Here is a 57,671-nt window from a genome sequence, read left to right as displayed (position 1 = left end):
AGTCGGATAATTGCAATGGTCATCCGGTAGAAACTTATGGGCCATATCCCCAAAATTATACGAGTTCTCTGAAGTTATACCTGTAATAGTACACGCTCTTCTCTAGCATTTCAAGTGGAAATCGTCACTACTCGACAAGATTCGATACGCCGGAAATAGCAACCAAATCATGGTTACTTCGCTGTCGTCACGGATCGCCACCAGGGCGATGACGGCAATACGGAGCTGCCGATATGCACCGTCTCGCCGATCCGGGGCGTACATAGGGCGACATCCCGGCTCCGCGCCGCTTCCGCTAACCGCTCGACCGGATCGGTCCAATCATGCAGAGCGAGGGTGAAGGCTCCCCAATGGATGGGCAGCAGCGCCTTGCCCCGCACCTCCTGATGGGCCTGCACCGTTTCCTCAGGCAGCATATGGATGACCGCCCACCGGGGGTCGTACTGGCCGCATTCCATCAGCGTCAGATCGAACGGTCCATACGCACGGCCGATCTCCGCAAAGTGCGGGCCATATCCGCTGTCCCCGCTGAAGAAAATCGAACTCTCCTGTCCCCGGATGACCCACGAGCACCACAAGGTCGCATCGCGGTCGGACAGGCTTCTTCCCGAGAAATGCCGCGCCGGAGTGCATGCCAGCGTAAGGCCCAGGTAAGCCGTCTCCTCCCACCAGTCATGCTCCTCGATCTTCTCGGCGGACACACCCCACCGGATCAGATGGGCACCTACGCCCAGAGGGACGAAAAAGCGCTGAACCTTGTCTTTCAGCTTCCGGATGCTCCCGTAGTCCAAATGATCGTAATGATCGTGAGAGAGCAGTACGACGTCGATAGGCGGCAAATCCTCAATCTCCGCAGGCAGTCTGCTGCCGTAGCGCTTGCCGCCGAACAGGGGAAAGGGCGACGGGGTGCGCCCCAGCATGGGGTCGCAGAAGAGCGTCTTGCCCTCCAGCTCGATCAACACTGCCGAGTGCCCGAACCAGGTGACGCGAGGCGAGGCGCCTTCGGTGGTCGAACCGTCTGCAACGATTGATCTACCCAAATTCGGCAAGGCGGGCCGGTAAGTCTCTACAGCGAGCGGCTGCTCCGGCCTTCCCCTCGGATTTCCTTTGATAAAATCCGCCATCATCTTGGCATTTTCCTTCAGACTCTTCTCCATGACGGTAGGAATCTGATTCATAAACTTGCCTTCTCTGTAGTTCTCCGATTGCCGGAGCAGCTGCCTGCGTTCGGCCGGGGCACGTCCCCCGAGCACCGGATAAGTCCGTAACCCTGCATAGATTAGAACGGCCACTGCGGCAGCACTTATCATAAAAGCCCACATTCAAAATGAACCTCTCTCTTGGTCGGGATGGTTAATTCTCTCTATGACGGACCTGGCTTCGTTAACCGGGAAGGAAAGCTTAGACGTCCAACCTGTACACCTTGCCTTCTGCAGCCGTATCTGTACCGCAGAGGCCCCCCGCCCCTACCCGACCAGCCAGGCGCGGGCTCCCCGACTGAACAAGCCAAAGAGCCGCTTCCATGTGCTCCGATTATAGCACAGGCAGCGGCTCTTTGACCTCATGTGCGGCCGGGTAGAGAGGCCGCACAACATGATGGATATGATGCTAGGATTCTAGTGGCGGGGTTACCCTGCCAGTCATATAGAAATGATCGGTATGCTTCAACCGTCAGAACGGGTTCATCACGTGGAAGAACACATTCGGCGAAGCCATCCGGTAGTAGTAGCTGCACCAGCCTACGCCCCGGTTGTTGAACCGGTTGGCCGTGCTGTACAGCAGCCGCTCCTGCTCCAGCTCCTCGATGCGGCTGATTCGCCCCTCCAGATAATCCGTCAGCCGGACCACTGCCGTATCGAGCCGGTTGATCACGCCTCCGTAACGGATGTCCAGCACTTCCCAGCCGAACGGCTTGTACATGCGCAGCCACTGGCTCCGGTGAGCATCGCGCAGCTCCCGCACAGCACCGGCAACTTCCGGCAGCACAACATCTGCGATTCGCTTCAGCGTGCCGGTATCTCCGGCATCATAAGCGCGCTTCAGCACGATGCCGAGCTCGCTCTTGCGCCTCAGCACCGCGGTTAGCTTCTGCGGCACCTCGAAGAGATAGTCCAGCTCCGCCTCCGCGTCCCGGCGGCTGACGATGGCCTGCTCCACCTGCGTATAATGCTCCGACATCGCCAGTCCCTCGATCTGCTTATCGAACAGTCCGAGCAGTACGTCTTGATACAGCAGAAACTTCGAAGGATTGCTCTGCTTGCGGTTGTCCGGCTCTGAGCCCGGCGTTTCATCCAGCAGCTTCAGCTGCAGGTACGTATCGGCGTCCAGCCCCGTGCAGAACTTGACCCGCTCCGCCACCCGCTGCCAGTCCGGCTTATCCGCAGAGTAAGCGTGCTCCGCGTAGAACTGGAGGCCCAGCAAGGCGATCAGCGGGTTGCTCTCCATCCCGTCGTCGCCCCACATCGTGGCGTAAATCTCACGGATATTCTCCCGCTTACACACCTGCAGCGCCGCGTCCGTCGCCTTCAGCGACAAGCCGTAGTTGACGCCGAACGTGTTGAACACCCAGACCGCCCCGGCAAACACCAGGTTACATCCGAGCGGCCGGTGCTTGGCGATCAGCTGCTCATAATCTTCCGGCTCCATATGGGTGTAATCCCAGTACACCATATCCACATCCTTCGGAATGCGGCGCGCCATTTCCTCCGGAATCTGCGTATCATGATCGTAGTACTCCGCACCGTCCCTAGAAGCCAGCTTCAGGAACATATCGCTCCACATCATCGCCTTCAGTCCCCGGCTGCGGACAGCCTGGAGCACCTTATCCAGGTGATTGGTCATGATCTCGAAGCGTTCCGTAAATCCATTCTTGTCGAGATACTTGCCACGTCCCAGCTCCTCGGCCTCGTCCATGCCGATATGAATCTTACGGCTGCGGAACGGTGCGCTGACCGACTCGATCATCCTTTCGACCAAGCGGTCCGTCGCCTCTTCGCCGACAAGCAGGGCTCCCTTCGTGTCCCGGTATTCCTTCACGGGCTCCCACTTGAGGAACTCCTCCAGATGGGCAAGCGTCTGGATGCTCGGAAACGCCTCAATGCCGAACTGGTAAGCATAATCGTCGATCTCCCGCAGCTCCGCCTGCGTGTACCGGCCACGCATGTAGCCAAAGTATGGCTCACCGGTGATCTCGTACGTGTCCTCCAGGTACAGCATGACCGAATTCAGCCCCATCAAGGCCATCTTGCGAAGCAAGAACTGGAAGGTATCCAGCGTCAGCACCGCATTGCGCGACAAGTCGAACATCGGGCCGATCGTATCGAACTGCGCCTGCTCGCGGAGCTCGAAAGGTTCACCGCTGCCACCATGCTGCACCAGCAAACCCAGTCCGCGGAAAAATTGATGTCTTTGCGCATAGCGGATATACGCCCGACCCTCGGCCTGTCCAACCTCCAGCCCTTCGGCAACCTGGCCCACGTTCACCGGCAACCCTTGCTCCGACTCTTCGATCCCCAGCTCCGGTGCCAGCGCCCGGATGCCCGGCAGCAGCTCCGCCAGCTCCCCTTCAAAACGCAGCTTCATCTGTTCGTCCTCCTCCATATTCACGCACTTGATACATTCATCATAATACGGAAAACGAAGTTTTACAAAATAAGTTTTGTTATCTAAAAAAAATTAAGATTCATGCACAAAAGCAATGAAAAGGACACCCTCCTAACGAGAGGTGCCCCTTCGTATAAAGACCCCGCTGCCAGGATTCCCGTCTTCTGAAAAATCGGGCAGCGGCTTATCTCTAACACGGCTTACGCCTGCTAAATTGTGCTTTACTTATCCACGCTGATAAACGGCGTGGCTCCTCCGGTCACGTTCGGCAGCTTGCCATCCCACTTCTCGATCGCCTTCAGCTGCGCTTCGATCTGCCTCAGCTGTACCAGCTCCTGGGTAACCTCCTGCTTCTGCAAACGCAGCGCCTCGGCCTGGGCCTGGGCACGGGTGATTTCCTGCTCCTTCTCGATCTTGATCCTCTCCAGATCGAGCTTGGACTTGAGGGCTTGCTGCTCAGCAATCTGCTTCTGCTCAATGGCCCGGTCGAATTCCTCGGAGAACTTGAATTCCGTAATGTTGATTTCGTCCAGGATCATGTTGTACATGCTCAGCTTAGCAGCCAACGCTTCCTTTACCTTGGCGCTGACCTCAGACCGCTTGGAAATCAGATCCTCCGCCGTGTATTGGGCGGTGACCGCCTTCAACGATTCACCAATTGCCGGGTCGACGATCCGGCCCCGGTATTCCATACCGACTGTACGGTATAGGTTGTTGACCGTCGTGCCGTCCAAGTGATAGTTAACAGCCATAGTCGTCGTTACGGTTTGCAAATCCCGGCTTGCCGATACCTGGCTGGTTTCGGCCTTCTGTACGCGGATTTCCACCGGAATAACGGTTTGAATAAACGGAATCTTAAAGTGCAATCCTTCCTCCAGCACCTGAGGCTGGACCGCTCCCAATTGCAGGACAACTCCACGGTGACCTGCCTCCACGATGGCGAACGACCGGAATCCCAGTATCACGAGCACCAGAATAACAACGGCACCAATTACTACCCGCGAAACCTGCTTAGGATTCTGATTCGGATTTCGGACAACGCTTTCAGTATTCATCGTAATCCCCCTCCCTCATCTTCCTAGTGTACTACGCAGAAACAGCCGCTGCGTTTCACTATTCCACCACAGAAATGGGAAGGCTTATCCAGATCGGAGCTCTACAGGCATGCAGGCTTGAACGGCCCAGGCCAGACGGATGCATTGACTTTCCATTGCATTTTAGTAGTATGGAGTAATACCTATAATCAGCTCACTCACGCTATCGAAAGAAGGTGCCCCCTTGATCGATGAACTGCGCCGCATCGGCTTGTCCGATCTGGAAGCGCGATGCTACCTGGCCCTGCATGAGGAGCCCGATCTGTCCGGGTACGAAGTCGCCAAGCGCGTCTCCGTCTCCCGCACCAATGTCTACGCCGCCCTCCGTTCCCTGACGGACAAGGGCCTGTGCCGGGTCGTGGAGAGCGACCCCGTCACCTACGATGCCGTGCCGATCGAGCAGGTCGTCCGCCTGCTCCAATCGGATTTCGAGCAGACCGCCCGGTCGCTGCTAAGCCAGATGCACACGCCTCCTCGCGCCTCCGCCTCCTTCTATACGTGGACGGGTACCAAGGCGATCAAGACGGCCATCCGCCGGGTGGCGGCCAATGCGAACCAATCTATCGTCGCCGACCTGTGGGCCGAGGACATCCAATGGGTGGAGGAAGCGCTGCTGGAGGCTGAAGGCCGGGGCGTCGCCGTCACCCTGATCTCGATCGGCGAGTGCCACAGCCGCCTGCAGAACGTCATCGTTCACAAACGGAGCGAGTCTTGGGCGGACGCGCCGTCCCGCAAGTTCTCTCTGCTCTGCGACGCGACCTCCGCCCTGCTCGGGAGCTTCGGCAGCGCGCAGAAGCTCTCCATGCTGGAGACGGACCATCCGTCGCTGGCCGAGCTGCTGCAGAACGCGTTCTACCACGATGTGGTGATGGAACGGATCGAGCAGGACCTCGGCCGGGAGCTGGCCGAGCGCTACGGTGACGACTACGCGCACATTCTGCAGCCTTACCGGGAATACTTGAAGCCTTAGCTCAAGTATTCCTTTTTTTCTGCCATGCCGCTTCTATGGCTTGCTCTAATCAGCTCGGGGCTTGGTATACGGGCAGCCACAGCCGGATAGCTTCGGCAATCTCCACTTGCTGCAGCGATGAAGCAAGAGATTCGGGAGGGTGGATACCTGCTCTCAGATGATCGAAGAAAGAGGCATTTTCCTGAAGGAAGCCATTCGCAACGTACTCCTCGCCGCTCCCGCCAAGCTCGTCCCCCCCCAGCACCGGAGCATGTTCATTCCCGCTCAGATGCTGGATGCTTCCCGGTGAGTCCTTGGACGTCCAGAAGGGAAGCTGGATGACCATCGTATGGCCGGCCGCATCGATGACCGCCCGCTCCAGCACCGCCCCCGCCAGAGGGAAGTAGTGGATATGCGCCCATACACCCGATTCAAACTCACATTCCATGTAAATATTCGTTTCGCGAGCTCCATGGTGCTCGATCGGCTGATAACGGAACCGGACCTGCTTATAATCGGAGCCTACCCAATATTTCACCGTATCGATCCCGTGCACCATCGTAATCGACGCATCCGAGCCCACACGGTCCACGCGGTGAAGGTCATACCGGATATGATGCAGCCTGCCCGCCGGGGCCTGCTCGTCCAGCCAGCGCTTCGCCTCGGTGACGACCGGCATATGCCGCCGGTTCCAGGCGACTTGATGCGGAACCCCGCTGCGCCGTGCTGCCGCGATCAGCCTGAGCGTCTCTTCCCGGGTCATACCCGGGGGCTTCTCGGTCAGCAGCGGGTAGCCCTTGTTCAGGATCTGCTCGGCTAGATCGGCCGTGAACCGGTAAGGAACCAATAGACAGACCGCATCCGGCTTCTCTGTCTCCAGCGCCGCATCAAGGTCCGTATAAGCCCTCCCGAAGCCGAAGGCTTCTCGGAATGACTCCGCCCGCTCCCGGTCGGGGTCCACACAAGCCGCCAGTTCCACATCGGGATGGCGCTGCGCATAAGCCCGGCAGGCGGGGCCGTGTCCCCGCCAAGCTATGCTGCCGCAGCCCACGATAACAATCTTAAACGCCATGCTCCACCTCTTCGCTCTCCGCGAGGCTAACAAACCGCTTCCAGGCAGCCAGCTCCCTCGGCAGATGAATCTCATAGGGCTCCCAATTGTACCATTCACCGCTGACATACCCCTGGTAACCGGCCTTCACGAGCACCCGTGCGATGCGCAGCTGGTCGAATTCCCCCGTCCCGATCGGCCTGTAATGCAGCCGGTCCAGCCTTCTGAGGCCATCATGAAAATGAACATGCTGAATCCATGGCCCCAGCGTCTCATACACCTCTTCCGGCCCGGCCTGGCCCTCCCGCTCCGTATGAATAACGTCCCAGGCTACAGCCACCTGCGGACGATTGACCTCCCGCATAATCTCAGCCATCAGGCGGGGGTCGGACCAATGATCGTGAGTCTCGACGACCAGTCGGACGCCGCAATCACCAGCCACTTCCCCCAGCGAGTATAGCGCATCGATAATGGATTCTCTGGACGTTTCCCGCGAACCATCCGCAGGAATCCGGCCACAGAACACCCGCACATTCGGGATCGACAAACTAGAGGCCAACTCCAAATAAGACATCGTCTCCCCAATCTGATAGCCGACCTCGACCGGCTTGGAGAACGTATTGGAGATGCTCAGACAGCAAATCTCAATCTCCGAGTCTGCGAGCAAAGTCCGCAATCGGCTCTTCTCCATCTGTCCGGCTGTCAGCTCCACTCCATGCCGATGACCGATTCCGCTGCGCAGCTCCAGCCCCTGATAGTCATATATTCTAGCTGTCTGAATGAGCTCGTCCAAGCTAAGCTCAGGGCAAGAAGCAGAGTTAAATGCATATTTCATCGTAACCCTCTCCTTCAACGAGGTGCAATCGAACAGCCCTTTTCTGACTGAGGCCGCAGGTTCCCCTCGTATTTGAATTTAGTATAGCTAGTGCCAGCATAACAATGTTGTCCTCTTGTATAAAAATATTGCGCTTCCTTATATATCCGACTTTACACCTTGGTATTAAGAGACTATGATAATGGAAAATGTCGAAATTTCCAAGGATTCTGCACATACCGGGACTTTTCGCCCAAAATAACCCAACCTTTTTATCCCAAACAACCCTTTTATTTATTCAAAAATCTTTTTCAGGAATTTATTTTCACAGGATTTCAAGGCCTTCCCGATCCTTAAATCTTTATATTTCATATTTTTTTAATCAAAAGTTAATCCAAATTACATGCAGAGAGGAATTTAAGTGAACTTATGAAAAAAGTTGTACAAACTCCAATTGCCGCGACCCTGATCCTGGGACTGCTCGCAGCCTGCTCTCAAACTAGCGGGGAAGCCCCTAAGTCCCCTGCCCCATCCGATGCCCAGAACACTGCCGGGCCGACCAAGTACCCGCTTGAAACCAAAGGTACCTTGACCTACTGGATTGAGATGAACAGCTCCTTCCTCGGCCTCAAGTCCACCTTGAAGGACGTTCCCTTCTATCAGGACTGGCAGAAGCATACCGGTGTCACGCTGAATATTACGGAGATTCCGAACGGACAGTCCAAGGAAGCCTTCAACCTGATGCTGGCCTCCGGCGATCTGCCCGATATCGTGGAATACAACTGGCTGACCGGAGCCCCCGGCGGTCCTGAGAAAATGATCAGCGACGGCTATATCCTGAAGCTGAACGACCTCATCGACAAGCATGCGCCTAACCTCAAGAAATATTTGAAGGACAACCCTGATGTAGACAAGATGGTCAAGACCGATGATGGCAGCTACTATGTATTTCCGTTCATCCGCAAAGACGATCTCGTCAAAACCACCGAAGGCCCGGTCATCCGCAAGGACTGGCTGGACGAGCTCGGCCTGCAGACGCCGACGACGATCGATGAGTGGTATACCGTACTCAAGACCTTTAAGGAAAAGAAGGGCGTGGCCGCTCCGCTTGCCTTCAAGAATAAGCCCCGGGCGCTGGAAAGTCTCCTGAACGGCTCGTTCGTCGGAGCTTACGGCGTCGTAAAAAACTTCTATCTGGACAACGGTCAAGTGAAATACGGACCGGCCCAGCCCGGCTATAAGGAATTTCTCATGACCATGCATCAATGGTATGAGGAAGGGCTGATCGACAAAAACTTTGCCGCCGCCGACACGAAAGCGTTGGATGCAGCCGTCACATCGGGAGCGACCGGAGCGACCATCGGGGGTGCTGGAGGCGGGATCGGCAAGTGGTCTCCCATCCTGACGGCTGCTGATCCGAAGGCCAACCTCGTTCCGGCTCCTTATCCTGTGCTGAAGAAGGGCGACACGCCGGCCTTCGGGCAGAAGGAGTTCTCCTACTCCGGTGCAGCGTCGGCAGCGATCTCGGCCAAGACCAAAAATCCCGAGCTGGCCGTCAAGTTCCTCGACTATGCGTATAGCGAGGAAGGGCATAATTTCTTCAACTTCGGCACGCCGGGCCTAAGCTACAATCTGGAGAACGGCTATCCGACATACACCGATCTGCTGCTGAAAAACCCGGACAAGCTCTCGCCTTCCCAAGCGATGGGGCTGTATATCCGCGCAGCCGGCGTAGGGCCGTTTATTCAGGACAAGCGATTTATCGAGCAGTTCTATGCGATGCCTCAGCAGAAGGATGCGCTGACCGTCTGGAAGAGCGACAACGAGAAGCACGCGCTGCCGCCGGTGTCCATCGCCTTGGAGGATGCCAGCGAGTACGCCCAGATCATGTCGGAAATCAATACGCTAGTGGATGAGACTTCACTGAAAATCATCCTGGGTACCCTGCCTGCCGATGCCTTCGACAGTTACCTGACCAAGCTGAAATCCATCAATCTGGATAAAGCGATCAAGATTACGCAAGCCGCTTACGAGCGCTACTCGAAGCGTTAAAACTTAGTTGACGGGGTGAGAGCTTGACGCGCCCCGTCCTTCATTTTTCTATGAAAGGGTGTACCGTATGAAACGGAGTGCCGTCCCTCAGCCCGTGTCCCCCCCGCACAAACGCCGTTCTCTTTCCGCGCGACTGCTCAGAGATTTTCTGTTGAATAAATATTTATATCTATTGATGATCCCGATTATCGCTTATTACGTCATCTTTCATTATCTGCCGATGTATGGGGCGATCATCGCTTTCAAGCAATTTTCGCCGGTCAAGGGCATCTGGGGCAGCGACTGGGTGGGGCTGAAGCATTTCGAGGCATTTTTCTCCAGCTATTATTTTTGGAGAATCCTGATTAACACCCTGCTGATCAGCCTGAACACGCTGCTGTTCGAGTTCCCTGCCCCTATTCTCTTGGCGCTACTGCTCAATGAAGTGAGAAGCAAGTATGTCAAGAATGTCGTGCAGACGGTCACCTATATGCCCTACTTCATCTCGCTGGTCGTCATCTGCGGCATCGTCAAGGACTTCACGAACAGCGGGGGACTGATCAATACGGCATATACCGCGCTCACCGGAACCGATGGACAGGCCATGCTCCAGAGACCGGAGCTGTTCCGGACGATCTACGTCATGTCCGAGATCTGGCAGAAGACCGGCTGGGAATCGATCATCTATATGGCAGCTCTGATGGGCATCGATACGGAGCAATACGAAGCGGCCCGGATGGACGGAGCTTCCCGCTGGAGGCAGATCTGGCATATCAGCCTGCCCGGCCTGCTGCCCACTATCATGATCATGCTCATTCTGAGAATGGGTAATATGCTGAACGTCGGCTATGAAAAAATTGTGCTTCTATACAATCCTATCATCTATGAGACCGCCGATGTGATCTCCACCTCCGTCTACCGCAAGGGGCTGTTGGAGGCCAATTGGGGGTTCAGCTCGGCCGTCGGCTTGTTCAACTCGGCCTTCAATCTGATTCTGCTCGTCGCGGCCAATGCCTTGAGCCGCAAGTGGAGTAAAAACAGCCTATGGTAAAGGGAGGCGATCAACCATGAAGTCAACCAGTCTGTCGGACAAGCTCTTCGGAGTCTTTGTCGCTCTGCTGCTGAGCCTTCTCGTCGTATGTACGCTGTATCCCCTGATCTATGTGGCGATTGCCTCCGTCAGCGACGGCGGGCGGCTGATGGCGCATCAGGGCCTGCTCTGGAAGCCCCTCGGGTTCAATCTCAGCGGATACGAGCGGGTACTCGGCAATAAATCGATTTATACAGGATATATGAACACGCTGATCATCGTCATCACGGGGGTCGTCCTGAACGTAGCGATGACGACGGCAGCCGCCTTCGTGCTTTCGCGCAAGCAAGTGATGTGGAACTCCTTCTTTATGTTCTTCATCGTGTTCACCATGTTCTTCAGCGGAGGACTAATCCCTCTGTATCTGATTGTGAAGGGCGCCGGATTGACCAACACCCTGGCATCCGTCATTCTTCCCTTTGCTATGAATACGTTCCATCTCATCATTATGCGTACATCGTTCCAGGCCATCCCCGAAACCCTGGAGGAGTCGGCCAAAATCGACGGAGCCCATCATCTGACCATCCTGCTCCGCATCGTAATCCCGCTCTCCATGCCAGTCATCGCGGTCGTGATCCTGTACGCGGCGGTAGACCGGTGGAATGCCTGGTTCTACGCATCCGTGTTCCTGAAGGACCGCAGTCTGTACCCGCTGCAGCTGATCCTCCGCGAGCTGTTGATTTCGGACTCCACGGATACGATCTCGACCGGTGCCGTCAATGAGCTTCACCAGATCGGGGAAACGATCAAGTATGCCTCCATCATGGTGGCTACCCTGCCGATCCTGTTCATTTATCCGTTCCTTCAGAAGCACTTTGTCAAAGGTGTCATGATCGGCGCACTCAAGGGATAGAGACGGCGGACAGATGTCACAACGGAGGTTATGCCATGAATCAAATGCTAGAGCCTAAGCCGAAGTTTGAAGAAAAAAGCTATATCTTTCATTACCGCCGGGAAACGCTGGAGGGCGGCTTCGAGCAAATTCATGCCCATCAGGGCATCGAATTCCTCTATGTTCACGAGGGCAGCGGACATCTGATGTTCGATCAGAAGCTGCATCCGGTTGGCCCCGGCACCCTCTTCATGTGCCAGCCTTACCAGCTGCACAAATTCAAGCTGGACATTACGCCGTCCTGTCCATATATCCGCAGCATTTTTATATTCGATCCATCGTTGTTCGAGCGGTATATGGCCACCTTCCCGGCGCTGCATATGTTCTTCAACAAGCTGTGGAAGGCAGAGCTCCAGCAGCAGGTGCTGCAGCTGGAGCCGATCCAGCAGACTCTGTTCGCGGAGCTGTTGTTCGACCTCCACCGCAATCTTAACACCTGTCCGGAGCTCCAGCAGACGGAGGAGGTCGTGCTCTTCCTGTTCTCGCTGCTCCGCGAATTCCGCAAGCTGACCGCGGGCGAGCCGTCGTCGCATTCGTCCAGCGACTCCATGCGGACCAACAGCCGGCATGTGGAACAGATGATGGCCTGGATCAACGAGCATTTCTCCGAGGAATTTTCGCTGGACCGTCTGGCCGAATCGCTGCATCTGTCTCCCTACTACGCTTCTCATCTGTTCAGCCGGGAGACTGGCTGCACGCTCAGCCAGTACGTGATGGCACACCGGATCCGGGAATCCAGGCTGCTGCTCTCGACCACCGATCTGACGATTGCCCAGATCGGGCAGCAGATCGGCTTCAAGAGCAGCGCCTATTTCGTCAAATCCTTCAAGAGCAAGATGGGCATAACGCCGCAGGCCTACCGCAAGCAAGTCAACACCTTGTACGTGGATTAATGAACCCAACTGAGGAAATGAGGTATTGCGATGAGCAAGGACAAACGTCAAATGAGGCTGGGCGCCATTCTGATGGAGGCCGGACATCACGTTGCCGCCTGGAGACATCCCCGGGCGGAAGCCCACCGGGTTACCGATGTCCGGTTTTATCAGGAGCTGGCACAGCTAGCTGAGCGCGGCAAGATGGATCTCGTATTTTTCGCCGATACACTGGGGGTGCCGAACTACTCCTCTTTTTTCGATCACAATATCACCATCCGGCTGGAGCCCCTGACGCTGCTGGCCGCCTTGTCCGCGGTGACCCGGCATATCGGGCTGGCCGCCACCGCCACCACCACGTATAACGAGCCGTTTCACATTGCCCGGCTGTTCAGCTCCCTCGATCATATCAGCGGAGGACGCGTGGGATGGAACGTGGTGACTTCGGCGCTGGCCGACGAGTCGTTGAACTTCGGCCGGGACACGCATATGGCCCACGCCAAGCGTTATGATCGGGCCAAGGAATTCGTCGAGGTGGTGACGGGATTATGGGATTCCTGGGAGGATGATGCGTTCCTGATCGATCAGGCACAGGGCCGGTTTGCAGACAGCGGCAAGCTGCATACGCTGAATCACCAGGGCGAGCACTTCGCCGTGCGGGGCCCGCTCAATATTTCCCGGTCCCCTCAAGGCTACCCGGTCATTATTCAGGCCGGCTCCTCGGAGGAGGGACAGGAGCTCGCCGCGCAGACGGCCGAAGTCGTCTTCACGGCCCAGCCGACCCTGGCCCGCGCCCAACACTTCTATGCTAGCCTGAAGGGGAAGCTGGCCGCCTACGGGCGCGCCGAGGACGAGCTCTTGATCATGCCAGGCGTATTCCCCATCATCGGCCGCACCGCACAGGAAGCGCAGAGCAAGCTGGACGAGCTGCAGGAGCTGATCCATCCGGCCGTAGGCCTCGATGTGCTGTCTCGCAAGCTCGGGCACGATATCTCCGGCTATCCGCTGGACGAGCCTCTGCCGGACCTGCCTGAAAGCAACGGCGACAAAAGCCGGAATCATCTGCTGCTTGATATGGCTCGTCAGGAGGGGTTGACGCTGCGACAGCTATACATGCGGGTCGCGGGCTCGCGAGGACATCAGACGGTTGTAGGCACCCCGGAGCAGGTTGCCGATCATCTGGAGGAATGGTTTGTGCAGCATGGAGCGGATGGCTTCAACGTAATGGCCCCTTATTTGCCTGGCGGCTTGGAGGACTTCGTCAATCTAGTCATCCCTGAGCTGCAGCGGCGGGGGCTGTTCCGTACCGAATATGAAGGCGCGACGCTGCGGGAGCATCTGGGACTGTCCCGTCCTGCGAACCGGCATGCACGCTGACGCGAGCGGGGGAGCCGTCCTAGGACGGCCAAGAGAGGGGGAACAACTATGAAGGTAATCGATGCCCACTGTGATGCATTGAACCGGATGATGCTAAGACCGGATATCGACTTTCACAGCTCCGAGCATCTGGATGTTACGCTGGAGCGTCTGGTTGCCAGCGGCTCAGCGATGCAGCTATTTGCCGTCTACTTATCGGCTACGCTGCATAGCCCCGGCTTCCGCGAGGTGCTTCAATGCATCGATTATTTCTATACGAAGGTGCTCGCCCATCCGCAGATGCGTCATATCCGGTATGCGGGGGAATTGGCTCAGGCGGAGGCGGAAGGCAAGATCGGAGCTATGCTTACCCTGGAAGGGGTGGACGGCTTGATGGGCGATGAGCTGTACCTCCGGACCGTCTTCCAGCTCGGCGTACGCTGCATCGGATTGACTTGGAATTACGCCAATTGGGCGGCGGATGGAGTGAAGGAGCCGCGTCAGGGCGGTTTGACGCTGAAGGGGCGGCAATTCGTGAAGCAATGTGAGGAGCTCGGCATCATCCTGGATGTCTCCCATCTGACAGAGCGGGGCTTCTGGGAGCTGGCGGAGCTGAGCCCTCGCCCGTTCATCGCTTCTCACTCCAATGCCCTGGACATAGCCCCCGATCCACGAAATCTGAGCCGGGCTCAGATCGAAGCCATCCGCGACCGGGATGGCCGCATCGGGCTCACCTTCATCCCCTGGCTGGTCGATACGACTCGTCCTGCCGTCATGACCGATCTGCTTCGCCATATCGATTACGTAGCCTCGCTCGGCGGGGGACATATCCTGGGATTCGGCTCGGACTTCGACGGACTGTCGCGCAAGACCGAGGGCCTGGAGCATGCGGGCTGCTTCCCGGCTCTGGCCGAGCTGCTCGCCAGACACTACGACGATGACTTCGTCCGCGGTCTGCTGTACGAAAACTGGAGGACGTTCTTTGAGAGAAGCCTTCCGGTTTCAGTGATTTAAAATATTGTCCTCCAATACGGCGAACTTATCGCCGTATTCTTTGATAATATGGCCTTCTCCCCAGGTGCAGAGCGCATCCAAAATCGGCTTTAGGCTCCAGCCATATTCGCTCAGCTCATACTCAACCTTAGGCGGCACCTGATGATACGTAATCCGGTTCACGATCCCATCGGCTTCAAGCTCGCGCAGCTGCTGGGTTAGCATCTTTTGGGTGATGCTGGGCATGCTACGCTTGAGGTCGCTGGTCCGTTTCTTCCCGCGCGTCAAGTAGCAGAGTATGACACACTTCCACTTTCCCCCGATAACCTCCAAGGTCGCTTCCACCGTAATATTATATTTCTTTTGGGTCACCTCACTCACGCGAAGACCTCCTGTCGCTATAGGTACTTTTTAGTACCTACCGTACTTCAAAGTACGTACTAGTCAAAATCATCTGCTCCACCCATAATAGCATCTATCGGCCGACGATTTCTATACGATTAGAGGTGGTTATAGATGCTATTGGACCAAAAACGGAGTACGCTGGCGCTACTGGCTCTCGCTATCAGCGCCTATGCGATCGGAACGACCGAGTTTATCAGCGTGGGACTATTGCCCCTGATCGCCGAGAACCTTCATATATCGGTCACAACGGCCGGACTGACCGTGACGCTGTACGCGCTAGGGGTTACCTTCGGGGCTCCCGTACTGACCTCACTCACGTCAGGTGTGTCACGCAAGATGCTTCTGATCAGCATTATGATCGTCTTTATCGCCGGCAACAGCCTGGCCGCGCTATCCAATGATATCGGCGTTCTGCTAACGGCGCGCGTGATCTCTGCCCTGGCTCATGGGGTGTTCATGTCCATCGCCTCGACGATCGCCGCAGATATCGTGCCGGAGAACAAACGGGCGAGTGCGATCTCGATGATGTTCTCGGGTCTTACGGTCGCCACCGTGACCGGGGTTCCGCTCGGGACATGGATCGGCCAGCAGTTGGGCTGGCGGGCCGCCTTTATCGCTATTGCCGCCATTGGGCTGGTGGCGCTGATCGCCAATACAGCCCTGATCCCGGCTGCGCTGCGCAAGGGTATCCCGACACCTGTACGCGAGCAGGTCAAGCTGGTGACCAACGGAAGGCTGCTGCTAGCGTTTGCCATCACAGCTCTGGGGTATGGGGGTACGTTCGTCGTATTTACTTATTTATCCCCATTGCTGCACGAGATAACCGGATTCGCCGAAAGCACGGTAGCCATGATTCTGCTGATTTACGGCGTTGCGATTGCTATCGGCAATGTCATTGGAGGGAAGGCAGCCAACCACCGTCCATTAAAGGCCTTGTTCTACATGTTCGTCCTGCAGGCCATCGTGCTGCTGGTGCTGATGTTTACGGCCCCATTCAAAGCGGCGGGCCTGATCACGATCTTCTTCATGGGCCTGCTGGCTTTCATGAATGTACCCGGGCTGCAGATCTATGTGGTCATGCTAGCCGAGCGATTTGCCCCTGGCGCACGTGATGTGGCTTCGGCCGTCAATATTGCAGCGTTCAATGCGGGGATCGCCATCGGCGCTTTCCTGGGGGGTGTGGTGACGGATTCCATAGGCCTCATTCATACGACCTGGATTGGGGCGGTCATGGTATTCGCAGCCGTACTGCTGACCGGATGGAGCCGCGCTCTGGAACGGAAGGACAGCCGTACACCCTCTAAGCCCGCTCAGACAGGTAGGTCCTAACTGCCTACCGTTCATTAAGTTTTTAAGATTGACCCTACAACATTACACTTCATGGAGGTTATTGATATGACAACCCATCTGCAAGCAACGGTTACTTTGAACAATGGAAAGGCTATGCCTTGGTTCGGTATCGGCGTATTTAAAGTCGCAGACGGCTCTGAGCTCGTCGATGCCGTCAAGGCCGCAGTCGCTCACGGCTACCGCAGCATCGATACAGCCGCGATCTATGACAATGAGCGCAGCGTAGGCCAAGCGATCCGTGAAGCCCTGCAGGAAACAGGCCTCTCCCGCGAAGATCTATTCATCACATCCAAGGTATGGAACGCCGATCTTGGATACGAAGCGACCCTCGCAGCTTATGAGACCAGCCTGGAGAAGCTGGGGCTGGACTATCTGGACCTATACTTGATTCACTGGCCTGTCGCCGGCAAGTACAAAGAGGCTTGGCGCGCGCTCGAAACCTTGTACAAGGCTGGCCTTGTCAAAGCCATCGGCGTCAGCAACTTCCAGATTCATCACCTGGAGGACTTGCTGAAGGATGCCGAGATTAAGCCTGTGATCAATCAGGTCGAGCTTCATCCGCGGCTCAGCCAGCAGGCCTTGCGCGATTTCTCCGCAGAGCACGGCATTCAGATCGAAGCATGGTCTCCCCTGATGCAGGGCCAGCTGCTGGACAACCCGGTGCTGCAGGAAATCGGCGCCCGCCACGGCAAGTCGATAGCTCAGGTCATCCTGCGCTGGGATCTGCAGCATGGCATTGTAACGATCCCGAAATCCACCAAAGCCCACCGGATTGTCGAGAACGCCTCCGTATTCGATTTTGAGCTGACGGCTGATGAGATGGCCCGGATCGATGAGTTGAACCAGAATCTGCGGGTCGGACCGGACCCGGACAACTTTGATTTCTAAGCTGGACCTCGGGCATAAAAATGCTTAACCAAAAAAACACCAGCTCCCTGGATGGGGGCTGGTGTTTTTTGGCTATAGCCTCTAAACAACAAGCGGAACGTGCAACCCTGCAACATTCCGTCTGCTGGCTTATCGTCCGGAGCGCTTTATGCGCCCTGGGATCTTTGAATTTGCTTGCTGCGCAGCTGGCCGCACGCCGCATCGATATCCGTGCCGTGCTCCAGCCGGACGCTGCAGCTGATGCCCTGCTTCTTCATCGTATCGTAGAAAGCCAGAATGGCCTCTTTGTCACTCCGCTGGTACTGGCTATGCTCATCCACCGGATTATACGGAATCAGGTTGACATTGACCGACGACTTGCGGTCGCCGATCAGCTCGGCCAGCTCCAGCGCATGCTCCCGCTGATCGTTCACCTCGCGGAGCAGGATGTACTCCAGCGTTACCCGCCGCTTCGTCTTGGACAAGTAGTAGTCGATAGCCTCCATCAGCTTCTCGATCGGGATCGCCCGGTTGATCTTCATAATTCTCGTGCGCAGCTCATTGTTCGGCGCATGGAGGGAGATCGCGAGATTCACCCGCAGGTCCGAATCCGTAAATTCCACGATCTTGCCAGCCAGGCCGCTGGTCGAAACGGTAATATGCCGGGCGCCGATAGCAAGTCCCTTATGGTCCTTGACGACCCGGATAAAGTTGGACATATGGGTATAGTTGTCGAACGGCTCTCCGATGCCCATCACGACGATGTGGCTGACCCGATCACCGGGATGCGACTGGTCCAGATGATGCTGGACCTTCATGATCTGACCGACGATCTCGCCGCTCGTCAGATCCCGGCTCTTGGCGAGCAGTCCGCTCGCACAGAAGCTGCAGCCGATATTGCAGCCGACCTGCGTCGTCACACAGACGGACAGCCCGAATTTGTGCCGCATCAGCACCGTCTCGATCAAGTTGCCGTCCTCCAGCTTGAACAAAAACTTGACCGTGCCGTCCTTGGACTCCTGCTTTACATGCTCGGTCAGCGTCTGGATCGCAAAATGCTCAGCCAGCAGCTCCAGACATGCAGGATGTACATCGGTCATCTCGGCAAATTCGGAGACCCGCTTGCGGTACAGCCCGTCCCACACCAGTTCGGCCCGGGACTTCTTATGTCCGTGCTCCTTGAGCCATCCGGTCAGTTGTTCTAAAGTTAATCCATATATGGATGGTTTATTCATCATGATCCTCTTTTCAATGCACTGACATTCATTCGTTGGCGCGGCTAGCGCCAAATCCGCTCCTTCCATTGTCCCAAAATTACAAGGGGAACACAAGGGGCGTTTTCAACCCCGCTACCGGCAAATTCAGGATCTTGAGACTTGTAGAGAGAGCGCAGCCTGTTAAAAACTCCTTGAATTAGTGAAAAAGACGCAGTCGCTTCGCTAAAGGCGAGCAACTGCGTCTTTTTGTATTAGGTACGCCGTGTCATCTGGATACGACGAATAATCTCCTGCTCTTTCCGGTTGTTCAGGTTCTCAACCCGCCTGTTCAAAAAGATGGCATCGATCCAGCTCCAAGCCACGGATCCGATCAGCATACTGATGGAAAACCACAGTAGGAATTGGCCAAGTCCTCCCAAGCTATCCTGACCGGCCAATACAAGAATCATCACAATCGGCGCTACGCTCGTAGAAAGCATCCAGGATGCATAAACGTAGTTTTCCGTGTAGAATCTGTGCGCTCCAAAGAACGACATCAGCGCCCAAAGCCCCCAAGCTGCTTCTTTGGACTTTCGCAGCTTGAGCATTTCAGCTTCTAGTATGCCCAACTCTTCCAATGTAAACGAACGTTTCTCTTGAATATTATCCATCATGCTATTGACTTAACCTTGCATAGCAGCCCTTGAATTTGCTTCTGCACGGTTGATCAGCCGAAGCTCAGAGAGAACCTCGTTCTCGATCCTTTCATTGGAGTCGCGGATCATGCCGGACAGCAGGAACAGGTCGATCAATGTCCACAATCCAAATCCTCCGAGCGTAAATAACATAAGCACTCCGGTTCCGGTTTTGCCGAGATAAAAACGATGACCACCCAAGGCACTTGTGAAAAACCAAAGCAACCAGGCAACCCCATTTGATTTTTGCCTCTTGCTCATTTCGGATGCAAGCAGTTGAAGCTGCTCCGATGTCAAACTTTGCTTCTGCAACAATGACGACATGTAAATAAAACTCCTTTTTAATAAAGTTATCCATATTATACATGCAATAGTTTCCAATTTAAAGAGGGAGTTTTCACTTTTTTGTCACAAAATATGCTCATTTACCTATTCCCGAGTACCCAACTCCGCTAAATTTAAGCGAAACGGACTGAAAATTTTCCTGAATTTAGTTCTTTATAGACCTGTATTTATACGTTTAGAGACTATTCAAGGAAACAGTCGCATCCGCTAAACCTCCTACAGGGCAACAAAAGAGAGTAACGTCCTGTCTTTGTCGGCAGACATAGGGACTACGCAGGAGGATCTCCCTGCCTGCACAGCCGCAGCGACTCTTCCCAGGTCGCGGCCAGGTGTTCGACATCGTCCTCGCCAAGTCCGCTGCCGATCTGAATTTCAATCATATCCAGCGCAGTGACCGCACGCACGCCATGCTTCGCCCCGCAGGGGATTTGCAGCACATCCCCCTGCTGAATGCTGTAGATCTGCCCGTCCAATAACAGCTCTCCAGCTCCTCCGGCTACGGTCCAGATTTTCTTCCGCCTGCGGTGGAGGCCATAGCTGGTATGCTTCCCAGGATGCACCTCCAGCTTGCGGGTGCTCACCTCAATCCCGGCCTCGGTTACCAACTGGTCCAGCACCCGGCAGGAGCCCCAGCGCTTCTCCTCATACTTGATCGTCTGCGGGAAGCCGGACAGCTTCTCCTTGATCCGGCTCGCATGCTGCTTGCTGGCGACCAGAATACCGTCCGGACTGGCGGCCACGATGATATTCGGGACATCGATCACCTGAATGGGGGCGGCCAGCTCGTTGACCACATGGGTGTTCACCGAATCCTCGGAAATCTGTCCGGGCCCGGTAACGTTGCTCTCCACATAGCTGGTCATCGCCTCCCAGCTGCCCAAGTCACGCCAGGTCCCGTTATAGGGAATGACAGCCGCCCGGCTGGCTTTCTCCACAACCTCCTGATCGAATCCAAGCTCAGGAAGACGCTCATAGCGACCCAGCAGCTCGCCGTGATCCAGAGGCAGTCCTTTCTTGGCCAGCTCCGCGAGCATGAAACGCAGAGAAAAGGCAAACACACCGCAGTTCCAAAGGGCATTCGCCTGGATCAGCTTGGCGGCTTCGCGTTCCTCCGGCTTTTCGACGAAACGGGTTACCATACGGTAGACGGTCCCGTTGTCCGTCCCGGCTGCAGGTACGATATAGCCGAACTGGTCGGACGGCTGCTGCGGGGACGTTCCGAGCAGAGCCACCTGAGCACCGGATTCGGCTAGCACCTGCGGGAAGACATGCAGCAGCCCAAAAAATGACGAGTCCGCAAAGGAATCGACCGGCAGGACGCAAATCGTTTCATCCGGATCGGCTTGCCGCCCGGTATGCATAGAGGCGGCAGCCAGGGCAATCGCCGTAAAGGTTCCCCGCTTGAACGGCTCGCTAATAACGGGGATCTGCTCGCCAACATGGTTGCGGATCATCCCGACTTGACTGTCATGGGCCACAATGGAGGTAGCAGCTAGCAGCCCTACCGCTTCGAGCTGACGACAAACCCGCTGAATCATCGATTCGGGGCTCCCGTCATCCGCCCGCAGCAGCTTCAAAAATGCCTTCGATCTGATTTCATTGGATAGCGGCCATAGTCTTTTCCCGGAGCCGCCGGACAACAGCACGATCCGCAAGTTGTATTCCTCCTCTGGCACAGGCGGGCAGTCCGGGCTTAGTTGGCGGACCGCATGACCTGTTCTACAGCCTTCTTCAGTGCAATCCCCGCCCGGCTCCAGGAGTGCTTCCGCATATCCAGCCTGCCCTGGCGCCCCTTTTCCCGGCATAGCTGGGGATGCTTGTAGGCTGTTCTCATCTGTTTTTTCAACGCCCCGAGATTCGGCTCGGCCCAGAGCTGCCCCTGTTCGGCAAACAAATGCCGGAATTGGCGCGAGATCGAATGTCCGTTTTTCATGCTGACTGTGGGACTCTGGAGCCGGTAGGACACGAGAAATGAGTTTTTGCCGGTCAGGAAGTCCATCTGGCCGCCCCAGCCCGTCGCGATGACCGGTGTGCCGCTCGCCAGCGATTCGAGGAAGGGAAGCCCCACGCCCTCGCCACGCGTAGGAAGCACGAAGGCCTTCCCGCGGGTATAAATTCCTTTCAGCCGATCCGGGGACAGCTTGCCGGCCAGCACGATGACCGGAGCGGTAGCTTTGCGGATGCCCAGCTTGGCTTTATAGCGCTGGATGGCTGCTCGGATCCAGGTCTGATTTTCGTAAGCGGCGTACCCGTTCGTCTTGATCAGCAGCAGTACAGGATCCGCTGCGGAGAACTCCTCCCAGTAGGCCCGGAGCAGCGCTTCGGGATTTTTCCGGTGCTGGAAGCCGAATACGGATACAAAGACGAACCTCCCCTTCGCCTCCCGCAGCGGCATCTTCCGGTTATCCGGCTTGAACCGGGCGGTATCTACGCCATGCGGCACGATGAAGATGGGACGCTTGACCCCGCTGTCCCTCAGGGCCTTCCGGTTCTGGTGCGAGGGTACGCATACCGCATCGAACTTGTTCATATACGGCACCCACCGCTTGGGGAAACGGCTGGTCTCCCAGACCGTATTGAGAATAATGCGGTCGAACCTCTTCCTTTCTTCCGCAAAATTGATCTTGGTCGGTACGTGATGGAAGATAAGAATTCTTCTCTTCCCCCCCTTGCCCTTTCGCGAAGCGGGAAGCTCCGAGCTTCCCAGGACCACATCAACACCTTGCCTTCTCAGCGCTTGCACGTAGGCTCTGCTCGCGATCCCGAGACCGCTGGATCGCTGAACAGGCCCCTTCCAGACCACTTGATAGGAAGTCATCCCCGCGCCGCCTTCGAGCCTCGGGCATAGGCCTTCCGCTCATGGAAGGATACCGATCTGTACGTTCTCGCCAATTCGCGGCTTCTCGATGCGGACAGCTTGGCAACACCGGTGTGGAGGCTCCTGTTCAAGGCTGGCTTTAGCAGGAGTTTGCCCGGATACGTGGAGTGGATAAAGTTACCATAGGTTTCAAACTCGGAGAAGGCAAACTGCTTCGACTTGTTCATGCTGCGCAAAATCGCGTGATACCAGCTCGTACGGTGCCTCGATGCGATTGTTTTCTTCAGCTCGGCCATCTTCTTCCTCTCGAACAACATGTAATGGGTGACGAAGGACGAGGACGAAGAACGCTTGCGCCCCATGAGCTTCCGGTACGTCTTGAAGTATTCCGGCTGACTCCAATTCCGGCAGTAAAACACGGTCTTCTCTCCGGACAGGAACACATGCGGCCGGATCAATACCGTATCGGCATCGATCACGAGGTAATACTTGGAGGAGCACAAGGTGTCACCACAGAATTTCAGCATCTGCTGAAAGAGCCAGCCCGACCGGTCCCACGTCCGCGAGCTGTAGTGCATATCCTTCTTGGTCAACGGGAACACGGTGTTCTCATCGACAAACCGACAGCCTTTCCTGCGGCACAGCGCGATAATCTTTTCCTTGCGCGGAGATACAATCAGAATCTCGCCGATGGGATGCTTCACATATTTTCTTACGGCATCTATGACGTGAGGAAGTGTCCGTAAATCCTTCTCGATCGCAGGAATGAGGATATCGATCTTCGTCCTGCTGCTGCCTGAATGGCTGGAGGGAGCCGCCGCCATCTTTTCATCTCCCTTGTGCAAAGTGTTTGCATTAGGATATGTCGGGGGCGAGAGGATGGCATGGGCCAAAAAGAGGGGTAAAACGTCCAAAAGCCTGTCCTGATAGCCTTGTATGACCCGGAAGCCGCACACTATAATGAGGTGTGGCTGTATAATTTGTAAATATGTGCAAGATCGGAGGGTTCGCCATGAACTGGAAGGAACATCATCTGAAAAATTCAGCCCGATGCCATAAATAAATCAGAAGGCCACCCCATGTGATTGAGCGGCCAATAAGCCTCCGCAGATCATCCGTTTTTTTGTAATCTGGAGCTTCTGAAAAAAATGAACTTCATACCAATCCCACCCAGTGCAAAGAAAAGCAGGCTCCAGCCAGGATGAATCGTAAGAACGGGCAACGGATCTTGAACATACCGTTGGATCAGAACACTGATGATAATCACGGAGAAAATAGCCACAAAGATGAGCCAGTTAAAGGGCATTCTCCCTTGCTGAAAGGATGACTTCTTCACAATCCTAAGAACAGCGCTAACAAGGAGAATCGTTATTAGCATTTGAAGCATGATTGAAGACAGCTGGATCCGACTAGCCGCCTCAAGAGAGTCTCCGGACAACAGCTTAATCATCCCCTGGATGGCCAATGTTAGAAACACCCAGGTTAGCGAGCTCCAGATCATCAGAGACCATGTAGACAGCCTCTCCCGCGGACCGGGCTTGGGCAGTTGTTCGAGCAGCTCGCGCCCGTATTGCTCAGGGTCATCCCCGAATACCTCCCTAGCCAGTCGCCCCTTCGTCTGTGCTTCCAGCGTATGCTGCAGCATTTCCAGCAGCAGCTCCTCGGCTTTCACCTGATCCATATTGCTGGAGCGGATATAGACAAGCAGCCCCTCATAATAGACTCTATTCTCCGCGTGGAGAAGCACCCGCAATCTATTATTCTCTTGAATCATGTCCTGAAGGTTCATACTTTCTCATTCTCCCTTCGCCAATATCGAATCAACACTTGTCTTCAGTTGATGCCAATGGCTGCCGAACTGCTGCAGCACATCTCGGCCAGCGTCCGTAAGCTTGTAGTACTTCCGCGGCGGCCCTCCGGACTTGGCATCCGTCTTGAGGTAGCCGGTAATCCATTTTTCTTTCTGCATACGCAGCAGCAAAGGGTAGATGCTCCCTTCACTGACGAATGAAAAACCGTTCTCCTCCAGCAATACCGATAACTCGTAGCCGTACACCTCCCGCTGGGAGATCAGATGAAGGATGCAGCCCTCTAGGATGCCTTTTAACATCTGGCTATAGGTGGATATGTTAATTTCTCCCTTCCAACTAACTTGCATTACAATATAGTTGGTTAAAAAATTGCAACTACCTTGTTATATAACATAGTATCGGATCATCCACTTATTGTCAATCTACGTTGAGGGTTTGAGACTTGGCTCTTTGTAAATGGACGCACCTTCCAGGAAAAAGGTATACTGATCGTAAACTCCTGATCAGAAGGCGAGGCGGTTTCATGCAGAAGAAAGTCGTGTTGGCCGGCGGTACGGGTTTTATCGGACGGTATCTGGAGGATAAATTTGTACAGCTGGGCTACGCCGTCGTTCATATCTCCCGTCAGCCCGGACATATCGGGTGGAGCGACACGGACGGTATTGTAGATGCCTTGGAGCAGGCTGAGCTGCTGATCAATCTGGCGGGGAAGTCGGTAAATTGCCGATATAACGAGAGAAACAAGGAAGAGATTCTAAAGTCCCGCACGGAAACAACGGAAGCGCTGGGCCGCGCCTTGTTGGCCTGCCAGAGCCCGCCGCCGCTGTGGATCAACTCCAGTACAGCTACCATCTACCGCTATGCGGAGGATCGGCCTATGACGGAGGAGCACGGAGAGCTGGGCTCGGGCTTTTCCGTTGACGTGGCCAAAGCCTGGGAGCAGGCGTTCTTCGCCTTCGACCTCCCGAAAACCCGGCAAGCGGCGCTGCGGATCGCCATCGTCCTCGGGCCAAATGGCGGGGTGATGACCCCTTACCGGAATCTGGTCCGGTTCGGACTCGGCGGTGTTCAGGGATCGGGCAAGCAGAAGTTCAGCTGGATTCATGTCGAGGATCTGTACCGGATCATTCTGTTCCTTCAGGGACAAGAGGATCTCAGCGGGGTGTTCAACTGCTCGTCGCCGAACCCGGTCACGAACCGCGAGCTGATGCAGCTGCTTCGGGAGACGATGAACCGCCGAGTTGGCTTGCCCGCAACCAAGTGGATGCTGGAAATCGGCGCCTTTCTGCTGCGGACAGAGACGGAGCTGATCGTGAAGAGCCGCTGGGTGATCCCCGAGCGGCTGGAGCGTGAAGGGTTTACCTTTACTTTCCCTAAGCTGGAGGATACCTTGCAGGATCTGCTGGAGGAAGCTGCCGTCGGATCGGAGGCCCGTCGATCATGACCTCAGTCCGGCCTACAACGGCAGACCGGCCTCCAGCCGGGCCAGCGCCTCATCCAGCAGCTTGGCGAAATCAGCCTCGGGATGCTCGGCATAATACAGCATGACCGATATGTTGACCCCGATGACGGCCCCGGCCAAGGCGTGAACCGCCGGGTCATCCGCCATACAGCCAGTGCGCTTGGCGACCATCTCCGTGATGACCTGAAGGGTCCCGGTCAGGTTGTTCAGCATCCCGGCCCTCAGCTCCGGAACGCTCATAATGAGCCGGTTGCGCTCGCTTATCGTCGCGAGCTCCTCGGCAGACAGGTTTGCCGTCCCTGAGACCATGGCATTCCGGATGGCCTGGAGCGGCGTCAGTCCGGGCGGCTGGCTTTCAAATGAAGCTATGAGCAGAGGGTCGTAATTGTCGCGAATCACGACATCCTCCTTGGTCGCAAAGTAACGGAAGAACGTGCTGGGGGAGATTTCCGCGGCCTCCGCAATCTGTTCCACGGTCGTGGCGTTATATCCCAGCTCGCGAAAAAGCCGCAGCGCGTTCATCTGAATCGCTGCCATGGTCTTGGCTTTTTTACGCTCACGCAAGCCCATGATCCGTTGATTCTCTGATGGCACTTTGTCCACTCCCTCATCTATATGGGCTGAAGTCTGCATTCAGTGTATATAATTACCGGGGAAGCGTCAATTCCCCGGCAAGCAGACCGTTACTCCCTCCCGATTGCCCCTTTTCCCGCGAAAACCGGTAGGTTTCGTTTGAGAAACTGTTGAAGCCGCGCCCATTCCTCAAGTCCCAAGCCCGCTAGCCAGCGCTTGCCCTCGCCCGTAGGGTCTGCCGCTAGGACGGCCTCGATCATCTCCACGCTCAGGATTTCCTGCGGCGATATCAGTAACCCGTTCACCATCATATATTTTTGAAACAGCTCCATACGGCGTCCCCCCACGGCCAGCTTCCGGTACAAGTCCAGATAAGTCTGAGCGAAGGCAATTCCCTCCGGCGAGTAGGCGCCTGTGTAGGTTACACCCGGCCAGCACAGATCGGATACGGTCGTTAGCCACCAGGCAGGTTCGATCGCTACCTGCATCTGCTCGAAGACTTCACGTTCCCATCCGCCACTCCGACCCGGGCCGCGCCCGCGCAAGTACCGCCCGAGGATCTCCGCTTCGATCGCGGCGACGGTGATGCCTTGCCCGTAGATCGGGTCGAAGTTGCACAAGGCATCCCCTACCGCCAGCAATCCTGACGGCCAACGCTCCATCTGCTCGAAGCGCTGGCGGAAGCATTCGGGTACGCGGTATCCCCTCGGCGGCCCTAGAGGCTCGCAGTCCTGCAGCACTTCGGCAAGAATCGGATCGTACAACTCCGCAAGCTCCTGCTCGTACAGCTCCGCATCCGTAGACGGATACCGCTGTCCGCCTGCGCAATAGAGCACAACCTCCACCTTGTTTCCCTCGATCGGGCCGAACACGCCTGTACCTCTGCCTTGCGCAGGGATGCCTTCAACCAGAATGACGCTCCAACGGTCAGCCACATGTCCGGGCATCCTGTAGAGACGCGTGCTGTAGCCCAGCGAGGTGGCCAGCCGCTCCGGCTCCGGCACCTCGTATCCGGCTGCCTGAAGCCATCTGGCCAGCTTGGAGGAACGTCCGCTTGCATCGACCACCAGATCAGCCTCGATCGCTGCCGACTGCCTCTCCCCTCCCCTTTCACGGAGGAGGACCCCCGTAACCTCACTCTGGTCGGTAGTCATCTGCAGACCGGTCACCTCCCATCCCGCCAGCAGTCGTATATTCGGAATCACCTGAATCCGCCGGCGGAACGCCCACTCCAGCAACGCTCTGGTGCAGACGGCATCCTGCCGGTCCGTCACCTCCAGCGTCCCGTACGGACTGATGGAGCGTATCGTTTTCCCCTCTCTGGAGAAAGCTCCGTAGGTGAGCAGTTCCTCCATCCACCCCGGAAACAGCTCACTTAGAATCATCTTGCCCCTCGGCAGCAGCCGGTGAGGATGATAAGCCTGAGGCGTACCCGCCCGGTTCTCCGGGCCAGCCGGGAACTCGTCGCGGTCCACGATGAGGACCTCCTCGAACTCATCGGCCAGCACGCGTGCAGCGAGCATCCCGGCCATGCTGCCCCCCATCACGACGGCCTTGCCCTGCTTCTTCGCTTGAACATCCACTTATGATCGCATCCTTCCAAGTTTAATAATGACATATTATATCAAATGATAGTAACTGTCATTATTTTTCTTGGGTAAAGGGCGAAACAACAACAAAGGCCACCCGTTGAACGGATGGCCCAGACTAGAAGGAACGCAGACTGACCCCGCAGCAATCGCACTTGGAAGGGTCTAGCACAGGGCGAAAAGTCCAAAAAGGACATCCTCAGCAGGATGCCCTTAGCTAACTAGCGATTCTGATAGACTAGACTATAGACTAAGCCCTGATTTCTAGCAGCTCGTACTTGAGAATGCCCATCGGCGCATTCACGCTGATGATATCGCCTACTTTTTTACCGATCAGCTCTTTGCCCAGAGGGCTCTCATAGGAGATCTTGTTCTCCGCTACATTGGCTTCAGCCGAACCGACTACCCGGTATTCGATCTTCTCGGCGAATTCGATATCATTGAGGGTGACGACAGAGCCTACGGACACTTCATTCCGGTTCAGGCTATCTGCTTGTACAACCTTGGCGTTTTTCAGCATGCGCTCCAGTACCAGGATACGGGTCTCCATGAAGGCCTGGTCATCCTTGGCCGAGTGGTATTCGCTATTCTCCTTCAGGTCACCGTAGCTGATCGCTACCTTCAACCGCTCAGCCAGCTCCTTGCGCTTGACGGTCTTGAGCTCCCGGAGCTCCTCTTCTACCTTATCCAAGCCTTCCTGCGTCAAAATGATTTCCTCGTTGCTCATACGTCCACTCCCATTTCTCCATCATCGTACTAGTGTACCCTAAACCGGGACGAATTGTAACCGTCCTGATTAAATTGCCAGGTACCTTACGATGCATGTCAGGGATACCCTCACTCTAGCATGGCGAGATAGAGGCTTATTCGGACCCGTTATTCGAAAGAGTCGGGATAAGAAGCCAGGAAGCGGAGCATCTCGTCAGGAAGATCCCACTTGAAGACGGAGGTCAGTACCGGGTCCCGGAAGAACGAACGGACAACGTTCAGATTGAAGGCCGCGGAGTAGGGTTCAAAGAGAGCGTTCTGTTGTCCCGCCTGCAGTCTCTGCAGATCGGCTGCTTGAGCTGGGGCTTCCTTGGCAAAATCAAAATCGGCCATCCTGATCATTGCCCTCTCCCCATGGCGAGCTGTCATCGCATGAAGCTCCATGCGCTCCAGATCGTATACAAGGCTGAACACCGTGTCCTCTCGCCGGGCGGCAGCAAGAGCCTCATACGCTTGGTCCACCCTCCTACCCCCGTCCCACTGGGTCTGTACACGATCGGCAATAATCCGGAACCGTTCCATGGAGTTCCGTTCGTAGTCTCCCTTAGACGGAGCTTTCTCACCTCCCACTCTACTTGACTGAGCGGCTTCTGCATAAGCCGTATTCGTCAAGATAGGAAGCTCGCCTAGTTCACGGTGAACCACGCACTTGCCTTGAAGACATTCAACGATAGCCCGGTCGCCGCTGCGGTCAGCTAAGAGGTAATGCAGCTTCGAGGTGCTTTGATCGATACGAACAGCAAGCGCTGCCTCCAAGGCCTCCCCCACCGTGCTGCAAGTATCCAGCAGATACTGCATCCAGGCCAGTTCACCGAGCGCAGGCCGGTCATCTGCCCCCGGGTATTCGGTTCCCCACAGCGTCGTTTGCTCCACGACGAGCCCCGCTTCATTGATCCCGCCATTCGGACTTTCTTTGCCGACCTGTGAGACGGTTAAGCTTCCATAGGCCGATATCCAACCAGCCGGAACCACGGGAGGCCGCATCAGAGCCGTTTTACGCAGTCCACGCTGGTTGGTAAACAGGTATACATTCGGATACATGACATCCTGATTTTTACCGACCAGATGGATACCAGGCTGCCGAATCTGAAAGGCTGTGCTCATGACGGCGACCTCCGTTCCTTCCATAGCAGCTCAAGCTCCTCCAGATTGCCCTGCTCAAGACGACTCAGAAATGCGTCGCACACCTGGTAAACCCGCTCGTCTTCCTGCTGGATGATGGCTGTCAGTCTGGCGACCAAGGCGTGATTTCTTTTTTCCTGCTGAAGCCTAGCCAGCTTCTCCTCATAAGCCTCTGCATCCGCTTCTTGACCATCTCGATCGAGCTGTTGCTGCAAAAATAAGATCTGCACGTCCGCCTTGGCTTCGGGAGTGAGATCTCGCAAATAGTAGTTCCCATCCACGAGCCAATCAGCCTCGATGTGGAAATAGTCGGCAATGAGCTGAAGCCGCTCTCTAGGCACAGGGCGGCGCTTCTTGACCCAATCACTGAACTGCTGGGGGGTCAATCCTACGGCCTTGCAGACATTCGTATACGATACCTGATGAATCAGTGCTACATATTGCAGGATAGTCAGCGTAGGGTCTACCTCATGATTTTTCATATCTATCATCCTTTATTGACGTAAAATATGTCAATGTCATTTTCTTCATTATATCATTGACGTATTATATGTCAACAACTCGCAGGCTTCGCCACCTTCATGAGCGTAGGCGGCAGATCTACACCAGCCTATGATCACCTAACTCCTCACCGGCCCGCTTCCTCGTCCCGCAATCCGAAGCGCTCCTGGTACTGACCCGGCGTGCACCCCGCGTATTTCTTGAAGATTGAAATGAAGTATTTATAATCCTTAAACCCCACATCCGCGGCGATCGTGTAGATTTTCCCCTCTCCGCGCTTGAGCATATCCATCGCCCGCTGAATCCGGTACCGGTTCAGGAAGTCATTGAACGTATAGGTCGTCTCGCTCTTGAATTTCTGGTTCAAGTAGGTGGCGCTGAGCCCCAGATGATCGACGACATCCTGCATACTGATCTTGTCGGCATAGTGCTCCTGCACGTAATCCAGCATCTTCGCGACATAACGCGATGATTTGCCAGGCATCTTCATCAAGGAGGCATACATCTCCTCGTCCCCGCCCGAGCTCGTGCTAAGCATCGCTTCGTAGCTCTTCTTCATCTGGACCTGCTGCTTGGCCCGCTCCAGGGCGCTGAGCAGCTGCTCCTGCTCCAGCGGCTTCAGCAGATATTCCGTAACGCCAAGGCCGATGGCCTGCTTGGCCAGCCGGAACTCATCATAGCCGGACAAGATAATATAGCTGCAAGCATCGGCTGAAGCATTGCGCTCAATCATGGTGATGCCGTCCATCAGCGGCATATTCACGTCCACGATCACAATATCCGGCTTGAGCGCCGCGATTTGCTGCAGGCCCGCTTCCCCGTTCTCCGCCTCGCCGACCACGATGCACCCGGCTTGCAGCCAGTCGAAGGTATAGCGCAGACCCTTGCGGAGCAACTCCTCATCCTCTACCAGCAGCACTTTGAACATAAGCATTCTCCTCTCCGCAAGGGACGATAATCCGCACGGTGGTCCCTTCTTCCCATCGGCTTTCGATCTTAACGCCGTAATCTTCCCCATACATCAGGACCAGCCGCCGATGCAGGTTATGGAGTCCGATATGCGGTGTGCGGTTGTCCGGGTCGTGCATGAAGGCGCGCACCTGCTGCAGCCGCTCGTCGCTCATCCCTCCGCCATCATCCTTCACCTCAATCACCAGATCGGGACCCTGGGTATAGCCGGTCACCGAGACGGCCAGGCTTTCCTTCTGCTTGTACCCGTACTTGATGGAATTCTCGATGATCACCTGCAGCATCAGCCGCGGTACAAGCGCATCCAACGCTTCCTCGCTCACCTCTACAGTATATTGAAGCCGGTCCTTAAACCTCATCTGCTGCAGCTTCAGATAATCCGCAATATAATTCAGGTCATCCCTCAATCTGACGGTAGTCCCTTCCGTGCTGATGCTGTACCGCAGCAGCCTTGAGAGAATCAGCACAATGTCCTGGGCCAGCTTGCTGTCCACGACAATCGCATAGCGCAGTGTCTCCAACACATTGAACATAAAATGCGGATGAAATTGCGATTGCAGCTGCTTCACCTCGATCACCCGCTGAAGGTCGGAAAGCTCGGTGTTGGTAGCCAGCAATTCGTTCAGCCGCCTCAGCATCATGTTATACTGATCCGATAACGTCTCGAACTCGTCGCCGGTCTTGATATGCACATAGGACTGCATATTGCCGGACTGCAGCTCCTGCACCGCATACAGCAGCTTATCGATGGTGCGGGTATGCCGGATAGAGATGATGCGGGCCAGATATTGAATCAGAAACCAGAGCAATACGCTTGCCAGCGTAAGGAAGACCGCCAGAGACAGATACGTGTAGTTCTTCAATTGAATCGCGCTGAGCGTATAGATATGCCACTGCACGGACGGAATCAACGTCTCGCTGCTGTAATACTTGCCCTTGGCGATCCATACATAGCCGTTGGAATCGCTTTCCAAACTATACTTATTCAGCAGCCCGCGGGCAATATTGTTCGTCGTTGCAATGATCGTGTGATGCTGATCGGTCACCACGGCAATTTCATTATTTTGCACGAAAATCAGCTTCTGCAGGTCCTCTTCGTACAGCTGGTAAATCAAATACCCGGCAAGCTCTCCCTGGCTGCGGATCTCCTTGGCGAAGGTGTAGGTCGTATACCGGTCATGCGAGAACCGGATATGGTTCGTTTCGGTGAGTGATGCCATTTGATTCCTGGACATCCGCAGCGCAATCGCTTTCAGCGCCTGATCGGTGGCCTCCGAGCTGTAGTTGGCCGATGAAGCGAGAATATTCCCATCCTTGTCGAGAATATGCATGATGCTCTTCACCTTCTGCCGGTTGTTGAAATCATAGAACGCTTCGTACACAGGAGGACTGTCGCGGCGCGTACGGGTGAAGTCGATGACCTGCGGATTGTCCGCCATCCGGATCATCTCCTCATAATACGAACGGTAAACCGCTTCCAACGAAGTCCGAATTTCTTCACCGGCATCCTTCGTCTGATTGATGAGCATGAAGCGTGCGTTCACCACGGTAAATAGAAAAAACAGAACGAACAAAAGCGAGATCGGCACAAAGGTATAGAGAAGAAACATCCGGCGTATCGAATCCTTGAAGTTGCGCTTATGAGCCACGATCTTTCCCCTCTTCCGCCGGGCCTGACAGGCCGGTCTCTCCCTATGGTAGCCGATCCGGCCATACCGGAACAACTTGAAAAAAAAGCCGGTTCCGCTTGACGCGGGACCGACAGGGTTACATCGTAATTTCTTTCTTGCCTGACAGCTTGAAGAAGATCAGCAGCGATACGACGGTGATCACCGTCAGCAGCGTTGACAACGCCGCGGCGACACCATAGTTGCCCCGGACGACCTCCGTATAGACGGCGACCGTCATCGTCTTCGTATTGCCCGTGTACAGAATAATCGAGGTGCTGAGCTCCGTGATGATGCTGATCCAGCTCAGGATCGCGCCAGCGACAACACCCGAGAGCATCATCGGCACCGTGATGCGGAAGAAGGTTTTCATCGTCGAAGCCCCCAGGCTGATGGCTGCCTCCTCAATGCTGTCATTGACCTGGTGCAGCACCGCCGCACTGGAGCGGATCGTATACGGCAGCCGCCGGATAACGAAGGCGATGATCAGGATGACGGCCGTACCGCTCAGCACAAGCGGCTGCTTGTTGAACGTGACCAGCAGAGCAATCCCAAGAATCGAGCCCGGTACAATATACGGCAGCATCGTGAACGTATCCAGCAGATTGGCCACCGCGCTCTTGCGCTTGACCGTCGCATAGGCGATCAGCACCGCGGCGAAGGTAATGATAATAATCGTGACAGCCGCCAGGAAAAACGTATTGTAGATCGAATCCCCTACCTTGGAGAAAGCGGCGCGGTAGCTGTCGAGCGAATACCCGTCCACGAAAATTTTACCGGAGGTCTTCTGAAAGGATGTATAGGCCACGTACACCTGCGGCATCATCGCCACAGCCGTGAACAGATATACATACGCGTGGGCGGCGAAGTTCGCCCATCCCTTCCGCTGCTTGGGCTCAATCGGATTGAGTGCGCTCATGCTGTAAGACTTACGGTTCGCGATATACTTCTGCAGCAGGAACACCGCTGTTGCAAACACCACGACAATTACGCTGATCGCCGCCGCGAAGCCGTCGTCACCGCCGACCTCGCTGATAAATTCATTGAAGATCAGCACCGGTACCGTCCGGAAGCCCTCCCCGATCAGCATCGGCGTTCCGAAGTCGGCAAATGCCCGCATGAAAACCAGCAGTCCGCCCGCCAGCAACGTTGGCGTGATCAGCGGAACCAGCACCTTCCACATCTTGCGCAGACCAGTGCAGTTCATGCTTTCCGCCGCTTCCATCAAGGAATTGTCAACATTGTTCAGCGCGCCGGAGACATACATGAAGATCAGCGGCGACAGCTGCAGGGTGAGCACGATCAGGATGCCGGTGAATCCGTAAATATCCGGCATTTTCAATCCAAGGACCTGATCCATGAACTTTGTAATGACCCCGCTCCGGCCCAGCAGCAAGATCCAGGCGTACGCCCCGATGAACGGCGCGGACATGGAGGAGATCAGGATCAGGATGCGGACGGTCGAGCTGCCCTTGATCTTAATCGTCGACATGATATAAGCCAGCGGTCCGGCTACGATCATGGATAATATCGTGACGGATACCGTCACCTTGATGCTATTCCACACCGCGTTCATATAATAGGCTTTGCTGAAAAACTTCTGGAAGTACGCCAGTGAGAACGCTCCGGTCGTCCCATCGAAGAAGCTCTTGATCAAGAGCATGAACAAGGGAAGCGCCAGGAACACGATATATACTAGAAAGATTGCGGCTGTAATGTAGCTCCAGACATCTCCCCGTCTCATCCGGCCGATCATAGGCTGGCTCCTTGCGGGGTCAGGTTGATCTCACCGGAGGCATCATAGACGTTGATGGCACGGGTATTGATCTTGAGCCGGACGCTCTCCCCTTGCTTGATAATGCCGCTCATTGCGGACTGCTGGATAATCTCCACCTGCTGCCCGCTCTCCAGCTGTACGAAGAGATGCGTATTCAGACCCAGGAACACGCTGCTGACCACCTTACCGGAGAGTCCCTCCCCGTCTTCGGACAGTATGAATTCCTCCGGACGGACCGACAGCTTCACGAATTGTGAGCTGAGTCCCGTTCCGTCCATCGCAAGACTTGGCAGCTGCTCGGTATAGCCGCTTCCCAGCTCCAGCCGGGCGGAGCCATCCGGGGAAGCCGACAGCTTGGCGTCCAGAATGTTCGTGCGCCCGATGAAGGTCGCCACGAACAGGTTCGCCGGACGCTGATAGATCTCGCGAGGCGTGCCGACATGCTGGATGACGCCGCCCTTCATCACCGCGATCCGGTCGGACACGGCCATCGCCTCTTCCTGATCGTGCGTGACGTAGACCGTCGTGATGCCGACTTCCTGCTGGATGTTCTTGATTGCGTTACGCATATCGACGCGCAGCTGGGCATCGAGGTTGGACAGCGGCTCATCCATCAGCAGCACATCCGGCTTGATGACGATCGCACGGGCCAGCGCCACGCGCTGCTGCTGTCCGCCGGACAAGTTCTTGGGCATCCGGTCCTTGTAAGCCTCGATCTGGACCACCTTCAGCATCTCCTGCACGCGCTGGCTGATCTCGGCCTTGCCGGTCTTGCGGTTCTGGAGCCCGAAGGCGATATTTTCCGTAACACTCAGATGCGGGAAGATCGCATAGTTCTGGAACACCATACCGATATTGCGCTTGCCCGGGTCCATCTGATTCATCACCCGGTCGTTGAACTCGAGGGTGCCGCCCTCGATGCTGTTGAACCCGGCGACCATCCGCAGCAGCGTCGTCTTGCCGCAGCCCGAAGGCCCCAGGAGGGTGAAGAACTCACCCTTCTGGATCGTGAGCGACAGCTCCGGGATCACCACGGTATCTCCGTACTTCTTGACGATATTCTTAAAGGATATAGCAACGCTCATGCTGTTACACCTGCTTCCTGCTTATTGCAATTACTTGGACAAACTTGTGAACAAGGTCGTGTAGCGCTCTACGATCTCTTTCTTGTGACTGCCCACATATTCCGTATCTTCTTGAATGACTTTAATCTGATCGATCGGCTTCATGAAGCTGCCAATTTGGGCATCCTTGCGGAGCGGACGGTTGGTGGTTTGTTGGCCAAGCGCGTCCTGTCCTTCCTTGGAGATGATAAAGTCGATAAATTTCTTGGCGTTATCCTCATGCTTGGCGCCCTTCACCACACCTGCGCCCGCTCCCAGGAAAACTGCACCCTCCGAAGGATATACGACGCGTACAGGGGCTCCATCCTTGACATAGCTGACAGAAGGATCTTCATACGTGAGCGCGACCACATACTCGCCGTCCGCGACGCTCTTATGCGCCTTGCTGGAGCTGCCGGCGACTTTGCCGCCGAGATTCTTGATCAGCTCGCCCACATACTTCCAGCCCGCTTCGGACGTATAATCCCCGCCCATCGCCTTGAGCATATTCGTCAGCTGTGCGAACGCCGAGCTCGAGTTGGCCGGATCGGCCATCGCAATCTTGCCCTTCAGCTTCGGATTGAGCAGATCAGCATAGCTATTGATCGGAATATCGCCCGCCAGCTTGGTGTTGACGAGCAGCACGCTTCCGTCCGATACATAAGAGGTCATGAAGCCGGATGTATTCCGGTGACCTTCGAGCAGAGCGGAATCATTGGAAGATACGTAATTCTGGAAAATATCCGCATTTTCCTTATAAAGCGCATACGCGCCGCCGAACATAACATCCGCATACGGATTAGCCTTCTCGGACTGAATCCGCTTGAGCAGCTCGCCGCTGCCTGCGGAGACAAGCTCCACCGTGATACCTGTTTGTTTCTCGAATATCGGGATTAACGCATTGATCATAGCCTCACTATTCGGTGTATACACAACCAGTTTATTCGAGCCTGCAGCCTTCTCATTGCCCTTCGTATTGGAATCGGGACTCCCACAAGCCGCCAACAAGCCAACTAGTAACGTAACAATAACTGACACCTTGAACCACTTTCTCATCTGTATGTCACCCCTCATCTGGATATATCATTATTCTAACAACTATGAAACCGTTTTAAATCCTAAAATACAAAAATATCATCTAAAATCCTTAACTAAATCTGCCCCTGCGTCATCTTTTTTGACGCAATCCCCAGGCTACACTTAGATTGTCAGTTCACACCTTCAGCTATACTTGGTCTATAATCTCCACGCAAAAAATCCCCGTCGTTCCCGGTAAGCCGGAAACACGGGGATCGCAGATAGGAGTTACTTGTACAGTACCTTATCGATATTATACTTGGCCTTGAGCGTATTGATGATATAGGTTTCATAAATCTCCCGGTCCAGCGGTTCCTCGACCAGGCATACGGCGATCTTGCTGACCTCGTCCCGGTGATCCTTAATGACCGAAACGGTGTCTTCAAAATGCCGTTTGATCCGCGGTCTCAGCTTGCGGGCCTTGCCTACGAAGAGCAGCTCATCCTTGGCGTTGTAAAACATAAAAATACCGCCCTTATCGCGGGAAATCAGATGAAAATCCGTAAATCCGTAAATATGGCTCAGCTCGGGAGCCGCTTGCTTCTCAATGGTCACATCCGGTGCAGGAATCGTTATCTGGATCACTAGCTTCACTTCCTCATGTTAGATAGCTCTCATCCTATCACAATTTTCCCGTCAGGACTATCCTCTATCGCTTGAAAGCAGGCAATGTCAGGACAAAACGGCTGCCTTCGCCCGGCCCGCTCTCCACCCGGATACTCCCGCCATGCCGCTTAGCAATCTCCCGGGCGATTGGAAGTCCAAGGCCGTTTCCCGAGGCAAGGTCCGCCGGGTGAACCCGGTAGGTACGCTGGAAGATCGCGTCCACATGCTCCGGCGCGATGCCGATCCCCTCATCGCGAACCGACACGAGAAGCTTTTGCTCCCATGCGATCGCTTCTAGGAAGATATCCACTCCTGAGCCTGAATACGCTCGAACCCTTCTTCTCCGACTCCCTCATTGTGCATATGATACTCTAGCTGTATGTATCGTACATATTCTACTTTTTTCGGGCAGTAAGATTGTTAGGTGCACCAAGAATTTCGATAAAAAAACAGGACCGGCAGGATCCATCGACCCTAACCGGCCCCCTTGCTTCGGGAATGCCTAACTACGCTTGCTTATACGCCTGACGGTCGAAGCTCCACGATGGGAAAGCATGCCTCCGTAACCCAGTTGTCCGGATTAGGATCCTGGGCAGGGGAGACGTGGTAAATATTAAACATCGGGCCGCCCAGTCCGTAGCTATGATCTTCCATCCACTGGGCAGTCGCTTCCATCACCGCCTGCATCTGATCGTAGCTGCCATGCACCATCACGGACGCCACCCGGATACCGGGGACATCCTTGAACACGATCCCGCCCTGATCGGCATAGCGGCCTTCGACCGCTAGCTGGACCTCAACGTCCACGTCGCTCTCCCGATGCTCGGGATCATGGAAGATCGCCACTACGTAAGGCACCTCAGCCAGACTTACATGCTGCCTGGCCATTTCCGCTCCTGCAGATTCCCATAGCTGACCTTCGTGTGCATACGAGGGAATAATCTGCCGCAAGCTGATTACATGGCGTGCCGGTATTTCCTTAACCGTTACATGGTAATCCATCCGTACCACGTCCTCTCTTAATAGTTCAATAGAGCTTTCCAGCAGCTTGCTCTGCTTGTGCAGGAGATCCAGCTCTTCCCTAACCTCGGCTTCACGCACGGAGAAATACCAGCGGAGCTGCTCGATGCTGTCCTGCCGGGCCAGCATCTCCTTGATGACGCCCAGGGTGAAGCCCATTTCCTTCAGCCTCTGAATCTTGTTAACTTGTCTAAGCTGTCTGGCCGTATAGTGACGGTAGCCGGTCTGCTCGTCGATATAATCCGGTACCAGCAGCCCCAGCTTGTCATAGTGCCGCAGCATCCGGATGCTGATGCTCGACAGTCTGGAGAAATCGCCGATTTTAAACATAAGGGTTAGCCTCCATTAAGTTTTTGCGCAAAAAGCTTAACTTGCTTCGATCATAAAGCCTGACACCGTGGCAGAGTCAACCCTTCACCGTAACAAATATCCAAGAGGCAGCGATCCGTCTGAAGCTACGCCTGATTCAATGGGGAAGAACCCCCGAATCCCGCTTCCTAGTGTCTGAAAGCAGAGACCGGTGGCTCTTAGATTTATTGCCGGGTATCGTATTGAACTTGCTTATTGAGGCTTGACGGTCACCCACGGACGAACCGTCATGACGGCGTTCTGGTCGATGTAGCTTTTGTAATCCTTGGACTCGTCGAAATCCTGCTTGAATTGAACAAGTCGGACATACGGCCCTGTGGCCGTAAGCTTCACGCTTTTTCCGTTCGCGTCCGTCACGGTTCCCATTTCGCTTCTGTAAATCTGCTCAAGCTTCGTATAATCAATCCCCTTCGCCTTGATCACCTTCGGCTCCGCGGAATGGTTGGCAGCTACGAGCTTGCCACCATAGTTATAGTTGTAATAATCCTCCTCGAATTTCACGAAGGAGGTGCCGGCCGTCACATAAATCGCGCTATAAGGCGGCAGCGTAAACGATTCTTTATTGTAAAAGCCGTAGTAGCTCATGCGGCTGCCATCAGGCCCCGGTTCGCTTTGATGATGCACATATAGCTCGAACAGGCTATCGTCGAACGGATAGGTTTTCAGCGATTCCTTCGCAGCCTCCTTCTCGTTCTCCTCTCCGAGCTTCTGCTGGTAGGACTTCTCCATGTCTTTGCCTTCTATATTGAAAAAATTCTGGGTGTAGTACATGTTAGAGTCCCTATCCATCGGATGGTAATCGTCCTTCTTATTGAAAGCAACCCCGACGCCCAGCCGCTGCCAGTCGCTCAGAATGTTCTCACGGTGACCCTTCGAGTTCATCCACGCCTCGTGGGCAAAGATGATGTTTCGTTGATTCGCCGCAATATTTTCGCCCACGGAGCTATAAGGCAACCTTGCGGCCTTGAACCGGTCGTCCGGCTGCTGGCCCTTATAATTCTCATGCGCGAAATACTTGCGATTCCTCATATCCTCGCTATGCTCTCTGGCCACCTTGGCAGCCAGCTTATCCTCTTGGACCGGAGCCAAGCCGAACCGCGTGCGGATCGCATTGACCAAGTCTACGTTCTGTCTCTCGTAAGCGGTCCGAAGCTCCTCGGTTTCCGTTGGGTAATAATCCATCATGCCATCCTCGACGGCTTCATCCACCATCAAAATAGCAGTCACCGTGTTTTTGGCGTGTTTGTCCAGGAACAGGGTGACGTAACTGCCCGCCTGCTGATACATCTGGGTATTGTCGAAGCTAAGATAAAAGCTCTTGCCTTCCTTCTGAAGTCTGAACTCGCCACTGCCGTAAGCCTTGGTCACCTCGCTCTGCGGAGACCCGAGCTTGATTTTCCGGGTCGAAGACCAATTATCCGAGTTGGAATACAGAGCAACCACCTTGCCGTCCTGCACCCCAACCTGCACATAGTTCGCGTAATCCTGGTTGTAGATATACCAGAAAAAGCCGTATTCGCTAATGTCCTTGCGGGCCGGTTCGCCCAACTGGTCGATGACTTTTTTCTCCGTATCCCCGATCGCGAGTCCCCGTACGATAAACTCGGCGCTTTGCGAGTTCGGCTTGATGTCGGCTTTGACAAGTTTGAAGCCGCGCACCTTCAAGTTCTGAATCAGCGTCATCGCTTCCGCACGGCTTAGCGCGTCTTCCGTCGCGAAGCCCTCGACCGTAGCGGACGTTTTCCCTCCGGCGATACTCCGATCCAGTACGTACTGGACGGCATCCTTCGTGTGATCGAAGGCAAACCCTTGCGTAGCGGCCAATAAACGAGCCACCTGACCCCGGTTGAACCGGGTGCCGTCAGTCTCGCGAAGCAGCGGCCAGTTCTGCTGCTCAGCTGCCTGGAAGAAGGGAGCGTGCCATGTGGCGCCCTCGTCCGTCTTGACGGCAATGTCCGGGTAAGCCCCCAGCAGCATCTTGAGAAACTCCGGCTCTGTCACGCGCTGATTCGGACGGAACGTGCGGTCCGGGTAGCCGCTGACAATCTTCTTGTCCACGGCCCAGAGAATCGACAGCTTGGCCCAATGGTCCGCAAGGTCGGTGAAGCCGTCCAAATCGTCCTCCTTCGGGGACTGCGGCTTGTCCAGAGCCGGACTGGAGTTCTCGTCAGGCTCCTCTGGAGCAGCCAGCGAGGAAGGTGTATAGCTCTGCTTGTAGTCGATGGAAGCGAGCGGACTGTTCTGCATGCCTTTGGCCACGGCAATCGCCTGGATGGTGGCGGACTTGCCCAGTGGGAAAGGCCCGGTATATTGCTGCGTGGTCGCCGAAACCAAATTTCTAAGAGGGTCCTTGTTATCGGTGGTGTAATAAATAATGGCCTGCTCCGTATTCGTTGTCAGTGTGACCAGGGCAGGCTGCCCCTCGCCCTGAGACTCGAACACGGCCCGGACCGGCGCCACCTCCGGCAGCGGATTGCGCAGGTAGCCCATCTTACGCGTGCTCTCGAGCTGAACAAGCGCCGTTCCATGAATAAACGGCTTGCCGCTGGCGTAGACCATCCCCGTCAGCTCACGGCCCGTCACATCGATGTAGCCAAGCTTGCCGTCCTTCTGAACCAAGGCTATCCCGTTCTTGAAGTCGTCAGCGTCTTCATAGATACAAGGAATCACCAGCTTGCCACTGGCATCGACAAAGCCATGCTTGCCATCCTTCTCCACCCGGCCCATCCCTTCACTGAAGGACCAGGCATACGTATAACTCAGTGGTGTGACCTCTTGGCCCTTGTGGTTCACATAGCCCCACCGGCCGCCCTCATAATCCTGATGCTCTCCCTTGCCTCCATTGGACACAGGCGAGAGTCCCTCCGTAAAGCCGCGGTAACCATCCCATAAGTCGCCCCCGACAAAATCATAACGCAGCGGAACGACCTCTTGACCCGAGACATCGATGTAGCCATACTTGTACCGGTCTCCATCAGCCCCGGCGACGGCTTTCCCGACCTTGGCATATCCCCTTACAAAATCATCCGCATAATCGTACCGCAGCGGAACAACTTCCTCGCCCTTGGTATTCACGAAGCCGTATTTCTTCGTGCTCAGCACTTTATAACCTAGGTCATTACCCTTGCCAAAGTGCTGGTCGGCAGAGGCCTGCGGAATATAGTCCTCCCCGTTAGCTACCAGCACGAGCCCGCTCTGAATGCGGCTGGCCGTGTCATCATATCGGAAGGGAATGACTACCTTCCCCGTATGGTCGATATACCCCCATTTGTCGTCCTTTCGGACAAAGGCCAAGCCTTGATCAAACGGCCAGGCCTCCCGATATTTAGGACTGATGGTGATATTCCCAAACGTATCCATATACCCGACCTTGCCGTCCTGCCGGAAGCTCACCAGCCCTTCGGAAAAGCTGTGGGAGTAATCCGACGGATTGTCGGTGACAAAGCGGATTTCCCCCTGATGATTCAGAAATCCGGCCTTGCCGTCCCACTTCACCAGCGCGAGCCCGTCTGAGAAGCTATTGGCCTCGCTGTAGATCAATTCCGTCAGAGGCTTCCCCTTGGCATCCACATAGCCATAGAGCCCACCCTTCTGGATGATGAATACGCCTTCATTAGGTCCCGTAATCGATTCGTACACCGGGGGAAGAAGTTCTCCCGTTCTGCCCACGAGGCCGACCTTGCCGTCCACCCAAACATTATCCGACTGGCCCTTAACCCGGACGATGACGTAGCCGCCTTCCAGGATCGTCGCATCATCATAGCTGATGGAGGTAAGCTTGTCGCCCTTGTTATTGATCACGCCGAACTTTCTCACTTCTTGAGTTCTCGTGCCTATGACAGCCAGTCCATCTGTGAAATTTTGAGCCATATCGTACTGAAAAGGTACGGCTAACGTTCCCTTGGTATCGATGTATCCCCATTTCCCCTGCTGCTCTACAGCAGCCATGCCATCAATAAAGGGGGCGGCTCCCCCATAACTGGGCTCAATAGCGAACGAAAGCTGCTGCTCAGCCCGCGAGCCTGCCGGAAAAACGCTAATAAGTAAAGCGCATACGACTATCATGGACAACCATTGCCTGACCACCATACGACCCCGCCTTTCTTGTAGATAATTGCACATAGTTTTATAAATCAATCTTATAATTCTACGTAGACTAGGAATATCCTCCCTTTTGCAGCCCCATTCATAGGCAAAAAGTAGATGAACACAAGCAGGAACGGGCATTAAAGCCCATGACAAAAGACCTTAGGGCTAAGAATTTGCTCTAAGGTCTTGGGCCCGCTAGACGGGATTCAGGAGAAACAGATACCGAGATAAAGGAGAAGTACAAGCGCCATCACGGCGGCGAACAGATAATTGGATCGCGCTAGCCCGAACAGCGGGCGGCCCGCCAGCCCTGCAAGCAGATTGTTCACCGCAGAGGCAGGCGAGAGCGGGTTGGAGATGCCCCAGCTCCCCAGCAGCAGCACCGCGAAATAGACCGGACTGATCTGCACGGCAGCAGGATCGATACCCGTAGCCAGAATCGTAACCAGCACGATCGGATGCAGACCGATCATGGACGTCAGGATCACGGAGGCTACGGTCAGGATGGAGAACGTGACAGGCACCGGCAGCGGGAATGCCCCCAGCAGCGCAGGCACGGATGCCCCCAGTCCGGTTGCCGCGATCGAGCCGCTGAAGAAGCCTGCGGCCAGAAACAACGCGATCTCCTTCTGCAACGCAGGCAGCGTGATAGTCACATGGTTCACCAGCCCTTGCTTGTAGGTCGGCATCGCGCCCTTGGCTAAGCACCAGATGAGCGGGAACAGCACCGCGGCCATGCAGGTGATCAGCACCATCGGCAACTGCACCAGCTGCTCCAGCAGCAGCACGATGGCAATGGCCGCTGCCAGATAGAGGCCTAGCCCTCGCGGAAATCCGGCAGCATCTCCGGCACCAGGCTCTACCTGCTGCGCTGCTGCGGCCTGCTCAGCCGGGACCGAGGCGACTGCGTCCTGCGCGCGGAGCTTGCGCGCCTCCAAGGCCAGACTAACCGGAAGGCTGAGCAGCGATAAGCCCGCCATGTACGGAAGCAGCGACGACCACTGGACCTCCAGCGCAGAGGTGACAAGCGCCATAGCCGCAAAATAAGGCGACCAGAAGATGGCCGCCCCGAATCCCCGGTTCATCGCCTGGGCGAGCAGTCCGGCTATACCGTCTGGACGAGGCTTGACGAAGGCCAGATGGTACACGACCGGAATGGACCCTACGTTAATAAAGGCCCCCATGATCTGGGTCAGCAGCTGGGTACCCGTGAATAAAGCCGTCTGACTTCGCACGCGTGTGTCGTAGAACCGCTTGAGAGCCTCTACATAGGCCGGAATCCGGACGGGAATGCCGAATAACGGCGCGAAGACAAATAAGGTGACCAGCGTAACATTCATGCCGGCCGCCTCGAACCAGTGCCGGGCATCAGCCCCCCGCAGAAGCAAGAGCACGGCGCCGCCGGCCATAAAGCAAGCGGTCAGCCACCGCGTCATCCCCTTGAGCTGGGGCAGCAGCAGCACGACCGCTACAAAGACAAGGCCGCCTACTACGTAGAGCAGCGGCCCAAAGTGGGTAAGCTGCTGCGCGATGAACGTCGCAGCCAGCAAAAAAATAATCGTCCTTACCGTTATTGCCCTTACGGTTAAAACCATTGCCGAATCGCCTTCTTACATTAATTGAATTGCCAGCAGCTAAGGCTCAGGTTCCCATACTGATAGCTGCGGTGCAGCAGCTTGGCCTGACGGGTCTCATCGCCTGCGCCCATGGCGAGCAGCAAGGGAATGAAGTGCTCGCTCGTCGGCACCGCGTCCTGCGCATGCGGCGCGAGCTCCATGTAGTTGAACAGCGAAGCGGTATCCCAGGCTTCCAGCTTGCTCTCCAGCCAATTATCGAACGCTTCGGCCCAGTCGTCAACCCCATTCGCCCGCCAGTTCAATCTTCTGAGATTGTGGACCGTTCCCCCACTGCCGATAATCAGCACATCCTGCTCACGCAGCGCGGACAATGCCTTGCCGATCTCATACTGCTGCTCGTTGGTCAGATAACGATTAACCGACAGCGCGATAACCGGAATGTCAGCATCGGGATACACCAGCTTGAGTACCGCCCAGGCTCCGTGATCCAGTCCTCTCTCCTCGTCCAATACGCTCGGAATTCCGTGCTGGGCAAACAGCGATTGAATCTGATCACTTAGCGGACGATCCCCCTGCGCCGGGTAGGTCATCCGGTACAGCTCATCCTGGAAGCCGCCAAAATCATAGATCGTGCTGTACTGCTCTGCCGCAGCCACCGTTTGCGTCGTTTGCTCCCAGTGCGCAGAGAAAAGCACGATCGCCTTAGGCTTAGGGTGAGTTGCCGCGAAGGATTTTAGCAAAGCGGTGTATTCGTTATCCTCCAGAACAATCGATGGCGCGCCATGCGCAAAAAAATATGAGGGCATCATAATCGTATCACTCCTTAGGGGTTGTAAGCCCGGCATCGGATTGCAGCCAAGCCAGATAGTCGCGTTGATTTTCTTCGGACACGCTGTGATCGGTCGGATAGGTATGGAAGGTCAGACGAGGCGTTAGGCCGCCCACATAAGCCGCCGTCTCATGTCCGATCTGCACCGGGAATATAGAATCATACTCTCCATGGGACAAGAAGACCGAGACGTCCCGGATATCGCGCAGCGAATATTCGGTCTTAACAAACTCAGGTACATACCCGTTCAGCGCCACGATGCCCTTCAACTGGTCGCCCATCGCAAGCGCCAGCGTCATTGATAGGATCGCGCCCTGACTGAAGCCCAGTAGGTAGCGGCGGCCTGGATCGATCGGGTACTGCTCGGTCAGTTGACCGATGATCGCTTGAAGTTGTTGAACGGCCTGATCGAACGACTCCCGGATCGGATTGCCAAAGCTCTTCAGCTCATAATATTGATAGCCCGAGCCTAGCGGAAGATCTCCGCGAATATGAATCCTGATAAAATCGCCTTCCAGCGGCGCCACCAGCCCTGCCATATTCCGCTCATTGGACCCTCTCCCGTGCAGGGTGAATACAGCCGGATAGGTTTTATCGGAGTCCATCTCAGTCGGAAGCTGTACATCATAGGAATACGATGTGTTCATAAATTTCTCCTTCGAAATGAAATATTAGTAATAGAAAATTATATTTTATATAAGTAATTTATCGCAGTTCCGCTGGCGTGTCAATCAAATCATTGTTAATATAAATATATATTCACTATCACAAATATTTTGGAAAGACAGGGATCACTATGGATATCGGCTCCAACATACGGGCAATCCGCAAGCGCAAGAAAATTACAATCGCGCAGATCTGTGAAGAAACCGGCCTGTCTCAAGGCTTCCTCAGTCAGGTCGAAACCAATAAAACCTCTCCTTCCATTGCCACGCTGGAAAGCATCGCACAGGCTTTGAGGGTGCCGCTTGCTTACTTGCTGCTGAAAAAGGAAGAACGGATGCAGATCGTCCGCAAAGACGAGCGGAAGGTCACGACCAGCGGTGCGGAGAAGCTGCGGGTTGAGCATCTAAGCTCGACGAAAAATATGCGGATGATGCTGGTAGAGCTTCCTCCCGGAGCTTCGACTGGCGAAGCTCCTCATGCTCATGAGGGCGAGGAAGTGCATGTGGTGATTCAAGGGAGGATTCATGCTCAGCAGGGCGAAGACTGGGCTGAATTTGACGCGGGGGATTCATTTTCCTGGAATGCCTGCACGCCTCATATCGTGAAGAATATCGGCGAGGAGCTGGCGATTGTACTCATCTCGGTCTACACGGAAGCGGATGCGGCCGATCGCGGCTTGTAAGCGGCTTGTTCCAGCAACGGGCAATCTTACAGGGCGGGAAACCTCAACAAACCGAAGAAGCAACCGGACATCCGACGATGAGTGTTGCTTCTTCGGGTTTCCCTGCGTAGCCAGAGCCGCTGCGCTGCCCCTATGTACGACACAGATGGGACTAATCTTGACGAGCACACTTATTTTACAGTAGTATCTATACATACCACTCACAATACACATGTGCTGGAAGCCATTATCTTCATCTAATCTTATTTATGTCTCATCGGCATGCTTTTTATTAGTCTCATTTTAGTGGTATTTTAAAATACGATCCAAAAAAAGGTTGATGCCAGTATGACCACCATCGATATGACCTTTTGCAGCGAGCTTATCCGTACCGTAGGTGCCCGAATCCATGAGACATCCAAACAAAACCTGCGACTGTCCACCTTTGAAGAAATTTTTGCGGAGATTCAAGCGATGAATACCTGGGTCATCGATACCCTGAGAGCTGAGGTGTCTGTCAGATACCCGTCCATCCCTTGGTCGGATTCGGAGTTAGACGTCGACCAGCAGCAGCAGGCGGAATACGCCAGGGAGTACTGGATTTGTGATCCGTTGGATGGGGCCTTGCACTATATTCAGGGCTTCGCGCTGTACGCTTTCTCGCTGTGCCTCGTTCGTGACGGGAAACCGGCCGCTTCCTTCGTGTATGACCCTTGCAGTCAGGAGTTATTCCACGCGGTGGCGGGGGAAGGCGCCTATCTGAATGGGCAGCCTATTCACGTTTCACAGAAGAAGGGCCTGGCCAACGCCTACGTCACGACCTCGCTGCCCTCCAGGCCAGCCGAAGATGCGGAATCCGCGGAATTGACGGTTCGCGGGATCGCTCAGGTGATGCCCAAAGCCATGGCGGTCAAAATGCTGGGGTCGGTCTCCCTGCAGCTCGCCTATGTGGCCTGCGGCAAATTGGACGGCTACTGGGAATTCGGAAGCCACTACTATGACTGGCTGGCAGGCGCCCTGCTCGTGCAGGAAGCGGGCGGGACGGTATCCGACAGCAAGGGGAATCCTTTTACCTGGGGGACGAGCGGTATTATCGCTTCGCACCGGGAGGTATTCGATCAGCTGTCGGCAGAGTTGAAGGGGATTCAAGCTTGAAGCTGGCTTCTCAGAAATTGGACGCTGTCACCCACCTGCTCCTCGCTTAGGCCATGCAGGATGAGGGCTCCGTCGAAGCCGTGTGCGCGCAATAGCTGCACATAATGTGCATAATCGATCAGCCCTTGGCCGGCCGCTACAAATGGCGAGTCACCAGCCAGACTCACATCCTTGGCATGCGCGATCACGATATGCTCGCCCAGCAGGTGGAAAGCCTCACTAAGCACGTCGTTCATCGGCTTGGTCTGCCTGGGATCATACAGATTCGCTGCGTCCATGACGATTTTCAAATAGGGTGAGCCCATCTCCAGCAGCAGCTTCCTAGCCTTGGCCGCTGTGGAAATAATATTGGCTCCCTCGGGCTCGATGGCGAGCGTGACCTTATGCGCCTCGGCGATCTGCAGCGCCTGGCCGACTGTGTCAGCCATCGCCATCCAGGCTGCAGCCGAGCAGTTGTCCGCATGCCGGCGCCACATATGCTCCGGGTCCCGGGTTCCCGTGCACAGCGTAATCACCGATGTGCCCATCTCTCCGCAGATCGCGGCCAGGACGGCAAGCCGCCGCAGGCCACGGCACCTGTGCGCTTCATCGGGGTGGGCCATGTTGAAGGTGCCCGATACGGCTGACAGCCGTATGCCACGGGCCCGAGCCTCCCGGCCGATCATTCGGGCCGTATTTTCATCGATGCGGTCTGGCATGGACGGCAAGCCTGCGCAGGACAGGTTGAACTGGGCGCAGGAGAGACCGTGATTGTGAACCGCCTCGAACACTTGCTCCACGGACCGACGGGCGAACGTTTTGGCAAATATCCCGAGCTCCATCAGACACCCCCAGTGATGTCCGACACATTCACTTTTCCCCCGGTTTCCACGGACCGGGCAATCGCCGCCATCACTCTCATCGCCTGCACGCCGTCCTGCACAGTGGCGCCGCGCATCGGGGCACCCTGCAGAATCGTATCGGCGAAGGCTTCCACCTGCAGACGGTAGAAGTGGGCATCCTCCCCTAGCGGCTTGCGGAACAGCCCATCCTTCGCGGAGTACACCTCGACCACGCTAGACTTGAACAGCCACGGGTTGTACGTCTTGGCGACGACACTGCCATGCTCGCCGTACACCTGGAATCCTTCGTGCCAATCCATCCGTACGGCTACCGTGAGATCCAATTGACCGACGGCTCCGCTCTCGTACTCTACCGTCACGAGCCAGCTGTACGCGCCATACTTCTGCACATGCCACGCCTGTACACGGACGATCTCCCCGCCCAGAAACCGGGCCGTATCGACCAGATGACTGCCATGCGTTAGCATGTAATAGCGCTGCCGGTCGAGCTTAGGAGCGCCCTCCGGTCTTCTGGCGTTCTCACTGAGGACCGGGATCGGCATTACATTCCCGCACACCGTATAGCGGACCGTCGAATCACAATACCAGGCCTTCAGGGCGAGCATCTCGCCCATCTCTTCCCGGATGAATTTCTCCGCATAAGCGATGCCCGGGTCGAACCTTTTCATCGTGCCGACCTGCAGGATCAGCCCCGATGCCCGTACCGCAGATTCTAGCCCCTCGCACTCCTCGACCGTAACACCCAGGGGCTTCTCGACCAGCACATGCTTCCCCGCCCGGATCGCCTTCAAAGCCATCGGCACATGAAATTGGTCGGCGATGCCGATGATAATCGCATCCACCTGAGGATCGGCAAGCATCCGGTCATAATCGGTATAGGCCGCCTTCGGCTTGTGCAGATTCTGCATAGCTTCGAGCAAGTCCTCCGCCACATCGCAAATCGCGTAAAGTTCAGCATTTCCCGCTCTCCGGCACGCCTCAAAATGCGCTGCCTGGGAAATCGGACCGCAGCCGAGCACACCGATTCTAAGCTTACCGGGTTGCACCTCCATGACTCCCATTTCACGGCCCCCTCTTATATGCAAGTAAAATCGCGCAATAACAATTATATACACGTATAATAAATCGCAAAAACACGTATTGTCAATGAAAGAAATCAGGAATGACCGTGCATGTTTATCCTTGCTTTTCATTGACCCTAATGAGAGCCATCACTTATAATGATTCCATTCAAAATCGCCCGACCTATCCAATCCAATAACCCCAAGGAGCCTGTTGTGATGCTTAGAGAAGAAAGGCACCAAGCCATACTGGAAAGGCTGCAGCTGCACGGAAAAGTCATTGCGACAGAATTGAGCCAGATTCTGAGCGTATCCGAAGACACCGTACGCCGTGACCTGCGTGAAATGGACTCGCTGGGCCTGCTCCATCGCGTACATGGAGGAGCCCTGCCCAAGTCGCCTTCGGCCGCACACTTCGAGGACCGGCAGCGCGACTCGGTCGAATCCAAGGAAAAGCTCGCAGAAGCGGCCATCTCCCTCGTCAGGAACGGTCAAGTCATCCTCATGGATGGCAGTACCTCCACCCTGAGGGTCGCCGAGCGCCTGCCGCATCACCTGATGGCGACCGTGATCACCAACAGCCCGCCTATCGCTGTCGCGCTGGCCGCCCATCCGAAGATCGATGTTGTCATGCTGGGCGGACAGCTGCACAAAAACTCGCTCGTCAACATCGGAGCGGCAACCGTCGAGGCGCTAAGCAAAATACGCGCCGACCTGTGCTTTCTCGGCGTATGCTCCATTCACCCGGAGATCGGGATCAGCGTCCCTTATCTGGAGGAAACGTATGTGAAGAAGCAGATGATCGAAGCATCCTCCGAGATCGTCGCTCTGGCCACAGCGGATAAGCTGGGAACCGCCTCCTCCTTTATCGTAGCTCCGACCCATGCTCTAACTTACCTTATAACGGATCATGAAGTGCCGGACGAGACGCTGCAGCCTTACCGCCAGCTCGGGATTTCGATCCTGCGAGGTTAATAGACTTCTCCCGGCAGAGTCGCGAAGAAGCATGCAGCTTTGTGATTCTGCATGCTCCGACTTTCAACTCCCTCTTCCCACAACGACCCTCTTGGATGAAACTAACAGCTCTAACTTCATACCAACTTCAGATTCAGCGTATATACTGGAGCTGGGGTGAACCAATCATGAACGAACGTATCCTCGTCATAGAAGATGACGCTGCCATCCGGCAGCTGCTCGAGCAGTTCCTGTCCTCGCAAGGCTATGCCGTCACGTCTGCCTCCGATGGCGCCGAAGGCCTAGAGCTGTGGAATCAAGACACGTACGATCTGGTGATTTCCGATATCATGATGCCTAACCTGAATGGCCATGATGTCGTCCGGATTCTTAGACAGCAGTCCAATGTTCCTATCATTCTGTTGACTGCGCTCCATGAAGAGCATGATCAAATCCAAGGCTTCGAGAACGGGACTGACGATTATATGACCAAGCCCTTCTCCTACAAGCTGCTAATCAAACGAGTCGAGGCCGTACTCCGGCGCTCACGTCCTGTCCAGTCTGGCAATTGGCTCGAATTTCATGAGCTCCGGCTGGATATGGACTCCTATAACGCCTATGTGGGCGGCATGTCCGTGGGACTGACGACCAAGGAATTTGAGATTCTGAAAACCCTGGCCGCCCAGCCCGGGAAGATCGTAACCCGGGAGCAGCTGCTGGACCAGCTCTGGGGTTATGATTATTTCGGCGACAGCCGGATCATCGATACCCATCTGAAAAATATTCGTAAGAAAACCAATATTCCTTACATCAAGACGGTGAAAGGAGTGGGATATAAACTTGAACATTAAAAAACGGACAGCTTTCATGCGGAACAACATCGCCTTTAAAGTGTTCGCCTTAACGGGGACCATTCTGCTGCTTTTTTCCGTGATCACCTATCTGATTATTTTCACGCTGCTGCCACCAACTTACAAAAGCTACAAGCAGCATCAGCTTGAGCGGGAGGTTGACGAATTTATCGCCAAGAGCCCGGCGCTATCCGCTGAGGACTTCACCAAAGAGCTGGAGGGTGTGAGACAGCGTACAAACTCCATGATTTTCATCGTCGACGGAGAGAAGAAGTCTCTATTCCCGCAGATCCAGTTAGGCTCAGTCAACGCTATAGGGACTGTATCTCAGCTAACCCCCATAGAGGCGCCTTTCACCTCGCTCACTCCTGTCACCGGTGCGAAAGAGGGCCCGAAGCTGACAAGAACCGTGACCTACCAAGGCAAGACAGCCACCCTGACCGCCACCTCTACCCTCCAGCCTATCGATGAGGCCTCCAAGGTCCTCATGCTGCTGGCTCCCTACGTGGGACTATTTATTGTGATAGCCGCAGTCGGCGGGTCTTTTCTGTACACGATGCTGATTACGAGGCCGATCCGCAAAATTACCGCTTCCGCCAGCCGAATGGCCGAGCTGAACCTGGATACACGCATCCCGGTGCATTCTTCCGATGAAATCGGACGGTTGGCCGCGAGTCTGAACACGATGGCAGCCAATCTGCAGACCTCGATCGGCGACTTGCAGACGGCCAATACGCAGCTCCAACTGGAGATGGAACGCGAACGTGAAGTCGAGAACCGCCGAAGAGAGCTGTTCGCGGCCGTTTCCCACGAACTAAAGTCGCCACTGACCATTATGAAGGGGCAGCTCGAAGGCATGCTTTACCGGATCGGGATCTATGCAGACCGGGAGGTCTACCTGGAGAAAACCCTGCAGGTGGCCGAGGACATGGAGACCTTGATCTCGGATATTCTCCGTGTCGCCAAGTCCGATCAGCTGACCGTCATGGGACGCGATGAGCAGGTATCGCTGCATGAGACTGTCGAAGGGCTATTGGCGAAGTATGAGGAGCTGGGACTTCAGCGAGGCGTAACGCTGCAAGCAGATGTACCGGCGGATCTGTCGATCCGCACCGACAGGAAGCTGCTGGAGACAGCCTTGAACAATGTGACGCATAATGCGATCATCTACACGAATCCGGGGGAAAAAGTCGTGATCACCGCGGCTGCCGGGACCGGCAGCGCGGCGCTGGAGATTCTGAACACTGGCGCACAAATCGACGCGGGCAAACTCGACCGGATCTTCGAGCCCTTCTACCGGCTCGAGCAGTCACGCAACCGGAATACGGGCGGCAGCGGGCTGGGGCTGTATCTGACCAAGCATATTTTACAGCAGCTGGGCATCGGCATTCGAGCCAGAAATACGGCAGAGGGCGTTGTCTTCAGCTTTCATTTCATACAAACTCCAACGGCCTCGCAGAAGGCACTAGATCCGACAGCTCCCCTACTAAAGGCAAGCTACCTATAGCAGCATCTCCAAGCAACCGGCGCAGGCAACTGCCCCGGTTGTTTTTGCTTATAGGTTGCGGTTGGGACCCCAGAGCCATATTCCCTCCCAAAATACACGTACATCACATCTCCGCTCCATCTTAACTCCAGATGTACAGGCTAAACTCATAAGTGTAAGAGAAAAACAAACAAACAGAGGAGATGGAAAAGAAATGAAAAAGAAATTGATTATGCTCGGTACAGCGATGGCGATTACGGTGGTTTCGGCTCAAGCGGCTTTTGCGGCAACAACGGATAAAGCGACAGACAACAAAGTAACGCTCGTTGCGACGAATGCCAAAATTGATTGGTCCAAGGTAAAGGAAGGCAAGGCCACGGCGATCGGCAAGGTGCAGGGCAACCTGGAGGGCTCAACGACAACAGCCGCTTCGACGGCCCCAGCGCTTGAAGCTGTTGACGCCAAGCCCGACCTCTCCAACGCTCAGGAAGGCAAGTTTGAAGTCATCGGCCCCGTGTCTGGGACATTTGAAGGCAAGACCGCAGCAGGTGCTTCGGCCACGCTTCAACCGGCCGATTCCAACATCGACCTTTCCCAAATTGACCTTTCCAAGATCAAGGAAGGCAAATTCAAGGTCGTCGGCAAGGTACAAGGCATTCACCCGGGAGCGACCACGACAGCGGCCAAATAATTATATGCTTTTCTTGCAAACAACCGGTGCAGACAACTGCCCGGTTGTTTTTCTTCGTCCGGGTATCCTGTATACCCGTTGTTCCCATCCTGCCTTACCCCGCTAGCGATTTGAAGTAACGATACACCTTGTTCAGCTTCTCCTGCTGCCGTCCGCGCGGGCTCTCCATATTGCCGAATTCGAAGAACTTGACCTGCTTGATGCCTACGTATTGGAACAACGCCTTGCGCATTAAGATTTTGTGCGCGTTATTGAGCCAGAATAACGGGTATAGGGCCGGGCCTTTCATCGAAGAAATGCACACGACTGACTTCCCCTTCAAGAGCCCCTCCGGCAGCAGCTTGCCCTTATCCTTGTACGCGAATCCCGAAGCAAACATCTGGTCGATGTACCCCATCAGCATGGCCGGAGGCCGTCCCCACCATATGGGATAGACGAATACGATCTTATCCGCCCATCGAAGCTGCTCCCTGTACACCTCAAGCTCCGGGTCGCTATGCATGTCTCTCCTGCGTTTATTCTTATTAAACACCAGAACCGGGTTAAAGCCTTCTTCATATAAGTCCAGAATCTTCACATCGTGCACCGCAGCGTTCTCGCGGCTCCCACGGATCACTTCCTCGAGAAAGGCATAGCTCAGACTCTGATGATTCGGATGGGTATAGATGATGAGCATATTCATGTCAGGCACTCCTCTTTACTTGTCATTTGATAAGTAAAGGGTAGCACGCCCATTATTTAGTTGTCAAATGATAATTGTTATTTGATAATGAATTTGGTATGTTGTCAGTAGAGGTGATGTTGTGGACAAGCATGCTTTATTTCAAAAATTCGTAGCCTTTACGGCCGCCGTTCATCAAGTCTCCAATGAAATGACCAAGGACCTGAAGCCGGATACCGTCACGAGCGTTCAATATAAAATTCTCGAATATCTGGCCGTCAGCCAGCCTGCTACGTTAAGCGATATCAGTGAATGCATGCATATGTCCATGCCGAATACCAGCCGTGAGCTCCGGAAGCTAACCGAAAAGCAGTTCTGCGAAAAGATTGCGGCTGCCGATGACCGGCGCAAGCAATTCATCCGGCTTTCACCCAAGGGGGAAGCTCTGATGAACGGCGTGTTCGCGCAAGCTGAAGCCCGACTCGAGGAGCGCATCCGGCATATCCCGGAGGAGGAACTGGAGAGCATTGGGCAAGCGCTAGATCTTCTGCAAGACCAGGTATTTCATGGACCGAAGCCAGGCTGAGGCAGCTTCCGGCCTAAGCTGTGGAGCATAGCTCCCGAGGCGGCACCATGCCGAAAAGCCCCGAGTTCATCGGGGCTTTTCCGTGCTTACAAGCTCTATCCAACCGTTGAAGCATCGTGCACTTTCAGAATTGGAACCGGGCATGACCGCCGTCTGCAACGCCTTCCACTTGCTCCAGCTCCAGCAGCCTGCGCTTCATCTCCAGACCGCCGCGGAAGCCCGTCAGCTTGCGGTCTGCGCTGACGATCCGGTGGCAGGGCAGCAGAACGGGAATCGGGTTGGCCCCGTTGGCCGCGCCAACCGCCCTCACCGCCTGGGGTCTGCCGATCACAGCTGCGATATGCCCATACGTCCGGGTTTCTCCGTACGGGACCTGTCCCAGTACCGTCCACACCTGCTGTTGGAACGGCGTGCCGATCAGATCCAGCGGAATATGTGCGAGTGAAGTCCGCTCCCCATCAAAATAAGCATGCAGCCACTGCACCACACCGGTCTGCTTGAGCGCGGCCGGGTCCTCTCTCAGCTCGGCACGAGGAGCTACCCGGCTGATCCAGCCGCTCCAGCTCTCCAGATCCTCATGCGGGAATATAATCCTGCACAGCCCGCGCTCGGTCGCCAGCAGCAGCCAGCGTCGCCCCTCGAGCTCCAGCCTCATCCACATCATGTCGGTTCTCACCGCCATCACCCCTTTCTTAATCCGGTTACAGTTTCCCGGACAACCAGGCCGGTCAGCTCGGGATGATTGGAGATCAGATCCATCCGGGAGCTTCAAAGGCCACGTCCTTGCTGTTCACCAGTACTTTGGCAGCGGCAAGGTGTCCCCACTCGCCGCCAGCTATCGCTTCTTCATCTCTTGGATGTTGTTTCTATTCGATGATTCAGTTTCATATCCTTTATTTCGTTTCCTTGATTATTCGATCACAATATTCCAAGTATTTACACGTAACGATTTATGATTTATAATAATTACGTAATTACGTAATTAATTTTAAGGGTAGGTGATCTTCAGTGATGACCCGTGACTTAGCCGGTGAGATGGATGCACTCAAGATGCAGATGGAAAACCTGCAACAACTCCTTCAACACCTGGTGATAGACAAAAAATCAGGGATGAGCCCCGCCCTCCCGGAGACCCACACAAGCTCCGTTTACTATTCGGGCCATGCTCAGCTAGGCGACCAAGGCCTCCGATGGGAACCCCAGGAGCGCAGAATGGAACACCTGCTGGGATTAAACAGCGAGAAGGCTTCCAAGGTTCTAGCTGCACTTGGCAATAAGCAGCGCCTGGACATCCTCAGATCCGTTCTCCACGAACCGCTGACAGGCTCCGAGCTGGTGGACCGATTAGGGATGGGCACAACGGGTCAGCTGTACCACCATCTCAAGGCTCTGCTAGGCGCTGATTTATTAGTTCAAGAGAGCGGAGGACGGTATGCGCTCCCCCATCACCGTGCCCTTCCATTCCTATTGCTGCTGGCTGCTGTCGGTGATCTACTGGATACCAGCGATTATATGGACATGATGGAAACCCGGAACAACGCCGGGGCTTATCTTGGCAAAGCTCAAGACTTCGATATTCACCACATCCTGTGGGCTGTCGTCGAAAACTCCATTCTGGAACACCAAGCCGGTTTTTGCAGTGAAATTCATTTATTTCTGCATGATGACGGCAGCATCACCGTCTCGGATAACGGCAGAGGCATTCCGGTCCAAGCACTTCCACATACGGAATTCCCAACGGTTCAATCGTTATTTACGGACATCAGTCGGTTTAACAGCAGTGCCCCCTTCCAGGTCCCCGGAGCCGAGAAAGGGATCAGCATGGCGGTGGTGAATGCACTCTCCCACAAGCTGACCGTCGAAATTCGCCGTGACGGCAAGACCTATCGTCAAGAGTATAGACAGGGGATTCCCCAATCTGGACTCATGACCGTCGGTACCTCCACGGACACGGGAACCCGGGTTACATTTAAGCCGGACCCCGAATTATTCGGAGTAGGCTTCGACCCCGAGAAGCTGTATGCGCGTCAACAAGAGTATGTAACAGCCTATTCCAATCTCAACTTCATGATCCATCCATAAAGCGGAGCAACCAAGCTCGCGGTTCGGCCAATCTTTTCTGTGGACCGCATTATTTAGGAAGCACGAATACAAGACCGCCCGTTCCGTTCAGAACTTTTCCAGTTCCGAACGGAACGGGCGGCCTATATACTCAAGGTGCCTCCGCCTTCTATTTCTCGTCTAGGGAATGAGCAGGATTTTACCAGCATGTCCCCGGCTTTCCATCAGCCGGTGTGCCTTTGCGCCCTCCTGAAGGGAGAACCGCTTGGGCGGCTCCAGCTGCAGGAGGCCCTGTCTCAGCGCATCAAAGAGCGTGCCTGCCCGCTCGATCCGATCCTCCCGGGTCACCACATGATTCCACAGATCGCCTCCCGTCAATGTCTTGGACGTATCCATGAGCATCCGGGGATCTATATGCGGCGGATTTCCGCCTGCCATCCCATAGAAAACGACCGTACCTTTGACTCTCGCCGCGTTGAAGCTATCCATTAACGTAGATCCCACCGCATCGTAGACGGCGTCCACTCCGCTGCCCGCTCTGGACCAGCGGATCACTTCATTCACCCAATCGCTGTCGTACAGCAGAACCACGTCCGCCCCTGCCTTCAGCGCAGCTTCCCGCTTTGCGCCGGAAGAGGTCAATCCGATCACCCTTGCACCCTTGCT

General features: G+C 55.3%; 54 protein-coding genes and 1 riboswitch (2 of these 55 cut by a window edge). Of the genes, 18 read left to right on the top strand and 36 right to left on the bottom strand.

The window, feature by feature from the left end:
* Positions 1-83: riboswitch (purine riboswitch) on the bottom strand (it extends 21 nt beyond the left edge of the window).
* A gap of 90 nt (positions 84-173) precedes the next feature.
* The 3 genes from WMW72_RS14435 to WMW72_RS14425 form a co-directional block, all read right to left on the bottom strand.
* Positions 174-1,322, bottom strand: a complete 1,149-nt coding sequence (locus tag WMW72_RS14435; protein WP_341416190.1) for an MBL fold metallo-hydrolase — start codon at positions 1,320-1,322, stop codon at positions 174-176.
* Between the two features lie 349 nt (positions 1,323-1,671).
* Positions 1,672-3,582, bottom strand: coding sequence for a beta-N-acetylhexosaminidase (locus WMW72_RS14430; protein ID WP_341416189.1), 1,911 nt, complete (start codon positions 3,580-3,582; stop codon positions 1,672-1,674).
* Positions 3,583-3,824: 242 nt separating this feature from the next.
* Entirely contained in the window at positions 3,825-4,658 is an 834-nt protein-coding gene (locus WMW72_RS14425; RefSeq protein ID WP_341416188.1) for a prohibitin family protein, read from the bottom strand.
* A 223-nt stretch (positions 4,659-4,881) separates the two neighbouring features.
* On the opposite strand from WMW72_RS14425, the gene WMW72_RS14420 reads away from it, so the two are divergent.
* A complete protein-coding gene (locus tag WMW72_RS14420; RefSeq protein ID WP_341416187.1) occupies positions 4,882-5,667 on the top strand; it encodes a TrmB family transcriptional regulator in 786 nt (261 codons plus the stop codon).
* A gap of 49 nt (positions 5,668-5,716) precedes the next feature.
* Here the strand turns inward: WMW72_RS14420 and WMW72_RS14415 are convergent, their stop codons facing one another.
* Together WMW72_RS14415 and WMW72_RS14410 are read right to left on the bottom strand one after the other, a co-directional pair.
* The gene (locus tag WMW72_RS14415) at positions 5,717-6,718 is read right to left on the bottom strand and encodes a Gfo/Idh/MocA family protein (protein ID WP_341416186.1); all 1,002 of its coding nucleotides are present in this window, start codon (positions 6,716-6,718) and stop codon (positions 5,717-5,719) included.
* Positions 6,708-7,532 (bottom strand): sugar phosphate isomerase/epimerase family protein, encoded by an 825-nt coding sequence (locus tag WMW72_RS14410; protein ID WP_341416185.1) that lies wholly within the window; start codon positions 7,530-7,532, stop codon positions 6,708-6,710. The genes WMW72_RS14415 and WMW72_RS14410 overlap by 11 nt, the downstream gene beginning before the upstream one ends.
* Before the next feature lie 408 nt (positions 7,533-7,940).
* Between WMW72_RS14410 and WMW72_RS14405 the strand changes: the two genes are divergently transcribed.
* From WMW72_RS14405 to WMW72_RS14380, 6 genes are all read left to right on the top strand, one after another.
* Positions 7,941-9,563: an extracellular solute-binding protein gene (locus WMW72_RS14405; protein WP_341416184.1), complete on the top strand. Its 1,623-nt coding sequence runs from the start codon at positions 7,941-7,943 to the stop codon at positions 9,561-9,563.
* A 175-nt stretch (positions 9,564-9,738) separates the two neighbouring features.
* Positions 9,739-10,593 (top strand): ABC transporter permease, encoded by an 855-nt coding sequence (locus WMW72_RS14400; protein ID WP_341416285.1) that lies wholly within the window; start codon positions 9,739-9,741, stop codon positions 10,591-10,593.
* A gap of 16 nt (positions 10,594-10,609) precedes the next feature.
* Complete coding sequence (locus WMW72_RS14395) at positions 10,610-11,485, top strand: carbohydrate ABC transporter permease (RefSeq protein WP_341416183.1); 876 nt, start codon at positions 10,610-10,612, stop codon at positions 11,483-11,485.
* Positions 11,486-11,520: 35 nt separating this feature from the next.
* The gene (locus WMW72_RS14390; protein WP_341416182.1) at positions 11,521-12,417 is read left to right on the top strand and encodes an AraC family transcriptional regulator; all 897 of its coding nucleotides are present in this window, start codon (positions 11,521-11,523) and stop codon (positions 12,415-12,417) included.
* A 30-nt stretch (positions 12,418-12,447) separates the two neighbouring features.
* On the top strand, positions 12,448-13,773 hold the full coding sequence (locus WMW72_RS14385) for an LLM class flavin-dependent oxidoreductase (RefSeq protein WP_341416181.1): 1,326 nt from the start codon (positions 12,448-12,450) through the stop codon (positions 13,771-13,773).
* A 48-nt stretch (positions 13,774-13,821) separates the two neighbouring features.
* Positions 13,822-14,766: a dipeptidase gene (locus tag WMW72_RS14380; protein ID WP_341416180.1), complete on the top strand. Its 945-nt coding sequence runs from the start codon at positions 13,822-13,824 to the stop codon at positions 14,764-14,766.
* On the opposite strand, the gene WMW72_RS14375 is transcribed toward WMW72_RS14380, so the two are convergent.
* Entirely contained in the window at positions 14,755-15,117 is a 363-nt protein-coding gene (locus WMW72_RS14375) for a winged helix-turn-helix transcriptional regulator (RefSeq protein ID WP_341416284.1), read from the bottom strand. The genes WMW72_RS14380 and WMW72_RS14375 overlap by 12 nt on opposite strands.
* Positions 15,118-15,261: 144 nt before the next feature.
* Here WMW72_RS14375 and WMW72_RS14370 point away from each other — a divergent pair, with 144 nt between their 5' ends.
* Together WMW72_RS14370 and WMW72_RS14365 are read left to right on the top strand one after the other, a co-directional pair.
* Positions 15,262-16,479 carry an MFS transporter gene (locus tag WMW72_RS14370; RefSeq protein WP_341416179.1) on the top strand — a complete coding sequence of 406 codons (1,218 nt, stop codon included), beginning with the start codon at positions 15,262-15,264 and terminating at the stop codon, positions 16,477-16,479.
* A gap of 66 nt (positions 16,480-16,545) precedes the next feature.
* Positions 16,546-17,388 (top strand): aldo/keto reductase, encoded by an 843-nt coding sequence (locus WMW72_RS14365; RefSeq protein ID WP_341416178.1) that lies wholly within the window; start codon positions 16,546-16,548, stop codon positions 17,386-17,388.
* A gap of 146 nt (positions 17,389-17,534) precedes the next feature.
* On the opposite strand, the gene rlmN is transcribed toward WMW72_RS14365, so the two are convergent.
* The 8 genes from rlmN to WMW72_RS14325 form a co-directional block, all read right to left on the bottom strand.
* Entirely contained in the window at positions 17,535-18,602 is a 1,068-nt protein-coding gene (rlmN, locus tag WMW72_RS14360) for a dual-specificity RNA methyltransferase RlmN (RefSeq protein WP_341416283.1), read from the bottom strand.
* Positions 18,603-18,835: 233 nt separating this feature from the next.
* Positions 18,836-19,237 (bottom strand): NINE protein, encoded by a 402-nt coding sequence (locus WMW72_RS14355; protein WP_341416177.1) that lies wholly within the window; start codon positions 19,235-19,237, stop codon positions 18,836-18,838.
* 9 nt (positions 19,238-19,246) lie between these two features.
* Positions 19,247-19,570 carry a TM2 domain-containing protein gene (locus WMW72_RS14350; RefSeq protein ID WP_341416176.1) on the bottom strand — a complete coding sequence of 108 codons (324 nt, stop codon included), beginning with the start codon at positions 19,568-19,570 and terminating at the stop codon, positions 19,247-19,249.
* Between the two features lie 302 nt (positions 19,571-19,872).
* Positions 19,873-21,249 (bottom strand): sugar phosphate nucleotidyltransferase, encoded by a 1,377-nt coding sequence (locus WMW72_RS14345; protein ID WP_341416282.1) that lies wholly within the window; start codon positions 21,247-21,249, stop codon positions 19,873-19,875.
* 47 nt (positions 21,250-21,296) lie between these two features.
* Positions 21,297-22,421 (bottom strand): glycosyltransferase family 4 protein, encoded by a 1,125-nt coding sequence (locus WMW72_RS14340; protein ID WP_341416175.1) that lies wholly within the window; start codon positions 22,419-22,421, stop codon positions 21,297-21,299.
* Positions 22,418-23,245: a DUF6492 family protein gene (locus WMW72_RS14335; protein WP_341416174.1), complete on the bottom strand. Its 828-nt coding sequence runs from the start codon at positions 23,243-23,245 to the stop codon at positions 22,418-22,420. Before WMW72_RS14335 ends, WMW72_RS14340 begins: the two co-directional genes overlap by 4 nt.
* 287 nt (positions 23,246-23,532) lie before the next feature.
* Positions 23,533-24,210: a DUF1129 family protein gene (locus WMW72_RS14330; RefSeq protein WP_341416173.1), complete on the bottom strand. Its 678-nt coding sequence runs from the start codon at positions 24,208-24,210 to the stop codon at positions 23,533-23,535.
* Positions 24,211-24,216: 6 nt separating this feature from the next.
* On the bottom strand, positions 24,217-24,531 hold the full coding sequence (locus tag WMW72_RS14325) for a PadR family transcriptional regulator (protein WP_341416172.1): 315 nt from the start codon (positions 24,529-24,531) through the stop codon (positions 24,217-24,219).
* A gap of 224 nt (positions 24,532-24,755) precedes the next feature.
* Here WMW72_RS14325 and WMW72_RS14320 point away from each other — a divergent pair, with 224 nt between their 5' ends.
* On the top strand, positions 24,756-25,676 hold the full coding sequence (locus WMW72_RS14320; RefSeq protein ID WP_341416171.1) for a TIGR01777 family oxidoreductase: 921 nt from the start codon (positions 24,756-24,758) through the stop codon (positions 25,674-25,676).
* A 12-nt stretch (positions 25,677-25,688) separates the two neighbouring features.
* Here WMW72_RS14320 and WMW72_RS14315 read toward each other — a convergent pair whose 3' ends face one another.
* The 17 genes from WMW72_RS14315 to WMW72_RS14235 all read right to left on the bottom strand — a co-directional run bounded on the left by WMW72_RS14315 (position 25,689) and on the right by WMW72_RS14235 (position 45,977).
* On the bottom strand, positions 25,689-26,288 hold the full coding sequence (locus WMW72_RS14315; protein ID WP_479724852.1) for an acyl-CoA-like ligand-binding transcription factor: 600 nt from the start codon (positions 26,286-26,288) through the stop codon (positions 25,689-25,691).
* A gap of 89 nt (positions 26,289-26,377) precedes the next feature.
* A complete protein-coding gene (locus WMW72_RS14310) occupies positions 26,378-27,850 on the bottom strand; it encodes an NAD(P)/FAD-dependent oxidoreductase (protein ID WP_341416170.1) in 1,473 nt (490 codons plus the stop codon).
* A 256-nt stretch (positions 27,851-28,106) separates the two neighbouring features.
* Positions 28,107-28,583: a transcription elongation factor GreA gene (greA, locus tag WMW72_RS14305; protein WP_341416169.1), complete on the bottom strand. Its 477-nt coding sequence runs from the start codon at positions 28,581-28,583 to the stop codon at positions 28,107-28,109.
* 149 nt (positions 28,584-28,732) lie between these two features.
* Positions 28,733-29,752, bottom strand: a complete 1,020-nt coding sequence (locus WMW72_RS14300; RefSeq protein ID WP_341416168.1) for a linear amide C-N hydrolase — start codon at positions 29,750-29,752, stop codon at positions 28,733-28,735.
* Positions 29,725-30,228 (bottom strand): helix-turn-helix domain-containing protein, encoded by a 504-nt coding sequence (locus WMW72_RS14295; protein ID WP_341416167.1) that lies wholly within the window; start codon positions 30,226-30,228, stop codon positions 29,725-29,727. The genes WMW72_RS14300 and WMW72_RS14295 overlap by 28 nt, the downstream gene beginning before the upstream one ends.
* 146 nt (positions 30,229-30,374) lie before the next feature.
* Complete coding sequence (locus tag WMW72_RS14290) at positions 30,375-31,175, bottom strand: response regulator transcription factor (protein ID WP_341416166.1); 801 nt, start codon at positions 31,173-31,175, stop codon at positions 30,375-30,377.
* Entirely contained in the window at positions 31,147-32,865 is a 1,719-nt protein-coding gene (locus WMW72_RS14285) for a sensor histidine kinase (RefSeq protein WP_341416165.1), read from the bottom strand. The genes WMW72_RS14290 and WMW72_RS14285 overlap by 29 nt, the downstream gene beginning before the upstream one ends.
* 118 nt (positions 32,866-32,983) lie before the next feature.
* The gene (locus WMW72_RS14280) at positions 32,984-34,639 is read right to left on the bottom strand and encodes an ABC transporter permease (protein WP_341416164.1); all 1,656 of its coding nucleotides are present in this window, start codon (positions 34,637-34,639) and stop codon (positions 32,984-32,986) included.
* Positions 34,636-35,745 carry an ABC transporter ATP-binding protein gene (locus WMW72_RS14275; protein WP_341416163.1) on the bottom strand — a complete coding sequence of 370 codons (1,110 nt, stop codon included), beginning with the start codon at positions 35,743-35,745 and terminating at the stop codon, positions 34,636-34,638. The genes WMW72_RS14280 and WMW72_RS14275 overlap by 4 nt, the downstream gene beginning before the upstream one ends.
* Before the next feature lie 30 nt (positions 35,746-35,775).
* Positions 35,776-36,819, bottom strand: a complete 1,044-nt coding sequence (locus tag WMW72_RS14270) for an ABC transporter substrate-binding protein (RefSeq protein WP_341416162.1) — start codon at positions 36,817-36,819, stop codon at positions 35,776-35,778.
* 249 nt (positions 36,820-37,068) lie between these two features.
* Positions 37,069-37,425: a nucleotide excision repair endonuclease gene (locus tag WMW72_RS14265; RefSeq protein WP_341416161.1), complete on the bottom strand. Its 357-nt coding sequence runs from the start codon at positions 37,423-37,425 to the stop codon at positions 37,069-37,071.
* A 64-nt stretch (positions 37,426-37,489) separates the two neighbouring features.
* Positions 37,490-37,756, bottom strand: coding sequence for a sensor histidine kinase (locus WMW72_RS14260; RefSeq protein ID WP_341416160.1), 267 nt, complete (start codon positions 37,754-37,756; stop codon positions 37,490-37,492).
* Positions 37,757-37,962: 206 nt separating this feature from the next.
* Positions 37,963-38,796 carry a MerR family transcriptional regulator gene (locus WMW72_RS14255; RefSeq protein WP_341416159.1) on the bottom strand — a complete coding sequence of 278 codons (834 nt, stop codon included), beginning with the start codon at positions 38,794-38,796 and terminating at the stop codon, positions 37,963-37,965.
* A gap of 231 nt (positions 38,797-39,027) precedes the next feature.
* On the bottom strand, positions 39,028-42,900 hold the full coding sequence (locus tag WMW72_RS14250) for a WG repeat-containing protein (RefSeq protein ID WP_341416158.1): 3,873 nt from the start codon (positions 42,898-42,900) through the stop codon (positions 39,028-39,030).
* A gap of 230 nt (positions 42,901-43,130) precedes the next feature.
* Complete coding sequence (locus tag WMW72_RS14245; RefSeq protein ID WP_341416157.1) at positions 43,131-44,519, bottom strand: hypothetical protein; 1,389 nt, start codon at positions 44,517-44,519, stop codon at positions 43,131-43,133.
* A 20-nt stretch (positions 44,520-44,539) separates the two neighbouring features.
* Positions 44,540-45,310: a DODA-type extradiol aromatic ring-opening family dioxygenase gene (locus WMW72_RS14240; RefSeq protein WP_341416156.1), complete on the bottom strand. Its 771-nt coding sequence runs from the start codon at positions 45,308-45,310 to the stop codon at positions 44,540-44,542.
* Between the two features lie 7 nt (positions 45,311-45,317).
* The gene (locus tag WMW72_RS14235) at positions 45,318-45,977 is read right to left on the bottom strand and encodes an alpha/beta hydrolase (protein ID WP_341416155.1); all 660 of its coding nucleotides are present in this window, start codon (positions 45,975-45,977) and stop codon (positions 45,318-45,320) included.
* Positions 45,978-46,126: 149 nt separating this feature from the next.
* Between WMW72_RS14235 and WMW72_RS14230 the strand changes: the two genes are divergently transcribed.
* Positions 46,127-46,678 (top strand): helix-turn-helix domain-containing protein, encoded by a 552-nt coding sequence (locus WMW72_RS14230; RefSeq protein ID WP_341416154.1) that lies wholly within the window; start codon positions 46,127-46,129, stop codon positions 46,676-46,678.
* A gap of 327 nt (positions 46,679-47,005) precedes the next feature.
* Complete coding sequence (locus tag WMW72_RS14225) at positions 47,006-47,812, top strand: inositol monophosphatase family protein (RefSeq protein ID WP_341416153.1); 807 nt, start codon at positions 47,006-47,008, stop codon at positions 47,810-47,812.
* Here the strand turns inward: WMW72_RS14225 and WMW72_RS14220 are convergent.
* Both WMW72_RS14220 and WMW72_RS14215 read right to left on the bottom strand, forming a co-directional pair.
* On the bottom strand, positions 47,803-48,633 hold the full coding sequence (locus WMW72_RS14220; RefSeq protein WP_341416152.1) for a sugar phosphate isomerase/epimerase family protein: 831 nt from the start codon (positions 48,631-48,633) through the stop codon (positions 47,803-47,805). The genes WMW72_RS14225 and WMW72_RS14220 overlap by 10 nt on opposite strands.
* Positions 48,633-49,715, bottom strand: a complete 1,083-nt coding sequence (locus WMW72_RS14215) for a Gfo/Idh/MocA family protein (RefSeq protein ID WP_341416151.1) — start codon at positions 49,713-49,715, stop codon at positions 48,633-48,635. The genes WMW72_RS14220 and WMW72_RS14215 overlap by 1 nt, the downstream gene beginning before the upstream one ends.
* A gap of 219 nt (positions 49,716-49,934) precedes the next feature.
* Here WMW72_RS14215 and WMW72_RS14210 point away from each other — a divergent pair, with 219 nt between their 5' ends.
* From WMW72_RS14210 to WMW72_RS14195, 4 genes are all read left to right on the top strand, one after another.
* Entirely contained in the window at positions 49,935-50,690 is a 756-nt protein-coding gene (locus tag WMW72_RS14210; RefSeq protein ID WP_341416150.1) for a DeoR/GlpR family DNA-binding transcription regulator, read from the top strand.
* A gap of 164 nt (positions 50,691-50,854) precedes the next feature.
* A complete protein-coding gene (locus WMW72_RS14205) occupies positions 50,855-51,520 on the top strand; it encodes a response regulator transcription factor (RefSeq protein ID WP_341416280.1) in 666 nt (221 codons plus the stop codon).
* Positions 51,510-53,027, top strand: a complete 1,518-nt coding sequence (locus tag WMW72_RS14200; protein WP_341416149.1) for a HAMP domain-containing sensor histidine kinase — start codon at positions 51,510-51,512, stop codon at positions 53,025-53,027. Before WMW72_RS14205 ends, WMW72_RS14200 begins: the two co-directional genes overlap by 11 nt.
* 193 nt (positions 53,028-53,220) lie before the next feature.
* A complete protein-coding gene (locus WMW72_RS14195) occupies positions 53,221-53,697 on the top strand; it encodes a hypothetical protein (RefSeq protein ID WP_341416148.1) in 477 nt (158 codons plus the stop codon).
* Between the two features lie 94 nt (positions 53,698-53,791).
* Here WMW72_RS14195 and WMW72_RS14190 read toward each other — a convergent pair whose 3' ends face one another.
* Positions 53,792-54,379, bottom strand: a complete 588-nt coding sequence (locus tag WMW72_RS14190) for an NAD(P)H-dependent oxidoreductase (RefSeq protein WP_341416147.1) — start codon at positions 54,377-54,379, stop codon at positions 53,792-53,794.
* Between the two features lie 121 nt (positions 54,380-54,500).
* Here WMW72_RS14190 and WMW72_RS14185 point away from each other — a divergent pair, with 121 nt between their 5' ends.
* Positions 54,501-54,944 (top strand): MarR family winged helix-turn-helix transcriptional regulator, encoded by a 444-nt coding sequence (locus tag WMW72_RS14185; RefSeq protein ID WP_341416145.1) that lies wholly within the window; start codon positions 54,501-54,503, stop codon positions 54,942-54,944.
* A gap of 124 nt (positions 54,945-55,068) precedes the next feature.
* Here WMW72_RS14185 and WMW72_RS14180 read toward each other — a convergent pair whose 3' ends face one another.
* Entirely contained in the window at positions 55,069-55,626 is a 558-nt protein-coding gene (locus WMW72_RS14180) for a methylated-DNA--[protein]-cysteine S-methyltransferase (RefSeq protein WP_341416144.1), read from the bottom strand.
* Positions 55,627-55,955: 329 nt separating this feature from the next.
* Here WMW72_RS14180 and WMW72_RS14175 point away from each other — a divergent pair, with 329 nt between their 5' ends.
* Positions 55,956-57,026: an ATP-binding protein gene (locus WMW72_RS14175; RefSeq protein ID WP_341416143.1), complete on the top strand. Its 1,071-nt coding sequence runs from the start codon at positions 55,956-55,958 to the stop codon at positions 57,024-57,026.
* A 159-nt stretch (positions 57,027-57,185) separates the two neighbouring features.
* Here WMW72_RS14175 and WMW72_RS14170 read toward each other — a convergent pair whose 3' ends face one another.
* Positions 57,186-57,671, bottom strand: partial view of a quinone oxidoreductase family protein gene (locus WMW72_RS14170; RefSeq protein WP_341416142.1) — the 3' portion only. Its footprint extends 483 nt past the window's final position; the window shows 486 of its 969 coding nt (coding positions 484-969); its start codon lies beyond the right edge, outside the window; its stop codon occupies positions 57,186-57,188.

Source organism: Paenibacillus filicis, from assembly GCF_038070315.1.
Taxonomy (GTDB): Bacteria; Bacillota; Bacilli; order Paenibacillales; family NBRC-103111; genus Paenibacillus_G; species Paenibacillus_G filicis.
Note: the sequence above shows the minus strand (reverse complement) of the source record. Positions and strands in the feature narration are given on the sequence as shown.

Bases quoted from the DNA above. Each gene is read 5' to 3' on its own strand.
- WMW72_RS14395 (WP_341416183.1), top strand. From the start codon at position 10,610: ATGAAGTCAACCAGTCTGTCGGACAAGCTCTTCGGAGTCTTTGTCGCT.
- WMW72_RS14270 (WP_341416162.1), bottom strand. From the start codon at position 36,819: ATGAGAAAGTGGTTCAAGGTGTCAGTTATTGTTACGTTACTAGTTGGC.
- WMW72_RS14300 (WP_341416168.1), bottom strand. From the start codon at position 29,752: ATGGAAGGAACGGAGGTCGCCGTCATGAGCACAGCCTTTCAGATTCGG.
- WMW72_RS14430 (WP_341416189.1), bottom strand. From the start codon at position 3,582: ATGAAGCTGCGTTTTGAAGGGGAGCTGGCGGAGCTGCTGCCGGGCATC.
- WMW72_RS14415 (WP_341416186.1), bottom strand. From the start codon at position 6,718: ATGGCGTTTAAGATTGTTATCGTGGGCTGCGGCAGCATAGCTTGGCGG.
- WMW72_RS14240 (WP_341416156.1), bottom strand. From the start codon at position 45,310: ATGATGCCCTCATATTTTTTTGCGCATGGCGCGCCATCGATTGTTCTG.
- WMW72_RS14355 (WP_341416177.1), bottom strand. From the start codon at position 19,237: ATGATGGATAATATTCAAGAGAAACGTTCGTTTACATTGGAAGAGTTG.
- WMW72_RS14180 (WP_341416144.1), bottom strand. From the start codon at position 55,626: ATGGCGGTGAGAACCGACATGATGTGGATGAGGCTGGAGCTCGAGGGG.
- WMW72_RS14225 (WP_341416153.1), top strand. From the start codon at position 47,006: ATGACCACCATCGATATGACCTTTTGCAGCGAGCTTATCCGTACCGTA.
- WMW72_RS14195 (WP_341416148.1), top strand. From the start codon at position 53,221: ATGAAAAAGAAATTGATTATGCTCGGTACAGCGATGGCGATTACGGTG.
- WMW72_RS14370 (WP_341416179.1), top strand. From the start codon at position 15,262: ATGCTATTGGACCAAAAACGGAGTACGCTGGCGCTACTGGCTCTCGCT.
- WMW72_RS14210 (WP_341416150.1), top strand. From the start codon at position 49,935: ATGCTTAGAGAAGAAAGGCACCAAGCCATACTGGAAAGGCTGCAGCTG.
- WMW72_RS14435 (WP_341416190.1), bottom strand. From the start codon at position 1,322: ATGTGGGCTTTTATGATAAGTGCTGCCGCAGTGGCCGTTCTAATCTAT.
- WMW72_RS14405 (WP_341416184.1), top strand. From the start codon at position 7,941: ATGAAAAAAGTTGTACAAACTCCAATTGCCGCGACCCTGATCCTGGGA.
- WMW72_RS14365 (WP_341416178.1), top strand. From the start codon at position 16,546: ATGACAACCCATCTGCAAGCAACGGTTACTTTGAACAATGGAAAGGCT.
- WMW72_RS14220 (WP_341416152.1), bottom strand. From the start codon at position 48,633: ATGGAGCTCGGGATATTTGCCAAAACGTTCGCCCGTCGGTCCGTGGAG.
- WMW72_RS14175 (WP_341416143.1), top strand. From the start codon at position 55,956: ATGACCCGTGACTTAGCCGGTGAGATGGATGCACTCAAGATGCAGATG.
- WMW72_RS14380 (WP_341416180.1), top strand. From the start codon at position 13,822: ATGAAGGTAATCGATGCCCACTGTGATGCATTGAACCGGATGATGCTA.
- WMW72_RS14255 (WP_341416159.1), bottom strand. From the start codon at position 38,796: ATGTTTAAAATCGGCGATTTCTCCAGACTGTCGAGCATCAGCATCCGG.
- WMW72_RS14215 (WP_341416151.1), bottom strand. From the start codon at position 49,715: ATGGGAGTCATGGAGGTGCAACCCGGTAAGCTTAGAATCGGTGTGCTC.
- WMW72_RS14190 (WP_341416147.1), bottom strand. From the start codon at position 54,379: ATGAATATGCTCATCATCTATACCCATCCGAATCATCAGAGTCTGAGC.
- WMW72_RS14340 (WP_341416175.1), bottom strand. From the start codon at position 22,421: ATGACTTCCTATCAAGTGGTCTGGAAGGGGCCTGTTCAGCGATCCAGC.
- WMW72_RS14250 (WP_341416158.1), bottom strand. From the start codon at position 42,900: ATGATAGTCGTATGCGCTTTACTTATTAGCGTTTTTCCGGCAGGCTCG.
- WMW72_RS14290 (WP_341416166.1), bottom strand. From the start codon at position 31,175: ATGTTCAAAGTGCTGCTGGTAGAGGATGAGGAGTTGCTCCGCAAGGGT.
- WMW72_RS14275 (WP_341416163.1), bottom strand. From the start codon at position 35,745: ATGAGCGTTGCTATATCCTTTAAGAATATCGTCAAGAAGTACGGAGAT.
- WMW72_RS14320 (WP_341416171.1), top strand. From the start codon at position 24,756: ATGCAGAAGAAAGTCGTGTTGGCCGGCGGTACGGGTTTTATCGGACGG.
- WMW72_RS14410 (WP_341416185.1), bottom strand. From the start codon at position 7,532: ATGAAATATGCATTTAACTCTGCTTCTTGCCCTGAGCTTAGCTTGGAC.
- WMW72_RS14390 (WP_341416182.1), top strand. From the start codon at position 11,521: ATGAATCAAATGCTAGAGCCTAAGCCGAAGTTTGAAGAAAAAAGCTAT.
- WMW72_RS14335 (WP_341416174.1), bottom strand. From the start codon at position 23,245: ATGGCGGCGGCTCCCTCCAGCCATTCAGGCAGCAGCAGGACGAAGATC.
- WMW72_RS14295 (WP_341416167.1), bottom strand. From the start codon at position 30,228: ATGAAAAATCATGAGGTAGACCCTACGCTGACTATCCTGCAATATGTA.
- WMW72_RS14230 (WP_341416154.1), top strand. From the start codon at position 46,127: ATGGATATCGGCTCCAACATACGGGCAATCCGCAAGCGCAAGAAAATT.
- WMW72_RS14400 (WP_341416285.1), top strand. From the start codon at position 9,739: ATGATCCCGATTATCGCTTATTACGTCATCTTTCATTATCTGCCGATG.
- WMW72_RS14385 (WP_341416181.1), top strand. From the start codon at position 12,448: ATGAGCAAGGACAAACGTCAAATGAGGCTGGGCGCCATTCTGATGGAG.
- WMW72_RS14280 (WP_341416164.1), bottom strand. From the start codon at position 34,639: ATGATCGGCCGGATGAGACGGGGAGATGTCTGGAGCTACATTACAGCC.
- WMW72_RS14245 (WP_341416157.1), bottom strand. From the start codon at position 44,519: ATGGTTTTAACCGTAAGGGCAATAACGGTAAGGACGATTATTTTTTTG.
- WMW72_RS14325 (WP_341416172.1), bottom strand. From the start codon at position 24,531: ATGTTAAAAGGCATCCTAGAGGGCTGCATCCTTCATCTGATCTCCCAG.
- greA (WP_341416169.1), bottom strand. From the start codon at position 28,583: ATGAGCAACGAGGAAATCATTTTGACGCAGGAAGGCTTGGATAAGGTA.
- WMW72_RS14330 (WP_341416173.1), bottom strand. From the start codon at position 24,210: ATGAACCTTCAGGACATGATTCAAGAGAATAATAGATTGCGGGTGCTT.
- rlmN (WP_341416283.1), bottom strand. From the start codon at position 18,602: ATGAATAAACCATCCATATATGGATTAACTTTAGAACAACTGACCGGA.
- WMW72_RS14425 (WP_341416188.1), bottom strand. From the start codon at position 4,658: ATGAATACTGAAAGCGTTGTCCGAAATCCGAATCAGAATCCTAAGCAG.
- WMW72_RS14235 (WP_341416155.1), bottom strand. From the start codon at position 45,977: ATGAACACATCGTATTCCTATGATGTACAGCTTCCGACTGAGATGGAC.